We start from the raw sequence: 57,671 nt of genomic DNA, 5'->3' as shown, positions 1-57,671 counted from the left end.
AGGGTGCCGGCGCAGCCACGCCAGCAGCGGATCAATGGTCTTGAAGACGAGCGGGTTGAGGGTGATGGACAGCAGGGCCCCCGACAACACCAGGCTCTGCCCCTCCTTCGGCAGCAGCCCGAGCGTGACGCCCAGCCCCACCAGGATGAATGAGAACTCCCCAATCTGCGCCAGGCTCGCGGACACCGTGAGGGCGGTGTTCACCGGGTAGCGGAACGCCAACACGATGAAGAAGGCGGCCAGCGACTTGCCCAGGACGATGATGCCCAGCACGGCGAGGACCTCGAGCGGCTGCTTCACCAGCACCATCGGGTCGAAGAGCATTCCCACCGACACGAAGAACAGCACTGAGAACGCGTCCTGGAGCGGCAGCGAATCCTCCGCCACCCGGTGGCTGAGCTCCGACTCACTGACCACCACGCCCGCGAAGAAGGCGCCCAGCGCGAAGGAGACGCCGAAGAGCGCGGCGGCCCCGAACGCAATCCCCAGCGACACCGCCAGCACCGACAACGTGAACAGCTCGCGGGAGCCCGTCTTGGCCACCTGGGTCAGCAGCCAGGGTACCAGCCGCGTGCCGGCGACCACCATCAGCGCCACGAAGAGGCACACCTTCCCCAGCGTGAGGGCCAGGGTCCAGATGAGGCTGCCTCCAGCGGCCGCCGTCGCGGCCGTCTGCGTGTCGGCGGAGCCAAGGACGTTGCCCAGCGCGGGGAGGAGGACCAGGGCGAGCACCATCGCCAGGTCCTCCACAATCAGCCAGCCCACCGCGATGCGGCCATTCACCGAATCGAGGATGCCCCGCTCCTCCAGGGCGCGCAGCAGCACCACGGTGCTGGCGGTGGACAGCGCGAGGCCGAACACCAGGCCCGCGCCCAGGCTCCAACCCCACCAGTGCGAGACCACGGTCCCCATCACGGTGGCCGCCGCGATCTGCACGACGGCGCCCGGCACCGCGATGTTGCGCACGGCGAGCAGGTCCTTGATGGAGAAGTGAATCCCCACGCCGAACATCAGCAGGATGACGCCAATCTCCGCCAGCTGACCGGCAAGGCCCCCATCCGCGACGAAGCCCGGCGTGAACGGCCCCACGGCCACGCCCGCCAGGAGATAGCCCACCAAAGGTGGCAGCTTCAGCCAACGTGCGACGAACCCACCGACGAAGGCCAGTCCGAGTCCAACTGCGATGGTGGCGATGAGCGTGGTATCGTGAGGCACGGCGGAATCTCCCTGGGCGCTACGCGGAAGGGGGTATGAAAAGCGGCGCGGCGAGGACTCCAGCCCTAGGGCGGAACCCTCGAACACCTTTCGATCATGGATGGTCTTGAGCGGACGCTCGTGCTGATGCAGTGAGATTCCGCCGGGCGGGAATCTACTACGGCGCGGGCTTGTTCCCAACCCTGATCCGCACGCGATGAGTGATGTGCCCGCCAGGTATCACTTCGAGTAGGCAACGCGCCATGTCACCCCCTGGGCGGTGCGTGGGCGCGTCCCCAGCTTGAGGAAGGAGCACATCCCCGCGGAGGTCCCCCATGCGTGCTCCCCTGTCCTGTGCCTTGATGTTGGCCCTGGCGCTCGCCGGAACGTCCGCCGCTGCCGCGGAGCACTCGGCCCCGACCCTGGATTCCCTGGCAGACGGCGCGTTGCTGCTCGACGGGCTGGGGACGCACGAACGCCAGGTCACCACGGCCTCCCCCAGGCCCAGGCCTTCTTCAACCAGGGCCTGCGGCTGGCGTATGGCTTCAACCACGACGAGGCCGCACGCTCGTTCGCCCGAGCCGCGCAGTTGGACCCCACCTGCGCCATGTGTTTCTGGGGCGTCGCGCTGGTGCTGGGCCCCAACTACAACATGCCCATGCTGGCGGAGAGTGCGCCCGCCGCCTGGGACGCCCTCCAGCGCGCTCGGCAGCTCGCCCCCGTTCGACGCCGGTGGAGCAGGCCCTCATCACCGCGCTCGTCCAGCGCTACCCCGGCCCGGAGGCCCTGCCACCGGAGAAGATGGCTCCCTTCAACGAGGCCTATGCCAGCGCCATGGCGGACGTAGCCGCGCGCTACCCGGAGGACCTGGACGTGCAGACGCTCCATGCCGAGGCCCTCATGGACCGGAATCCCTGGAAGCTGTGGTCGCTGGACGGGGCGCCGGCTCCGGGCACGGAGCAGATTGTCGCCACGCTGGAGTCCGTGCTCACCCGGGACCCCCACCACCTGGGCGCGAACCACTATTACATCCACGCGGTGGAGGCCTCGCCGAACCCGGAGAAGGCGGAGCCTTCCGCGGACCGGCTGGGCGCGCTGGCACCGAAGGCGGGGCACATCGTCCACATGCCGGCCCACATCTACCAGCGCGTGGGCCGCTACGCGGATGCCTCGGAAAGCAATCGGAAGGCGGCGGCGGCGGACCTGGCCTACCAGAAGCAGGCGAAGCCGCGCGGCCACGTCTACCCCATGTACACGTCCCACAACTTCGGCTTCCTGGCGTACTCCGCGTCGATGGAGGGGCGGAAGCAGGAGACGTTGGAGGCGGCCCGGGCCTCGGCGAAACACTTCCCGCCGGAGCTGCTCACGATGATGCCGGGCATGGACTTCTTCGTGGCCCAGCCGCTGTTCGCCATGGTGCGCTTCGGGGACTGGGAGGGCCTCCTCGCCGAGCCCCGCCCGAACCCGAAGTACCCTGTCCAGACGGGCCTCTGGCTCCACGCGCACGGCATGGCGCTGGCGGCCACGGGGCAGCTGCCACAAGCCCGCGCGGAGCTGGCCGAGCTGCGACAACTGGCCCGCACCGTGCCTCCAACCATGGCCGCGAACCTCAACACCGCGAAGGACGTTCTGGGCGTCGCGGTGCGCGTGTTGGAGGCCCGCGTGGCCCAGGCCGAGGGCCGGCCCCAGGCCCTGACGCTGTGGCGGGAAGCCGTCGACGCCGCGGACCGGCTCTCCTATGCCGAGCCCGCGGACTGGTTCTACCCGGTGCGCCACTACCAGGGCGCCGCGCTGCTGGAGGCCGGGCGCAGCCAGGAAGCGGAGGCCGTCTACCGCGAGGACCTGCGGCGCAACCCGAAGAATGGCTGGGGCCTGTTCGGCTTGACGCAGTCGCTCGAAGCGCAGGGACGCCATGAGGAGGCGGCTCGCACCCGCGCCGCGTTCGAGAAGGCCTGGGCGCGCGCGGACTTTCCGCTCACGACGACCGCGCCCTGATGGCAAGGGACACCCCTGACACCCCACCGCACCCGGACCGAGGCCCGGGTTGCGCGAGGCTCCGCATGGGGATAGGGAAGCAGGCCTCGTATGTCTGCGACCGCGGAGCTGCTCGATGCCGTCCGGGAGGAAGCGCGCCCGGACACTGGTCTGCCGGCACGACGCTCGCTCGCGCGGGCGCCGTTTCGGTGCAGTCCGTGGATGAGGAAGAGGCCGTGCTGCGGGTGCGCGTGCCCAGCCGGCCCGCCCCCGTGAAGACAGTGCTCTACCTGGATGAAGCCATCTGGGAGTGCGACTGCCGCGGCCGGGTGGACCCCTGCGAGCACGTGGTCGCGGCGGCGCTGATTCTCCACCAGCATGCCACGGCGCGGCGTGCCCCCGCGCAGCGTCCAGCCGCCCCCGCCGCGCGCCCAGGTGCGAACACCGTCACCAGGCCCAGCGCACCCGCGGCAGGCGCGCCGAAGCCGGAGCGCATGGTGTACCGATTCAAGCGCGTGGACGGCGGGCTCCAGTTGGAGCGGCTGGTGGTGCGTCCGGACAACACCGCGCGACTGCTGGCGCGCAGCCTGGCCTCGCTGCTCACCAATCCCGTGGAGGCCGCTCGCATCCAGACGCAGCCGTGCGACCTGCTCGCGGACAAGCTGCTGCTGAAGCCCACCCGGGGCGCGCTGCCCCCGAGCGGCTCAACGCGCTGCTGCGCGTCCTGGAGCCCGCGCGCACCGTGCTCTTCGACGGCGCCTTGGTGTCGGTGACGAGCGAGCCCTCATGCCCCGCGTCACCGTGGAGGACCGCGGTGAGAACACGGTGCTCAAGGTGGAGAAGGACCCGCGCGTCACCGAGGTGGTGAGTCCCGGCCTCGCGCTGTGCAGCGGGACGCTCTGCCCCCTGGGGGAACAGGGCCTCACGGGGCCCTGGCTGGAGAAGCTGCCGCAGGAGCGCGCCTTCGCGCCCCACCAGATGGGAGACCTGACGGGAAAGGTGCTGCCGGACCTCGCGCGGCGCATGCCGGTGGATGTGCGAAGTCAACGGCTGCCGCCCATCGACCGCACGCTGAAGCCTCGCATCTCCCTGGAGCTGAACCAGCTCGACACCGGCCTCTCCGTGCTGCCGACGCTGGTGTATGGCTCGCCGCCGACCGTGCGCATCGACAGCGGACGCATGGTGTACCTGAAGGGCGCCGCGCCCGTGCGCGACGAGGCCGCCGAGCAGATGCTCATCCACCAGCTCCGCGACGAGCTGAACATGGCCCCCGGGCGGCGCGTCACGGTGCAGGGGAAGGAAGCCGTCCAGCTCGCCGACAAGCTGCGGCGCTGGCGCGGGGGCCTCACGGGGGATGGCGCGGCGGTGGTGACGAACCCGAACGTGCAACTGCGCCCGGTGCTCAAGGTGGACACGGGCGCCGTCACCGAGGGCGTGCCACACGTGGGCTTCTCCTTCGACTTCCAGGTGGAGGGCGAGGACCGGGAGTCGCCCCGCTCCGTGGATGCGGCGGCGGTCATGCGGGCCTGGGAAGAAGGGCTCGGGCTGGTGCCGTTGGAAGGTGGCGGCTGGGCGCCCCTGCCCGCGGAGTGGCTGAAGTCCCATGGCCAGCGCGTGGCGGACCTGCTGTCCGCGCGAGGCCGGGATGGCCGGCTCGCCAACCACGCCATTCCGCAGCTCACCGGCCTGTGTGAAGCGCTGGAGCACCCCTCCCCGCCGGGCCTGGAGCGGCTGGCGCCCCTGGTGAAGGGCTTCGAGAAGCTTCCCGAGCCGCAGCTACCGGAAGACCTCACGGCGACGCTGCGCGCGTATCAGCTCCAGGGCGTGAGCTGGCTCACCTTCCTCCGGCAGGCGGGGCTGGGCGGCGTGCTCGCGGACGACATGGGCCTGGGCAAGACGCTGCAGACCATCTGCACGCTGGGCCCGGGCACCCTGGTGGTGGCGCCCACGAGCGTGCTGCCCAACTGGGAGGCGGAGGTGAAGCGCTTCCGCCCCTCGCTGAAGGTCTCCGTGTACCACGGCCCTGGACGCGCGCTGGATGAGTCGGCCGACGTGACGCTGACGACGTATGCCTTGATGCGCCTGGACGCGGAGGTCCTGGGCGCGAAGCAGTGGAGCACCGTCGTGCTGGACGAGGCACAGGCCATCAAGAATCCAGACAGCCAGGTGGCGCGAGCCGCGTATGGATTGCAGGCGGACTTCAAGCTGGCGCTGAGTGGCACGCCCATCGAGAACCGGCTGGAGGAGCTCTGGAGCCTGATGCACTTCACCAACCAGGGCCTGCTCGGCGGACGGAAGGACTTCGAGGAGCGCTGGGCGCGGCCGGTCGCGGACAACCACAAGGGCGCGGCGGAGCGGCTGCGGGCGCGCATCCGGCCCTTCATCCTGCGCAGGCTCAAGCGGGACGTGGCGCCGGAGCTGCCGCCCCGGACGGACGCCGTGCGCCACGTGACGCTCACGGAGCGCGAGCGCGCCGTCTACGACGCCGTCTACGCGGCGACGCGTGAGGAAGTGGTGTCGCAGCTCGAGGCGGGCGGCAGCGTGTTGAAGGCCTTGGAGGCCCTGCTGCGGCTGCGGCAGGCGGCGTGCCACCCTGCCCTCGTGCCGGGCCAGCAGGCGAAGACCTCGTCCAAGGTGCAGGCCCTGGTGGAGGCACTGGGCACGGCGGTGGAGGACGGGCACAAGGCGCTCGTCTTCTCCCAGTGGACGTCGATGCTGGACCTCATCGAGCCCGCGCTCCAGGAAGCGGGTATCGGCTTCATCCGGCTGGATGGCAGCACGGCCAACCGAGGCGCGGTGGCGGCGTCCTTCCAGGACCCGAAGGGCCCACCGGTGATGTTGATTTCCCTCAAGGCGGGCGCGACGGGGCTCAACCTCACGGCGGCGGACCACGTCTTCCTCGTGGACCCGTGGTGGAACCCGTCCGTGGAAGCACAGGCCGCGGACCGCGCGCACCGCATCGGTCAGCAGCGGCCCGTCATGGTGTACCGGCTGGTGTCCCAGGGGACGGTCGAGGAGAAGATTCTCACGCTCCAGGCGAAGAAGCGGGAGCTGTTCGAGGCGGCGCTCGGCGGCGGCTCCGGAGCCACCGCGCTGACACGTGCGGACCTGATGCAACTCCTCGAGTAGCCGCAGCAACTCCCCGGATGCCGGCATCCACCGGGGGGCGCGACCTTCTCCAACCGTGTCGGCAAGCCCGACACCGTCGTCGCCCCCTCTTGTTCAACCGCCCGCGGGACGCATCGTGAAGGACACGGCCTCCGTGCCGAGCATGTACTCGTCACCGTCCGAGACCTGCTGCCGAGTGATTCGCTCGTTGTTGAACCAGGTTCCGTTCGAGGAGTTGAGGTCCTCGATGAAGACCTCGTCCCCCACCCGCGTCACGACAGCGTGCTCGCGCGAGACACGCTCCGACTTCACGACGAGGCTGCAACGAGGACCCCGGCCAATCGTGAAGCGCTCCGTGGAGACGGCCACCGGCGCGCCTTGCGCCCACTGGACGAAGACCTCCAGCGGCGCGGGCGCCTTCACGATGTTGGTCGTCTCCGCCGACTGGTCCTCCAGAATCGTCGCGGCTTCGTCAGGTGGCCGGATCTTCGGCACAGGACGCGCCACCAGTGGACGTGCCGCAATCGGCGTCGCGACGGGTGCCTCCGCCTTGGGAGCCTTCGCGGGCTCATCCTCAATGCCCAGTGCCGCAAGCTCCGCGGCAATGTCGTCACTGGACACATCCCCCTTCACGCCGCTGCCCGCCGGTACCTCGGCCTCATCGTCCGACGCAGCTTCTTCGGGCTCCGAGTCGTCTGAGTCTTCGGCGGACTCCGCGTCCGAGTCGTCCTCCGAATCCTCCTCCTCGGCATCCTCCTCGGACGCATCGTCTCCCGAGTCCTCATCCGACGAATCGTCGGAATCCTCATCGTCGGCGTCGTCTGACTCCTCGTCATCGGAGTCGTCGGAATCCTCATCGTCGGCGTCGTCTGATTGCGCGGCCAGCCCCTCCGACGGCTGTACGGAGGCCTCGACCTCCGCGAGAATCTCCTGCATTCGCGCGAGCACCAGCTCAGTGGAATTCACCTGCGCCACGGACAATGGCACCGAGGTGACGCCAGGAGGCTCCGTCGCGGGCTCCTCCGTCGCGTCGTCCGCCGAGAAGGCGCCCACGGCCGGGGCAGCCAGAGCCGCCGTATCCGCCACCCCGGCCGCGGCAGGCACCGACTCCTGCGCGGCGGCCCCAGGATTGACGGGCGGCACAGCCGCTGCCACCGGTTCGGGGGCAGGAGGCGCGACCACGCTCGACGCCGCCACGGGTGCAGCGGCCTGGACCACGGGCTCCGCAGCCGTCACGACCCCACCGGCCGCCTGCGCCTCCCCGTCCAGCGACACCACGGTGGGGGACACGTAGCCATTCTGGCGCGCGAGCTGGAACAGGGCCTGCGCCACCAGCGCGTCCCGGTCCACGCCCATGTCGCGGCTCATCAATTCCAGCGCCCGCCACAGGGGCTCGGAGACTTCAATCGTCTGACGAATCCGCTTCATGACTACCCCCTCAGATTGGCCTGCCACGGAGACACGTGGTTCGCGTCGGTCAGCCAGAAGAACATCGCCTGCGTCTCCGCGTACTGCTCTTCGGCAATCCCCGCCAGATTGGGATGCAGCTCCTGGAGGGCAACCCCTTCGAAATCGAACGTTGGCAGGTCCGGGTCGATGCGACCACGGGCCCGCCGGTTGCGGCACTGCCACAGCCGCTGCGTGGCCTGTCCTGCCGCCTGACCGAAGTCGGCCGGAGGCGTCAGCGCATCCGGCATCCGAATCGAATCCTCCCCGCACGCCCACAAGAGCCAGGTCAGCGCGCTCCAGTCTCCACGGGCCGCGCGGGACAAGGCCGGAATCCCCATCCCCTTCGTGGACAGCGTCTCGTCGACATCCACCGAGTCACCATCCGCGTCCTCGACCTCCGTCTGCTCCAGTTCGACGGGCCCGTCCGGCAGCAGGGACGACACATCGGGCGGCAGCCAGGGCACGTTCGTGCCGGGCTTGAAGCGGGAGAGAATCTCCGCGCGCAGCAACTGGAGTCGAGTGGCGTACTTGCGGACCACGGCCTGCACCGCGTCCAGCTCCTTCGTGGGCCCGTCGGGGACCTCATCGAAGGTGCAGTGCGCGGGCTCACGTCCCGGCCAGAACTCGAAGCGCGGAAACAGCACCCGCCCGTATGCCGAGAGGAACTGCCACGAATCCGGCTCCGACGGCGCCAGCGCCTCCGCGTCCTTCTGCATCTGCTCGCCCAGCCCCAGGTTCGCCAGGATGAGGCTCCGGGTGAACAGGTACGCCGAGCGCTCCGGCGCGAGCAGCATCGCGGCCAGGATGAAGTCCAACGCCGCCCGGGGCCGGTCCTGCTGGTCGTGGAGGACCGCGAAGCCCCGAAGCAACATCGCGGCCTCCGCGCCACGCATCATCGCATCCGCCAACGCCGCCCGCTCATCCCCCGCGCTGTTCATCACGCCTTCGGCATTCTCGCGAGCGCTCGCCTCCGTTCGAGGCAGGGTGAGCGACTCCAGCCATGCCTTCAGCGGGCCCGCATCCAGCGACACGGCGCTCGCCCGCGCCATGGCCAGCAGCGCCTCCCGGTATCGCCGGTCCGCCCGAGCCTGCTCGGCGAACGCACGCCATTCAGCGGCGCTCCTCGGCAGGTTCGAGAACACCTCCGAGGCATCCAACGTCTCGTGGTCCTGGACAACGCCCAGGTCCCGGGTGACGACGGCGTTGCCCTCCGCATCCAGCAGCTTCCACGTGCCGCACGCGAAGTCGTCCTCCATCTCCCCTTCGTCGAACCGCACCCGAGGGTCCGCGTACTCGTCCACGGCGCGGGAGTGATAGCGGCCATGCCGGCTGCCTTCGTGGAATTCGCTCTCCCAGAGGAGCTGTCCCTCCCGGTCCCAGAATCGGCACAGCCCGTGCCGCTCGGCCTTCGCGTTGAGCGACACGGACGCCCACTGGTCCTGGTCCTCGCGGTACTCAGCCTTCTCGGGGAGGTTCGCGGGCCGCGTGGGGTACGGCTCTCCGGTGGAGGGCACCACGCGTTCGCCGGCGCCGTTGTAGTGCAGCACCTGCGTCACGCGACCGTTCGCGTAGACCATCACCGTGCGGCGGACCTTCTCGCTGACGCCGTTCTCATGCATCCGCTCGGTGGTGAATTGGTCGGACGCGTACCAGGTGCGCGGGCCGTGCAGGTGGCCCTGCTCGAACGCGCCATCCTGGGACACCTCCCCGCTCTCATGGAAGCGCTTGAAGGGGCCGTGGGGCTTGCCGTGGACGAAGATGCACTCGTTGCAGAGAGTTCCATCGGCGCGCCAGTACTTCCAGGGGCCGTGCTTCTCACCCTCCTCGTCGGTGTCGCCGAAGCACCACTCCTCGTCGCCAGCGTCCCATTCCGCGTGGGGCGGAATGCCAGGCGGCGGCGTCCCCTCCTCCGTCAGCTTGCGGTTCGCCGCCCGCTGCTGCTCGACGGCCAGGTCCACGGAGTCCAGCTTGCTCAGCCAGGCCGCGAACGCCGAGGCCGACATCGCGCCCGAGGCGCGCCGGACCTCGACGCCATCCTTGAAGGCCACCAGCGTGGGAATGGAGCGAATCTCCATCCGGCCGGAGACCTCTTCCTGCGCCTCCGTATCGAGCTTGCCGAAGGTGATGTTCGGAAACTCCTTCGCGGCGGCCTCGAAGGTCGGCGCGAAGCCGCGGCAGGGACCACACCACTCCGCCCAGAAGTCCACCACACACACCCCGGCCTCCTGGGTGATGCGCTCGAAGTTCTCCTGGGTCAACTCAACGGTCTGTCCTGCCACGGCGACTCCCTCGCGAGATGCGTGGGACGATAGAAATGAGCGAGGGCCCTCACGTCAACGGCGCAGTTCACGAACGGCGCACGCGACGCTCGAACACCGCCAAGCTCGGGAATCCACACGCGAATCCCGTCTCAGAAAGCGAAAAAGCCCAAACCTTGAGAAGAACGTGCCCACGACATACGGCGTGAGCCGCTCGGAGCGCGGGACACCACCAGTAGAATCGGTGAATGAAAGCCGCCGACGACGAGCCCTACGCCCTCTTCCGGCGTCGCCCAGGGTCTCACGACGGAAGTCGTCGGGAAGCTGCTGCGCCCCTGGCTCGAGGGGTCCGTCCTACCTGGGAGAGGTCACCACGACCCCGGGTGAAACAGCCCCGCGAAACTCCTGAAACAATTACAATACCGGTAGGTCGCTGAGCGAAGGGCCTTCCGCGAATTCAACGGCGGCTGCATCCGTCATCGGGCGGATCGCCGCCAACGTTCTTCATCAGGCTCGGGTATACACGTTGCGTCATGAGTCGCTCATCCTTGGTCGGAACAGTGCTGGGGCAGAAGTATCGACTGCGCCAGCGGATTGGCGTGGGGGGGATGGGCACCGTCTACGAGGCGGAGCAACTGGACGTAGGGCAAACCGTGGCCGTCAAGGTGCTCCGGCAGCACCTCCTCGGTGAGCCGGCCGTGCACGCACGCTTCCGCCGCGAGGCCCAGGCCACCGCCGGCGTGAAGCACCCGAACATCGTCGAGGTGATGGACTTTCACGACGCACCAGATGAACCGCCGTTCCTGGTGATGGAGTTGCTGAAGGGCCAGACGCTGAAGTCGCTGCTGAAGAAGGAAGGCCCCCTGCCCGTGGGACGCGCGGCGGCCATTGCCCACCAGTTGGCGACCGCGCTGGTGGCGGCGCATCACGCTGGCGTCGTCCACCGCGACATCAAGCCCGACAACATCTTCCTGGTCGACTCGGGGACCGAAGCCCTCCACGTGAAGCTGCTGGACTTCGGTGTCGCGCGGCTCATGCATGAAGACGACGCCACCGCGCTGGGCACGGAGTCTGGCGCCTGGGTCGGCACGCCGTCGTACATGGCCCCCGAGCAGATCCGCTGCCGCCCTGTCGACGGACGCGCGGACATCTACTCGCTGGGCGCCTGCCTGTACCAGATGGTGACGGGACAGCGGCCCATCGACGTGGCGGACAACGTGGCCCTGCTCTCCGCCGTCATGCACCAGGTGCCCGCTCCGCTCAGCGGCGTGCGCACGGACGTGCCGGACGGTTTCTCCCAGGTGGTGGCGCGCACGCTGGAGAAGGACCCGGCCACGCGCTACGCGGATTCCCACGAGCTGGCCCAGGCGCTCGAGCCCTGGATTCACGCCGCCCCCGTGGCGGCCCCTTCGCCCCTCAGCCTGAAGTCGCAAGCGCCGCTCCCCCGGAGCCCGCGAACACTGCACCGGTGCCCTCAACGCCTGTCGCGGCGGAACACGCCGCCACGGCGCACACGCGCTCCGGCCCGGAGCCCGTCCTCGTCGCGGCGGAACACATCCCCCCGCCGCACACGCGCTCCCGCCTGCAGACCCTCCTCATGGTCGCCAGCGCGCTGGCGGTGGGCCTCGCCGCAACGGGAGGGCTCGTCTTGACAGCCTCCGGGATGATGCCCACGGAGGAGCCCGCCCGCCTCCGTGCCGTCGAACTGCCCCGCCTGACGGAGAACGGCACCGCAGCGCCCGCGCCCCTCGGGTACGCGGACGGCTGGGTCGCCGAGTCCATTGAAGGGCGCCTGCCCGCGCTCGACAGCTGCTACGCGCGGAACGGCGAGGACGCCGCATGCCGTCAGGACACCTACGCCGTGGTCTACTCCCCCGAAGGCATCGTCCTCGGAGCACGCATGCACCCGCCCCAGCTCATCCCGCTCGCCCAGTGCATCAACAAGGCGCTCCGGGGGCTCTCCCTGGGCAAGCCACGCGAAGCCATCGCCGGCGCCGCCACGGTCACGCTCAGGCGGGAGTAATCCCTCTCAAGGGAATCAGAACCACAACTCCTCGACCTCTCCCGGCGTGAAGCCCGGCTCCTGGAAGTAGACGCGCCCCTGCGAATTGAGCGCCTTGTGAAGGAACTCCGTCAGCGAGGCGGCGACGCACATGCCGGTCCGCGACTGAGCGCTTTCCACCCAGTAGAGCGGGAGCTTCCCAGGCTGCTGTTGATTGAAACGGTAGGCCAGGAAGCCGTGTTCACCCACGTCACAGAAGCGCGTCCATCCGTGCGGGTAGCCGCGGGATTGCGAATCCGCCTGATGGGTCTTGTTCCAGCGCGTCCCGTCGTGGAACTCCAGCGCCCCCGACGCCCGGATACGGTACACGGCCGCGTCCCCCTGGCCGAACAGCGACGCGCCGTCGCATGCGGCGTAGAACTGGCTGATGTCCGCCGGGATTCCACCGTCGCCCCACAGGTCACACCACTCGCTGTGACGGTCCTCCGGGAGGGGCTTGGCCATGTGGTGCTCGTCCTCGACGCGCCGGAGCATCGCATCCAGCCCCAGGTCCTCGTGGACCACCCAGCCCGGCACCGGCCGCAGCGCCAGCGTCTCCGCGGACTGGAGCGTCCCCATGAAGCCCGCCGTCAAAGCCATCCGTGCCTTCACCATCCCTGAATCGGTGGCCACCGCGAGCAGGAGCGACACCCGGGACAGCCCGGTGGGCAATCTTTCACTGGACAGGGTTTCGCCCTTCTCCGTGGCGTCGGGCTTGCCCAGCGCATGGGCCTCCAGCATCGGATTGGGAAAGTCATATTCGCCCGTCAATTGATTGCGAAGGAAGGGGAACAGCTTGCCAATCCAGCCATTGAAGGTATCGCTGCCATAGGCGTGGTGCAGTTTGTAGATGGCTTGCCAGAACTCGCGGTCCTCCCGTCCCTCGGAAGCCCGGATGAACTGGTCGCACAGCGGCAGCAGGTGCCGGGCCCAGGTTTCCATGCCGTACCGAGGAAGCTGTCCGACCTTGTCCCGCAGCTTGCGCCAGTCCTCCGGTGAGCCCTCGAGCGTGATGGTGGGAATGCCGCAGATGCACATCACCACGTAGTCGAAGTACTCCCGCATCGCATCCATCAGCACGATTTGACTGACCACGCGCTCCACCGGCCCCGTCGTGGAGAAGTCGCACACCATCAGGTCGTGCAGCGCGGGCGAGTGCCCTTGAATCATCCCGGAGAAGTCGTCCACGACGCCGGGCCAGAAATCATCCGATGCGAGGTCCGTCTGGGACGCGTCGCGTGTCACCACCAACTGCTTGCGCCCCTGGTGACGTACCAGGTCGAAGCGCAGCGCCTCCGCGTTGCGGGTGATGTGCAGGGCCAGGCCCTGGGCGATGGTGATCCAGAGGATGTCCGGAGACAGCACCAATGGGCGGTGCCCACTGAAGGCCAGATGCACCGCGGAGAGCAGTGGATGGGTCGCCTCGGGACGCACGAACCGCGCCTCGCGATGGGAGGCCCCGAGCACCTTGGCATCCAACCGCCCACGCAGGGCATCGGTGAGTCCGACCTCTTCCAAGGGCAGTACGGCGGGCTTCACGGCATTGACGGCGAACGTCACGCGATGGGGCATGCACGCATTACATCGCGCGTGCTCGGATGACGGCAAGTGCCCCATCGAGCGTGAAGGCAAACAGCGCTCCGGCTGGAAACCTCCAGCGGCGCGCGGAGATTGGCACCCGCCCCACAACGGGGCACGGCAACGACAGACCGATGCGCTACTGTCTCGCAGCCGTGGCATCTGCGACACCGCGTCCATCAACTGAGGGGTTCATGCTCCGTTCAAGAAGGTTGTCCCACTCCATCCTGCTGCTACTTCCGCTGCTGCTGGCCCTGTCCCAGACGGCCTGCGGTGGCGACACGCCCGAGCCCCGCCAGGATGCAGGCATCCAGACGCCCGACGCAGGCAGGGACGACGCGGGGACGGGCGAAGCGGGCACCGATGACGCGGGTACGGACGACGCGGGCACGGAGCCGGGCGATGCGGGCACCGATGACGCAGGTACGGACGACGCGGGCACGGAGCCGGGCGACGCGGGCACCGATGACGCAGGTACGAACGACGCGGGCACGGAGCCGGGCGACGCGGGCACCGATGACGCAGGGACGGACGACGCAGGCACGGAGCCGGGCGACGCGGGCACCGATGACGCAGGGACGGACGACGCAGGCACGGAGCCGGGCGACGCGGGCACCGATGACGCAGGGACGGACGACGCGGGCACGGAGCCGGGCGACGCGGGCACCGATGACGCGGGTACTGGCGACGCGGGCACGGAGCCACCGGAGTGCCCGTTCGGGCCGCCGGATGGCGGTGTCTCGAACCCGGGCGACCCGACCGTCGTCCAGGACCCGACCGCGGACATCCTGGACCGGCTGCGGGCCATTCCCGGCCTCACCGTCGCGGAGAACCCCAACGGCGTCACGGTCCCCGCGGGTCACCGCTTCTTTGTCATGGAGTACGACCAGCCCGCCGACCACGCACGCCCCGAGTGCCAGCGCTTCAAGCAGCGATTGGTCCTGCTGCACCGTTCGGTCACGGCGCCCATGGTCTTCTACACCAGCGGCTACTACGTGTCCCTGACCGCGGGCCGCCGCGAGCTGACGACGTTGCTGGCCGCGAATCAGCTCTCCATCGAGCACCGCTTCTTCCTGCCCAGCCGTCCGGAGCCCGCGGACTGGAGCCAGCTCACCATCAAGCAATCGGCGGACGACTTCCACCGGGTCGCTCAGGCAATCAAGCAAATCTATTCCGCGTCCTGGGTGTCCACGGGCGTCAGCAAGGGCGGAGAGACCATGGTGTTCTACCGCCGGTTCCACCCGGAGGACGTGGACGCGACGGTGGCCTATGTGGCGCCGCTCGTGCGCGGCGAAGATGAGCGGTTCCCCGCGTTCCAAGCCACCGTGGGAGGCCCGGAGCTGGAGTGGTGCCGCGATCAAATCCACACATTCCAGCGCGCCGTGCTGAACCGCCGCCAGGAGATGGTGGCGCTGCTGCGCGCCCATGCCGTGAACCAGGGCCTCACCTACAACCAGCTTGGCTTCGAGCGGGCCCTTGAGCACGCCGTCATCGAGACGTACTTCGCCTTCTGGCAGTACTCCCTTCCCCAGTACTGCGACGCGTTCCCGGATGACACGGCGTCGCCTGAGTACATGCTGGACATCATTGACTGGGCGGTGGGCCTTGAAGCGTTCTCCGACAACAGCAGCTCCGGCATTGCCGCGTACTCCCCCTACTACTACCAGGCGGGTCTGGAGCTGGGCTGGCCCAAGCCCTACGAGGCACACCTGGGCAGCCTCATCCAGCACCCCGGAACGAACATCGCGCCGGTGTACTCGACGCCCGGCGTGCCGGTCGTGTTCCGGCCCCAGGCCATGCAGGACATCGAGGACTGGCTCGTGACGCATGGCGAGCGGGTGATGTTCATCTATGGCGACCTGGACCCGTGGACGGCGGCGGCGTTCCCGCTCGGAAACGCTCAGGACGCCTTCGTGTTCACCGTTCCGGGCGGCAACCACGGAAGCACCATCAACCAGCTCCCCACTACCCTTCGGGTCCAGGCCCAGGACATCGTGCGGCGCTGGGCAGGCGTCCCGTCACTGAAGCACGCCCCGGTGCCGCTCCCGGAGGCCGACACCGTCGAGTTCGGTCCGCACCTGCCGCCCCGGCGGCTGCAACCGCCTCCGGCCCCGTAGCCCGCGACGAACGCCGCTCACCGGAGAAGCCGTTCCGGTGAGCGGCTGAATCCATCCAAGCCACCCACGGCCGCGGCCCCGTACCGAGCCGTATCGTGGGCACGCTTCGACGGAGCGCCGTCCAGCTTCACGGCCCGGCCCGTCACGCGCGGAGCCCTCGTGCCCTGAGCGTGGCACCGGCCCGGCGCTGACGTGTCATCCCACCCACTGACGTGTCAGCGCCGCGCGATACACGGCAGCTCGCTCGCCAAACATCGAAAATCACATACGTTTGAGCAGCAACAACCGTGGCACGTGTCGTGCTCAAGCCACGGAGCGATGCTGCTCCACAAGCACCTCACCCCCGAGCTGAAGTCCCGGCTCGAACGGCTCACGACACGCAACGGCTGGACGCTCCGGAAGGCCATCCAGAGTGGCCTGGACCACGGAGACTCCCAGATGGGTGTCTACGCGGGTGACAGCGAGTCCTACGCGCTCTTCTCCCCGCTGCTGCATCCCATCATCCGGGACCATTCGGGCCATGACCTGAGCGGACACACGAGTGACTTCTCACTCGACGGGCTGCCCCAGGACGACCTGGACCCCACGGGCGAGTTCATCCTCTCCACGCGGGTCCGCGTCGGACGGAACCTGGCCCGGTATGCCTTTCCTCCGGCCATTGGCGCCAGGGACAGGGCCGCGCTGGAAGCCGAGGTCGTCCAGGTCCTCTCCGGCCTGAGGGGCCACCTCGCGGGCGAATACCATCCCCTGGCCAGCCTCTCCGAGGCGGAGCGGCGGGAGCTGGTGCAACACCACGTCCTGTTCCAGCAGTCGGACCGCTTCCTGGACAGCGCGGGCGTCAACCGCGACTGGCCTCGCAACCGCGGCATCTTCCACTCCGCGGACATGCGCTTCATCGTCTGGGTCGGGGAGGAAGACGCCCTGCGCATCATCAGCATGCAGCCCGGCTCGGGGCTGGCGCAGACCTACCTGCGGCTTCAGACGGCGCTCGAGCAGCTCGACGGGCAGCTCGACTTCGCCCAGGACTCACGGCTGGGCTTCCTCACGGCATGCCCCACCAACCTGGGCACCGCCATGCGAGCCTCCGTCCTCATCCGCCTGCCCCACCTGTCACGGCGGCCGGACTTCCGCGCGCGGTGTGCCCGCCTGGGGCTCGCGGTGCGGGGCCTGCACGGCGAACACTCCGAAGCCCGGGACGGCATCCATGACGTCTCCAATGCCACCCGTCTGGGCGTCACCGAGCGAGACATCTACGAACAGCTTCGGACGGGCATCCACGCGCTCATGGAGATGGAATCCGCGGCACGAAAGCGTGGCCCCCCGAAGGCGGCGCCCGGGAACTGAAAGCCCCCGGAGCGCCTCGCATCGCGCTCAGGACTTGGGAATCCAGCCATCCACGAGCGCCTGGTTCTTCTTCACCCACTCCCGGGTGGCCTTCTCCGGCGCGTCCTCGGCCTCGGCGATGGCGCCCATCAGGCTGCCGAGCTGCTGGTCATCCAGCTTGAAGTTGCGCAGCAGCGTCGCGACGTCGGGCAGGTCCTTCTCCAGGCCCACGCGGGTGAGCGTGTGGATGGACTCCTTGGCGCCATAGACACCCTTCGGGTCATCCAGGAACTTCAGGTCCCAGCGCGCGAACTTCCAGTGCGGCTTCCAACCGGTGACCACCACGGGGCGCTTCTTGCCGATGGCGTCCTTGAGCTCCGCGGTCATCGCCGGGCCGCTGGAGGGCACCAGCTTCAGGTCCAGCTTGTACTCCGCGATGGCCTTCTCCGTCGTCGTCATGATGCCCGCGCCAGAGTCGATGCCCACGATGGACTGGTTCAGGTCCTTCGCCTTGCCGTTGAGCTGCTCGATGCTGGTGATGTCCAGGTCCGCCGGGACGACCAGGCCAATCCGGGCGTCCTCGTAGTTGGTGCCCAGGTCCACCACCTTGCCCTGGAAGCGCTCCATGTAGCTCTGGTGGGTGACGGGCAGCCAGCCATCCAGGAATGCATCCGCGTCGCCGTTGGCGAGCGAGGCGAACACCGGGGCGACGTCCGCCATGGTGGTCTTCACCTCGTAGCCCATGCGGTCCTCCAGGATGGCCTGGACCAGATGCGTCATGGCCACGCCTTCGGCCCAGTTCACGTACACCAGCCGGACCACGGGCTTCTTCGCGGGGGCGGGCGCCTCGGTGTCACCCGCGGCGGGCGCCTTGTTCTCCTGCTTGCATCCGGGGGCGACGAGCAGCCCCGCCACGGCCGTGAGCAGCAGGGGCAGACGATTGAGAGAGGACATGTTCACGGGACGGGTCTCCTTCATGATGAGCGCGCCCGGGGCTTGCCCAGCGCGTGAGTCAGGCGGTCCAACACGATGGCCAGGATGACCACCGCGATGCCGCTCTCGAAGCCCAGCCCGATGCGGAGCTGGGTGATGCCCTTCAGGACCTGCTCGCCCAGTCCCCCCGCGCCAATCATGGCGGAGATGACCACCATGGACAGCGACAGCATGATGGTCTGGTTCACTCCAGCCAGCAGCGTGGGGACGGCGATGGGGAGCTGGACGTTGAGCAGCGTCTGACGCGGCGTCGCGCCGAACGCGATGGCGGCCTCCACGACTTCGGTGGGCACCTGCCGGATGCCCAGGTTGGTGAGGCGCACCGCGGGCGGCATGGCGAAGATGACGGTGGCCACCACGCCGGGCACCTTCCCCAGCCGGAAGAAGAGCACCGCGGGGATGAGGTAGACGAAGGCGGGCATCGTCTGCATCAGGTCCAGGGCGGGCCGCAGCACCCGCTCCACGACGCGGCTGTACGCGGCCCAGATGCCCAGGGGGATGCCCAGCACCAGCGCCACCATCGCCGAGCTGAGGACCAGCGCCAGCGTCTCCATGGTGGCCTTCCAGAGGCCCATGTCCTGGATGAGCAGCATGCCCAGCGCCGTGAAGACGGCCGTGCCCAGGCCGGACAGGCGCCAGGCGAGCACCATCAACACCGCGATGATGGCGTAGCTGGGCGGCAGGAGCAGCGCGCTCTCCAGGCCGTTGATGCAGGCCGTGAGCACCGAACGGATGGCGTCGAACACCGGCGCGCCACGCGTGCCCAGCCAGTCAATCAGCTCCTCGAAGCCTTCGCCGATTCTCAGTGTGCTCATGTCAGTGCTGCTCCCCCGCGATGCTGGCCAGCAGCGTGGCGCGGCTCACGATGCCCAGGAACGACTGGTCCTCGGCGACGACGGCGATGGGAATCTGAGTCGTGGCCGCCACCGCCACCAGCTTCGCCAGCGGCGTGTCCGGTGACGTGGTGGGCAAGTCGGTGACGAGCGCCCCCTCCAGGCTGTGCTTGTTCTCCGCCATGAGCCGCAGCGTGTCCTCGATGCGCACCAGGCCCACCAGCTTGCGGGCCTGGTTGGTCACGAAGAGCGTGGAGGTGCCCGACTCGCGCATGCGCTTGACGGCCAGGGCGGGCCCGTCCTTCGGGTGCACCACCGACTCCGGCCGCCGCATGATGGTCCGCGCGGTGAGGACCTTGGTGCGGTCCACGTGCTCCACGAAGGCGCGCACGTAGTCGTCCGCGGGGCTCCTGAGGATTTCCTCCGGCGTGCCGAGCTGCGCGATGCGTCCGTCCTTCATGATGACGATGCGCCCACCCAGCTTCAGCGCCTCATCCAGGTCATGGGTGATGAACACGATGGTCTTGTTCATCCGGGACTGGAGCTCCAGCAGCTCGTCCTGCATCTGCCGGCGGATGAGCGGATCCAACGCGCTGAAGGCCTCGTCCATGAGCAGGATTTCCGCGTCGGTGGCAATGGCCCGCGCCAGCCCCACGCGCTGCTGCATGCCGCCGCTGAGCTCGCGAGGCAGCTTCTCCTCGTAGCCCTTCAGGCCCACCAGCTCGAGCGCCTGCATCGCCTTGGGCCGCGACTCCCGCCGCTCCAGGCCCTGCATCTCCAGCCCGTACTCCACGTTCCGGATGACGCTGCGGTGGGGCAGCAGGCCGAAGTTCTGGAACACCATGGCCATCTTCCGGCGCCGGACGTCCAGCAGGCCCGCCCTGTCCGCCCGGGTGACGTCCACGCCGTCCACGTGCACGCTGCCGGCGGAGGGCTCGATGAGGCGGTTGAGGCAGCGGAGCACCGTGGACTTGCCGCTGCCGGACAGGCCCATGATGACGAAGATTTCGCCGGCCTTCACATCGAACGAAGCCTCCTGGATGGCGACGGTGCACCCCGTCTCCTCCAGGATCTGCTGCTTGCTCTGCCCCTTCTCCAGCAGGGCAATGGCCCGCTCCGGGTTGCCGCCGTAGATCTTCCGCAAGCCACGGACTTCAATCTTCTCCATGGGGCCTCTCAGAAGTAGTAGCCGACGTTGATGTTGAAGCGCGTCTCCCACGAGGCATTCGGATCGCCCTCCGCGAGCGCGTGGCCATAAGCAGGCCCCAGCCAGGGCTGGTTCTTCCCGCTGGCCACGTCCACGTAGGTGTAGACGGGCCCCGCGGTGACGAGCATGCCGAGCACGTTCTGCATCGACGTCTCGAACGCGGCGTTGTCTTTGTCGAAGAGGCTGAAGTCGTCGTAGAAGGTCAGCTTCGTGATGGGGCCCCACGACACGGGCACGTCGTACGAAAGGCCCGCCGCGTAGACGGTGCCCCGGGTGGCCATCTTGTAGGGCGCGTCATAGGCCCCCATCGTCACGATGGAGTCGTCGTGCCCCTCGGGGTTCTTCAAGTCATAGCCGAAGCTGAGCACCTCCATGCGCAGGTTGAACGGGCCGTAGTAGCCGTCCAGGTGCACCGCGCCAGCCCAGTTCAGGCCATTGCGCCTGGTGACGCTGTTGTAGATCTGCCCGGTCTGCGCGGAGACGCCCACTTCCGTGCGGCCCAGGTCCCCGTGCTGGAAGGTGTACGCCGCGCGTGCATTGAGCTTGTTGCTCTCGTGGTTCGCGCTCTCCACGCCCAGGTATGCCTCGCCCGGGTTGGAGCTGCTCACCTGCACCACGTCATACGAGTAGCGCGCGCTGTCCGTGCTCCGTCCGGTGAAGCTGCCCTCGTCGTTCTTGTAGAAGGCGACCTGCAGGTCCCATGGCCCCTGCGTGTGGACCAGCTTCAGACCCAGGTCGTAGTCGTCCTCCATACCCATGTAGTAGGGCAGGGAGAAGAACCAGTTATGTGAGGCATAGGGCAGCACGCCGAAGGGCACGCGGTGCACGCCGAACTGGAGCTGGGTCGCCTTCGTGAACTCATAGCCCACCCAGCCGTGGTGGAGCATGGAGTACCCCGAATAGAGGCGGTACTCGGCGGACAGCAACACCTTGGAAAGTCTGGCGTCGACGTTGAGCCGGAATGTATCGAACGCCACGTCGCCACCGCGGTTGCGGTTGTCTTCTTCTCCAGGCCACGTCTTGAAGAAGGCATTGAGGCGCAGCGCACCGCCGACCTTGAGCATGTCCGGGTCTTCCACCACCTCCTCCTCGGCGCGTGCTTCAGGCGCGAACAGGCAGGTCAATCCAGACAGGAAAAGCGCATGCGAGAAACGGGCAAGACGGGTGGACAACCGCAACTCCTGGCAATGGACGACAGGCGCGAGCGGACCAGAACAGGCCACACTCGTCCTGAGCGCCAGACGTGGCACAAGGGGCGGCCCTCTCCCGTTCCACACTCAGCGAGGACGCTGGCGCGCGAGACAGTCCACCCAGGGAACAGTGCAGTCAGTCGTTAACAGGTCAGGCGGAGCACGTCCATACTTTTGAGCTCAAACAATGTGGGTACTGGGCGCTGCCCGCTTGCTCGCGGGGCATGAGCGGCGCGCCCGCCAACCCACACGGGCGGCACAAGAGGCCCGTGTCACCGTCACGGGATAGGTCCGAGACGCCCTGCGGATGAGGCGCGTTGCGGGGCGACCGGCGCGCCCAGCCCGCGCTCGGGGACGGCACGCGATACTGCGGCTCGGACCGCGAGGGCGGCTTCGGCGGCTGGGCACGGGCGTCCTCAGCGGTGACACCGGACAATCGGAAGCACGGCGAAACACGCGCTGTGTCCATGACGTGTGTCCAGACCTGCCATCATGGCAGAGACAGGGGGTCGTAGAATTCACCACCCGACCGGAACGACTCCCTGCCCAGGGACTCCGCTGTCTATCGCATCATTCCGTGACGATTCAGCGGCCGGTGCGTCAAGTCCAGACGCCCCTCCCCTGTTGCCGGCGATGCCTCTCAAGCCCACCGGCGACGCCTGCAATCAGGGTCAGTGGAGGGTGAACACGCCCCGCACGTCATCCCAGACCAGCCCATGGCGCCGCAGAATCCGCGTCAGGTTCGGCTCCACGGGTGGCGGGTGCGCGAAGGCGTCGAAGCCCAGCAGGAGGAACATCCGGTCGGAAGCCGCTGCCGCCAGCCACGCTCCATCGGAAGAGAAGGCCACAGCGGAGACGAACCCCTGCAGCCCGGGCACCTCCCCCATGAGCGCCCCGTCGGGAAGCCGCCAGACCTTCACCTCTCCGCCCATTCCGCCGGACGCCACGAACGCTCCCTGAGGCGCCACCGCGAGGGACAAGACGCCTACCGTGCGCGAATCCATCGACGTCAGAACGCGGCCGTCATCTGGGCTCCAGAGCCGGATGGGCTGACGCATTCCCGCTGTCAGCAACTCCCCGGACGCCAGGAACGCGACGGCGCGGACCCGGTCGCCCGCCTCCAGGACGCGAATCACCGCGCCTCGCGCCACGTCCCAGAGCCGCACCGTGTGGTCCGCTGCGCCCGAAGCCAGCCTTTGCCCCGTGGCATCGAATGCCAATGCCCACGCCTTCCCGGTGTGCCCTGTCAGCCGGGCCACCTGGGTCGCGGAGGGAACAGCCCACAGCACGACGTCCTGCGCCACCCCCGCAGCGAGCAATGTGCCGTCTGGGCTGAAGGCCAACGCCCGGATGGATTCGCGCGCGGCCGGAATCACCATCAGCTGATTTCCAGACCGGACGTCTCGCACACGCACCTCCCCCTTCAACGTTCCCACCGCGAGCAACCGCCGGTCCGCGCTCACGGCCACGGCCCCCACGGCGTCCGGTGCCTCCAGGCGGGAGCGGAGTTCGCCTCCGGACGAGACCGACCAGCTCCGCAGACCGTCCTCCCCACCCGACACGAAGGCGTCTGGCCCCACGGAGGTCAGCACCTCAGGCCAGGCGGGAAGCTCGCGCAGCAGGACGTCCGGAGGCACCTCCGGCCGAGACCAGACCTTGAGGACACCGTCCATGCCACCGGACGCGAACGTGCGTCCGTCCGGGGACAGGGCCACGGCCATCACGAAGGTCCGGTGCGCATCCAACCGCTCCAGGACCTCGCCACCGCCGCGCACGTCCACGCGCTGCACGCGGCCCTCCCACCCCGCCTGCACGAGCTGATGGAAACCCGCATCGATGGCCACGGCCGAAAGCGCCCCCGTGTTGCGCTGCACGTCGAGCAGGGCCCCGGTCCGGGCATTCCAGAAACGGACGGCACGGTCCGCGGACGCGGTCATCACCCGCTCGCCATCCGCGGAGAACGCACAGGACTCCACCTTGTCCTCGTGTCCCGTCAGCCGGTGCAGTTCGCGACGCGCCGTCAGGTCCCACACCCGCGCGGTCCGGTCCATGCTCGACGACACGAGCCGTCCTCCGTCGGGGGAGAAGGCCACCGCGATGACGATGTCCTCATGCGTGAACCGGAGCACCTCCGCGCCGTCGCGGATGCGCCAGACACGAATCGTCCGGTCCAGTCCACCACTCGCCAGCCACTCACCATCCGGAGAGAAGGCCAGGCCCCGCACGACATCCGTGTGCCCGGACAGCAAGACCACCCTGCGCCCGTGCTTCCAGTCCCAGAGCCAGAGCGCGCCGGGCCTGCCCGCGGCGGCCAGCCACCGGCCATCGGGAGAGAACGCGACGGCATGGAGTTCGGCTTCGTGGCCCTTCAGCTCCGCCACCTGCGCTCCGGCCTCCACGTCCCAGACGCGCACGACCGCGTCATACCCTCCCGAAGCCAGCAGCCTGCCGTCCGGTGAGAAGGCCAGCGCCAGCACCGAACCCTCGAACTGCTTCGCCCACTCGAGCGACGAGGCGCGCTTCTCCGCCCACACCTGTCCCCAGCGCGCCGTGGGTGAGTCTTCCATGTGTCTCGCGGACGCGAAGTAGCCCGCCGCCAGGGCCCATTGCTTCGTCTCGATGGCCGCGTCACCGCGGGCCCGGAAGAGTTCGGACCGGGCGTCTCGCCCCCCAAGGACGTCCGACGAGGAGCGCTGCCCCGCGCAGGACACCGTGAGCAGGACCAGGATCCACCACCACGAACGCAGGCACATTCCGGATTCATCACCCAGGGCACGGCCCCGGCACAATCCCCTTCGCCCAACACATGAGCCCGTGGTGGGACTGACACTGAGCATTACTGCTTTCGCGCGTGTCAGGGGATGGACCGTACGCCTCCCCCGGATCGACGATGACCTTTCCGGTGACGAACTGGGCACCGAGGAAGCGAACCTCGCGGCGCCAACGCTGCATTGACACGATTCATCCCGAGCCGCCGCGCTGGACATAGCCATCACCAGACAACCATCCGGGAGCGGGGGCCCCAGACCCCGAGCTCAATCCCTGTGGCGACGAAGGAAGACGAAGCTCCTGGTCTGCCCCCCCTCTCCCCTATCGGGCCTGCCAAGCGCCACGTCCTCGTCCCTCCACCATCGCGTGCCTGGGCACCCCCTCCCGCCCACCTGCCGTGAACGCGCCTTCGCGCTCGCCGACCGTCCCTAGCTTGGCTGTAGGGGGCCTTTCCCATCACGGCCCCACGAAGGAGAAAGCCATGCCCCTGGACCCTCGAAGTGAGCCTGCGCGAACTGGCGAAGGACGACCGCCCGGGCTGCCCCCAGGCCGGGTCGAGCAGCTACGGGCCCGCTTGCGCGGCCGGCTCGTGCGGCCTGGGGACGCGGACTACGAGGAACACTGCCGCGTCTACAACGCCATGATTCACAAGCGGCCGGCGTTGATTGCCCGGTGCGCCGACGTGGCGGACGTCCTCGCGGCGGTGGAGTTCGCACGCGAGCAGGGCCTCATGCTCGCGGTCCGTGGGGGTGGGCACAACGGCGCCGGCCTGGGCACCTGCGACGGGGGCTCGTCGTCGACCTGTCGCTCATGCGCGGCGTCCGGGTCGCCCCCGAATCAGGCACCGTACGTGTCGCGGGCGGAAGCGTCTGGGGCGAAGTGGACCATGCCACGCACGCGTTCGGGCTCGCCGTTCCCTCAGGAATCATCTCCACCACAGGCGTGGGGGGCCTCACCCTGGGCGGTGGCCTGGGCCACCTCTCGCGTCGCTACGGCCTCACCATCGACAGCCTGCTCGCCGTGGACATGGTGCTGGCGGACGGGCGCTTCGTCACGGCGAATGCCCAGCAGCACCCGGACCTGTTCTGGGCCGTGCGAGGCGGCGGCGGCAACTTCGGCGTCGTCACGTCCTTCCTCTTCCAGGCCCACCCGGTGGACACCATCCTGGGAGGGCCGACGCTCTGGCCCCTGGAACGCGCCGAGGAGGTGATGCGGTGGTACCGCGAGTTCATCCCCACCGCGCCCGAGACACTCACCGGCTTCTTCGCCTTCCTGGTCGTCCCCCCCGCGGCGCCCTTCCCGCCCCACCTGCACTTGCAGAAGATGTGCGCGGTGGTGTGGTGCTACACCGGAGACCCGGCTCAAGCCGGCGCGCTCTTCGCGCCCGTGCGCGCCATGGCCCCCGCGCTCGACGGCGTGCAGACCATGCCCTACCCCGCGCTGCAGAGCATGTTCGATGCGCTCTATCCGCCGGGCCTCCAATGGTACTGGCGCGCGGACTTCGTGCGAGAGCTGGGGGACGAAGCCATCTCCCGACACGTGGCGTTCGCTCACCGCCTGCCCACGATGCACTCCACCATGCACCTCTATCCCATCGACGGAGCCGCGCACCGGGCGGCACCAGGCGACACCGCCTTCAGCTTCCGGGACGCGCGGTGGGCGGAGGTCATCGTCGGAGTGGACCCCTCTCCTGAGAAGGCCGGAGACATCACCACCTGGACGAAGGACTATTGGAATGCCCTGCATCCCTATTCAGCGGGCGGCGCCTACGTGAACTTCCTCATGGACGAGGGCCAGGAACGCGTCCAGGCAACGTACCAGAACAACTACGCAAGGCTGGTGGAGGTGAAGGACCGCTACGACCCGAACAATCTTTTCCGCGTGAATCAGAACATCCGCCCCAGCACCGGCACGCCGCTTCGCCATTAAGCCACCATTCGCACGCGCCATTGCTCGCCCGGAGCAGCCTCGGTTGGTACCTTCCGTGCCCGCAGTTCGCTCCACCACCAACGGCGAGGAGACAGAAGCATGGCGACGGGCTTCGAGGCTTACAGGATGGAGGACCCCACGCTCCTGGCGAATGTGCGCGAGGCCCTGCTGCAATCCTACTTCGCGGACTTCGATGCGGGCTTCCTGAAGTCGCCGGCCGGCCAGTCGGACATCGCGGACCATGTGGATGGCCGCTACAACCGGTGCGTCGACCACGTACTGCCCTGGCTGGCGCGATACACGGAGCTGGGCAAGGCGAACGTCGTCGAGCTGGGCTGTGGCACGGGCTCCAGCACGGCGGCCTTTGCCCAGGTTGCCAGCCACGTCACGGGATATGACATCCACGCGCCCTCCGTGCGCGCTGCCCAAAGCCGCATGAAGGCCCTGGGATTGCGCAACGCCGACACGCGCGTCGTGGAGCCCGCGAAGTTGCTGGAACAGCTGAGGCAGGAGAACCCCGAGGGCGCCGACATCTTCGTGCTGTACGCGGTGCTCGAACATCAGACGCCCGCCGAGCGACTGGAGACGCTCCGCACCGGCTGGGACCTGCTGCGTCCCGGAGGACTGCTCGTCGTCGTGGATACACCCAACCGGCTCGTGTACTTCGACGCCCACACGTCCCTGATGCCGTTCTTCCACTTCCTGCCGCCTGAACTCGGGTGGCCGTATGCCTCACGTTCCCCCCGCGAGAACTTCCGAGATTCGATGGCCCAGGCGTCCGCTGAAGATGCCCCCATGCTGCTGACCCGATGGGGCATCGGCGTCAGCCACCATGAGCTCGAGCTGGCGCTGGGCGACATCGACCCCTTGTTGGTGGGGACGGGCTTCGAGCCGGAGGTGCTCGACATGTTCCCCGTCACACTCGACGAAGAGGTGCTGCGTCTATACGTGGAGAAGAGCGGCGCTCGCGTACCCAAGGCCCTCACCCGGAACACGCTGAACTTCGTTCTTCGCAAGGGTGACAACGCCGACCTCATCGCTCGCCGGCCTTCGCCGCCTCCGGTTCGACACCTCGTCAACGAGACGTCGAACCCGGTCCAGGCGCAGCGCCTCCACGAACTGGAACAGCGCATCCGGGAGCTGGAAGCGCACATCGCCACCCCACCCCTGCGACACCAGCTCGCCGATCAGCTCAACGGCGCCCTCAAACAGACGGCCCTTCACCGTCAGGCCCGGAAGCTCGTCGAATGGTCGGTGGGCCGCGTCAAGCGCGGCTCGCGCTGAGTCTTCGCCGCCCCAGGACTCCCAGCCGGGTGGCGCCGTGATACACGCGCCGCGCCGTCCGGTATCCCCACCGGAACTTTGTCCAGCGGACGAAGTCCGTGAAACGTAAAAACCGAGAAATCCAGAACCCAAGTCTCACCGCCTGTCGATGAAACACATACGGACAGAGTCCGAGCGACCGGGCGGGGTGAAGCAGACCCATTTTACAGGGCCGTCTCCCGCACCCGAGGATGGACGCATCCATGCGTCACATCCGCATTCCGAATCACGCGCCGGCGACTCACGCAGTCCCCGGTGTTTCACCTGTCTCACCTGCCGGCGCATGCATGTCTTCACGACGCACGTCGTGGTGCTGGGTGCTGCCGTTCCTCCTGATACTTTCCACCTCCGCGTGGGCGGACACAGGACAGCCCAGCATCGACTTGAATCAGGGCTGGCGATACCGCTGGGGAGACTCACCGCCAGGCCCCGCCGATGTACCAGCCTGGGCACTGGAGTCAGGGGATGAGCAGGCGTGGCAGCCCGTGGCGGCCCTTCGCGAGCCGCCGAGCCGGGGAGCGCACACCTTCCTCTGGCTGAGCATCCCCGTTCCCCAGGGGCAGTGGCTGGAGCCCGCGCTCTACCTGGGCACGGTGGCCAATGCCTTCGAGGTCTACGCCAACGGCCACCGCATCCATGCGAGCGGGCGGCTGAATCCCTCGGGCAAGGAGGAGACGGACAACCTCGCATGGCGGCTCGTCCCCCTGCCCCCCGCGGTGGAGGGCACGCGCCTGCTGCTGCGAATCCAGAGCAGCGGTCCCATCATCGGCGTGGGAGGCGCGGCTCGGGTGGGGGCACACCATCAGCTGCTCGCGACGGTGACGCGCACAGGGCTGGCACCCTTCGTCATGGGCATGTTGCTGCTCACCATCGCCAGTGCCGCCGCCTTGGGTGCCCTGGTACGGCGTCAGACGCAGATGCTGCTGCCGCTCATCATCTTCACGAGCGGCTCGGCGGCCCTGCTTCTGGGCACGAGCGGCCTGATTCCCGCGCTCTGGGGCGGCTATCTGTTGGGGAGCCAGCTCACGCTGGTGGGCTCGCACTGCATCCTGCCCGCGCTCGCCTGGTTCATCTCCGACAGCATCCTGGAGAACCGGATGCGCTGGTTCCACTGGAGTGCCTGGGCCGCGTGCGTGCCGGCCTCCGTTCAGGTCATCATCGTGATGGCCGACCTGGGCATGGCGCAGCGGAACCTTGGCCTCTTCGTCCTCTACTCGGTGCCTTGTCTGCTCGGGTGCGTCATCGTCGCGGGTATCGCGGCGTGGCGGGGCAACCCTGACGCGCGAATCTTCTCCATGGGCCTGGGCGTGTTCTTCGGTGTCGTCATCCACACCACGCTGCCGGTGTTCGGGCTGGCGGAGGCCACGGACTCGCTCATGCACTGGGGCTTCCTGGCGCTCGCGCTCTCATTGGTGGGCATCGTCGTGCGCCGCTCGGTGCTGGTGGTGCGCGCGCTCGCCTCGCACACGCACCAACTCGAGGAGCGTCGTCATGAAGTGAAGCGGCTCGCCCAGGACATGGGGAGCGGCGCTGGCGAGCTGGCCGCGGTGGCGCAACAACTGCGCACGTCCAGTGAGGTGCAGACGGCGGGGGTCAGCCGGCAGGCCGCGGCGCTCCGCGAGGCGGAGCAGACGGTCCAGGAAATCCGGCAGGGCTCCCTGGTGACGGCGGACAAGGCGCGGCGGCTCGCGGGCTCCATCGAAACCGCCGAGGAGGCGGGGCGCGATGGCGGCGCGGCCATCACTCGCACGCTGACCAACCTGGAAGCCATCCGCCAGGAGGTCTCCGAGATGTCGAGCCGCATCCTCGCGCTGGACGCACGCACCCGCGAAATCTCCAGCATCGTGGACACCGTGAAGGGGCTTGCGGACCAGTCCAACATGCTGGCCATCAACGCCGCCATCGAGGCCGCGCGCAGCGGGGAGCACGGCCGGGGCTTTGGCGTCGTGTCGCGAGAGGTCCGCAGCCTCGCAGACCAGTCCATCCTGGCGACCCATCGCATCCGCGAGGTGCTCGACGGTGTGAGTCTGAGCATGCGTGAGGCCGCGAAGATGAGTGAACAGGGAGAGCAACGCGTGAAGGCGAGCCTGGACGCGGTGCGCGTCTCCGGCACCCAGCTCCAGCGGCTCACGGGCATCATCGACGACACCGGCACCAGTGTGCGGCAGATTTCCGCGGCGGTGGCGCAGCAGGACGCGGGCACCTCCCAGATTGCCCAGGCCATTCAAGACCTGTCGGCCCAGATGCGGCATACGCTGCGCACCGTCGAGGAGACGCAGAAGGTGTCGGGTTCAGTGCAAGCGCTGGCGGAGAACATGGCGGGCACGGCCCGCATCGCGCTCCAGGCGGGAACGCTCGATGACTGAGCCGCGTCCCGTGACGCCCGCGCAATGACGGATGGGAGCGCATCGGTTGCAGGCCCGCGCAAAGGGTGCTCAGAAGCCAGCATGGCGCAGAACATCTACGACGACCCCGGCTTCTTCGAAGGCTACAGCCAGTTGCGGCGCTCGATGGAGGGGCTCGCGGGTGCACCGGAATGGCCCGCGCTGCGGGCGATGCTGCCCGAGCTGCGGGGCCTCCGGGTGATGGACCTCGGCTGCGGCTACGGCTGGTTCTGCCGGTGGGCCCAGGAACAAGGGGCACTGCAGGTTCACGGGCTCGACGTCTCGGCGCGGATGCTGGAACGGGCCCGGCAGCTGACGTCCACCCGCGACATCGTCTACACCCAGGCAGACCTGGAGACGGTGGAACTTCCTCAAGCCCGCTTCGACCTCGTCTACAGCTCCCTGGCCTTTCACTACATCGAAGACCTGCCGTGCCTGCTCGCGAAGGTGCACGCCACCCTGGTTCCGGGTGGCGCGCTGGTCTTCTCCACCGAGCATCCCATCTACATGGCCCCCACCCACCCGGGCTGGCGGGTGGATGAACAAGGCCAGAAGACATGGCCCCTCAATGGCTACCAGGCCGAGGGGCCCCGCACCACGGACTGGCTCGCCAAGGGCGTCATCAAGTACCACCGCACGCTGGGCACCTTGCTGAACGCCCTGATTCACACCGGGTTCAGTCTGCGCCAGGTCAACGAATGGGGTCCGACCGAGGCGCAGCTCTCCGCCCAGCCGGAACTGGCCGAGGAGCGGGAGCGCCCCATGATGTTGCTCGTGTCCGCGCGGCGTTAGACAAACGCGGCGGCGCAGCGGGAAGGCCCGGCGCCCGAGCCCCTGCCTGGCCCTCCCCGCGCATGAAGCGGCGCATCCCGGATGCTCCGGCTCCGGATTGCCGGGCATTGAAGCGTCCTTTGCACGGACGCGTGGAACCCTCCCAGTCAATGGCAGCCCTCCCGCCGTGTCCGCACCCTGGGCCTCGCGTCAAAGGGGAGGCAGCTCATGAAGGGTTGGCGGCTGGGTTGTGCAGCACTCGCGGCGTGGTGGTTGGTTGGGTGCATGGGAGGACCCGACGAGCAGGCAGACAGCTTCGCGGAGCAGGCGGAGTCTGAGTCTGTCGAACAGGAAAGCGTCGAAGCACAGTGGAAGCACGCGGAGAAGAAAGTCTATTCAGAGAACTTCGGGAAAGGTGCGGGCCCCGAGTGGAGCCACCGCACCGTGTCCCGGACGCCGAAGGGGGAGCGAAAGTTCCTGGGGCCCTTCAGCGAACAGGAAGTCACGCTCAACCTGTCCGGCCTGCCGGACCATGACGAGGTCGAGGTCCAGTTGGAGCTGTTCGTCCTCAAGTCGTGGGACGGTAACGACACGACGAAGGGGCCAGGCCGCTGGGTCGCGAGCGTGGACGACGGTCCCGTCCTGCTGGATGCCAGCTTCTCCAATCTCCAAGGCAGCCAACCGAGCCTCACGGGCGCATCGATGAAGGGCACGCTCGGGTACCGGGACGAGTCCGGCGATGGCAGCAAGGGGTACACCATCTACCCCCTGTCCTTCACCTTCAGGCACACCGGAGACCGGCTGACACTCCGCTTCGCCGACCCGCCTCGAGGGGAGGCCAACGAACAGTGGGGCCTGGATTCAGTGAAGGTGAAGGTCCGGAAGAAGAAGGGAGGCGACCTGCTGGTCAGCAACAACGTGAACAGCAGCGTGCTGCGCTACGACGGGAAGACGGGCGACTTCGTGGGCGTCTTCATCCCGCCTGGCGCCGGCGGGCTCAACAACCCGCAGGAGCTCGTCTACGGCCCTGACGGCAACCTCTACATCGCCAGCTTCGCCAGCAGGGAGGTGCTGCGCTTCAATGGGAAGACGGGCGCCTTCATCGACATCTTCGTTCCCGTGGGCAGTGGCGGGCTGGGCTTCCCCGGCGGCCTCATCTTCGGTCCTGATGGCAACCTGTATGTCGCCGACAGCTTTGGCGGCACCAACAGCGTGCTGCGCTACGACGGGACGACCGGCGCCTTCATCGACGTGTTCGCTTCGGGCGGCGGACTGCTCGTTCCCCAGAAGATGGCGTTCGACAAGAAGGGGAACCTGTTCGTCGTCAGCATCATCGGCAACAACGTGGTGCGCTACGACGAGAATGGCGCGCCCTTCCCCGCGGCCGGACAGCCCGGTGCCATCTTCATCCCGGACATCGACGCGGTGACGATTGCCATTGGCAAGGACCACAAGCTCTACGTTGGCACCACGGCCGGAGATGACGTCCTGCGCTTCAACGCCAAGACGGGCGCCTTCATCGACGTCTTCGTCGAGTCGGGGAGCGGTGGCCTGACTGACTTCGTGGACATGGAGTTCGGTCCCGACGGCAACCTGTACATCCCGGACTTCCTCCCGGCCACGGTGTTGCGCTTCAGCGGGAAGACAGGGAACTTCATTGACGTCTTCGTTCCCGCTGGAACGGGCGCCAACGCGGCCACCCTGACGTTCATGCCCTCGAAGCGAAACAAGCCGCACGGGCACGACGCGAACTGAGCGCCTCCGGCCCATGAAGCCCTAAGCAAGGCCTCGCCTCCGCTCCCGGATGAGCGCCACCAGCGCTCGAAGGCTGGCGGAGGCGAGCCGCCCCTTCAGACGAGGAGCTCCGACGCAGACGGGTGCGCCAGCGCCTCATGATTCCGAGGGGCCGTCTCGAAACGCCGTGGCATTCCGGACCGCCCCCTCCCGGGGCCGACGTCCCTCCCGCTCCGGGGCCCCGCTCCGAGGCGAACCTGGGTGAGCGCCGCTCGTGCCGGACACTTGCACGACGCCGCCGCGTCGGCGACGGCGCCGCCGCGGCGGAGGGCTTCCAGCGGCGCCTCCCAGTTCGCGCAGCACCCGAGCCCGGATCCCCCCTCCAGGCGGAGGTCCTGCATGAGCGCCTGCACCTGCCGGCCCCCGTGCGGGTGGCGAAGGGCCTCGCACAGCCGCTCGACGATGTCGATGCGCAGAACCACGCTCCCGAGCACCTCGTACCCATAGGCACGTGCGTCCCGGCGGTCCAACTCGGAGAGCTGAAGCACGGGCTCTTGTGGCACCCCGGTGGGACATGTCCGCTGGAGGAACAGCGACGTCAGCATGCAGCGCCGCTCCAGCGCATGCGGGCTGAGGGCCTCGGCGACGTAGACGAAGCGGTGTCCCTCGCAGACGCCTTGCTCCGTCAAGCGCGCGCGAGCCTCCTCATCCAACAGCCGCCACTGCTCATGCGCCTCGCCCTGCGTAATCACGCCCAGTCCTTCGGACAGGCGATACGCGAGCCCACGCGCCGCCGCGTTGCGCCCCGCTCCTGAGAAGGACTCGGCGGGAAAGCCGCCCATGGCCTCGGTGACGAGGTCCCGCGCCAGCGCGAGCAGGCGCCGCTCCAGCCGCTGCCGCGCGCCGCCCGTCCAGACCTCCGGCTCCGCCAGTGCCAGCAAAGGAGAGCGGCGGTCCGTCCCGCGAACGAGGCGTGCCAGGGGCTCGCCTTCAAAGGAGATGGTGCCAGTCGCATCCACCTGGAAGGCGTCATGGCTCGCGTCCACCACTCGCTGGACGAACTGCTCCTCCGTCATCGCGAAGCCCTCGGCGCCCGGCATCTCCTCCAGCATCTGCCCCAGCTTGGCGAAGGGACTGGCCGAACCGGACGGAGGACGCGCGGTGGCCTTCACAAAGCGGCGCGTGCTGCGCCTCGCGGCGCGCTGCACGAAGCGCTCGACGAGCCGTTCATGGAGCGCGTCCCCCAGCGCATCCTCGATGCCGCGCGTCCGCTCCTGCCAGTGCTCCGCCTCGTGCAGCCACCCCGGCCGATGACTGATGTACGTCCAGATGCGGATGGCCGCCAGCCGGTCCATCAGCGTGTGGATGTCTCCGGACACGTCGTCGAGCGGAGCCACCTGCTTGTTCAGCCAGCCGGCGTCCAGCTTCCCGTCCCCCGCGGTGAGTTGCAGGAACGTCTCACGTAACAACGCGACATGCTGGCCGAAGAGCCCCTTGCGGAAGTCGGGTATCTGGCAGACCTGCCACAGCAGCTCCACCATGGCCGGCCCGGTGGCCAGGTCTTGGATGGTTGGAACACGCGAGAGGTCCTTGAGCGCATCGAAGTCATCCGCGCGCTCCACCCGGATGAAGGCACTGTGGCCCGGCGCGCGCGCCAGTGAATCCAGCAGGGCCTCTGGACTCGAGAAGTCGAGCGCGGCATTGCGCCAGATGAGGCTCCGGACCGCCGGGAAGCGGTGCGTCTCGATGGCGGAGACCACCCGCGGCGGCAGCTCCGGCAACGTGTTCAGCGTGCCGAAACTCCCGTCGTTCAAGTGGCGGCCGGCGCGGCCAGCGATCTGCGCCAGCTCGTCCGGGTAGAGCTCGCGCTGGTCGGCGCCGTCGAACTTGGACAGCGCGGCGAAGGCCACGTGGTTGAGGTCCAGGTTCAGCCCCATGCCAATGGCATCCGTGGCCACCAGGTACTGCACCTCTCCGGATTGGTACATCGCCACCTGGGCGTTTCGCGTCCGGGGAGACAGCGCGCCCAGCACCACGGCCACGCCGCCCCGGAGGCGCCGCAGCGACTCGGCCAACTCGTAGACGCGGTCCGCGGAGAACGCGACCACCGCCGACCGCGGCGGGAGGCTCTTCAGGGAGCGATGCCCGGCATAACGAAGCTGTGACAGACGCGTGGCTCGCTTCACCGAGGCATGGGGGATGAGCGTCTGGACCATGGGACGCATCGTGTCCGCGCCCAGGAACCAGGTCTCCTTGCGTCCCCGCGCATGCAGCAGTCGATCCGTGAAGACGTGCCCGCGTTCACGGTGAGCAGCAAGCTGGATTTCATCCACCGCGAGGAAGTCGACGGACTTGTCGGTCGGCATCGCCTCGACGGTGCAAATCCAGTAGTCGGGGCGCGGGGGCACGCGCTTCTCCTCCCCCGTCATCAGCGCCACGCGGCCCTCCCCCACCCGAGCGGTCACCCGGTCATAGACTTCGCGGGCGAGCAGACGGAGCGGCAACCCCATGATGCCCGAACCGTGCTCGAGCATGCGCTCGATGGCCCGGTGGGTCTTCCCCGTGTTCGTAGGCCCCAGCTCCGCCACGACGACGGACGACCGGCTGGATGGGCTGGAGTTCATCCGCGGATTCTAACCTCGGACGGGCCCCTCCGCCCGGGTCCAGCGGCGGCGACCGCGAAGCCCACGCCAGCGTCCTGGCGCGGCGTGTAGTGGCTCAGTGGATGCGCAGGGCCAGCTTGCCCAGATGGTGCTTGCTCGCGGCTTCGAGCGCGCGGCCCGCGTCGTCTAGCCGGTACACCTGGAAGACCTCGACATGGAAGGGCCCTGCTTCAATGAGCCGGTTGAGGCGCGCGAGGACCTCAGCATTCGACTCGCCATTATAGGCCGTGAGCTTCACACCCTCGGGAGCCCGTGGTTCCGGCTCGACGCCATTCGGGTAGGCGATGTGGCCTCCCTTCTTCACGGCCTGTAGCGCCGGGGCCCTGCCTTCGCCGCCCGCGAGCACCAGCGCCGCGTCGAGTCCGTCCGGCGCGAATTCCCGAATCGCCTTCGCCACGTCATCACCACCCCGTCCGTCCACCGCCTTCTCCGCCCCCAGGCGCTTCACCAACTCCACGCCGTCCGAGCCCGAAGCCACCGCCAGGACCCGCGCTCCCAGTCGCCTGGCGAGTTGCACCGCCAGATGGCCCACACCGCCGCTCGCGCCGTACACCAGCAGCGTCATGCCCTGACGAACGTTCAGCGCGTCCTGCACGCCTTGGAGCGCCGTGATTCCATCCGCGGCCAGGACGCCCGCCTGTTCTGCGCTCAAGCCCTTCGGAACGAGCGCCGTGTTATCGGCCTTCACCACCGCGTACTCGGCGAAGAACCCGCCCTTGTCATTGAGGAAGCCGGAGCCGTACACCCGGTCGCCCACCTTGCGGGACGTGACGCCCTCGCCCACCGCCACGATGGTGCCGGCCCCGTCCGTTCCCAGCACATAGGGGAAGGATGACTTTCCAGGCTTGAGCAGCTCCATTTCCCCCTCGCGCTCCGCCGCGTCCCAGCTGCCGACGCCCGCTGTCTCCACCTGGATGAGCACCTCTCCCGCGCCCACGGCCGGAACGGCCACCGTCTTCACGCCAAGCACCTCCGGCCCACCGAAGCGGTCGATGGCTGCGGCCTTCATCTGCGACGGAATGGATGTCTTCATGGAGAGTCCTCGTGGGCGGGGAGCTCATGCCCCGACAGGGTTCTTCCGGAGCGTGGGCACGCCTCCCTCCGAATGCAGGGGACACCCACGGCGCCGCGAGCCAGGGGCCCCCCGCATGCCCGCCACCGTGGCGACCCTTCCGCTTCGCAAGGCCACGTCGCAGGCCAGCAAGCAACCGTGCGAGCGCGAAAAGCACGACCAGCCCCCTTCGTAACCGTGCACCGGTTGGTGCCTGCGTGAAGGGACCGCCGGGCAGCGGACGGCGGCCGGGACGGCGCTCGGCGGTGGTGGCCTCGGCCTGACGAACCGCCACTCGTGGCGGCGCTCGCCCCCAAGGCCGCGCGCATCACGGGGTTGGAAGCGCAGGTGGCCGTTCGACGTGACGCCTCGAGGGCACGTCCCGTGGCGGATGCGATGTCCACCACGGGACAACTGTTTCACTTGAAGATGACCGGCGGGCGAGTCTCTTCGACGCGCTACTCGACGAACGACTTCGTGCTGTAGAGCGAAGCATCCACCTTGCGCAGGACAGGCAGGTTCGTGCCCGGCTCGCGCTCGGCCTGACGGTCGATGTACGTCTGGAGGACGTCGGCATCGAGCACGCCGATGTCGGAGCGGCGCTCGGCCGGCACGTTGGCCAGCGTCACGTAGCCATCCCCCCCCGTGGCATTGAAGCTCAGCACGAACAGGCGATAGGTGGCGGTCGGCTGGAGCGCGTTCCACTGGCCCGTCGTCTGGTCCAACACCTCCAGGTTGCTGGCGCGCTGGCCGCGAGCCTGGGCGGCGTTGACGTCGAAGCGCAGGCCGCCGGTGTACGGATAGGGCCCCGTGGTGCCGCCCTCCCGGAACGTGGCGTGCAGCCCGTCCTCAATCATCGACTTCACCTCGGTGCCAGTGACGTCCAGCCGGAACAGCATGTTGCCAAAGGGCAGCACCTCGATGACGTCCGCCGCCGTCACCGGCCCCTGTAGCGGCCGACGCACGCCGCCCGCGCTCTGCAACGTGATGTCCGCGCCGCCGTAATCCGCGTTCGCCACCTCCAGGTAGGCCTGGGCCACCAGCTGCTGGATGTCGCCACCCCGGCTGTGGACCTCGCCCAGAGCGTTGCAGCTCACGCTGGAGCGGCCCGGCTCTGTGTTTCCCGGCACGCGGCGATTGCAAAGCTCGTCGTCCGCCGTGGCCACCACGGTCCGGCTGTACTCATCAACCCGGCCCTGGAACGGCGCCAGCACCTGCGCGGCGGCGGCATCCGGCTGCGTCACCCGCAGGAAGCCGCTGACGGCCACGCTGGCCAGCATCGCGGCGTTGTCGGATTCGGAGACGGGTGTCCCGTCCATGGAGAACTGATTGCCGATGAGGACGTGGGGCGTGCCGCCACAGGAGGTGACCACGCCCTCGGCGTCGAAGCGGAGGGTCATCTCTCCGACGACCTGCGAATACTGCCAGGCCTGCCCCAGGCACACGGTTTCGCCGTCGCGGTTGCGCAGCGACTCCGCGTAGGGCCCCGCGGGCGTTCCGACGTTGAAGGTCTCCATGGCGGCAGGCCCCAGCAGTGTGTGGGAGTCACCGCCGATGACCGCGTCCACGCCACTCAACTGCGGGATGATGGTCCGGTCGAGCTGGTACCCGATGTGGCTCATCAAGATGATCTTGTTGATGCCCTGGGCCCGCAGCGCATCGATGGCGCGCTGGGCGGCGGGCACCTCGGCCTCGAACGTGGTGTCCGCGTCCGGGCTGGAGGACTCCTTCGTCTTGCCCGCAATCGTCAGGCCGACGATGCCAATCTTCTGGCCACCCCGTTCGACGACGGTGAAGGGCTCCACGTAGCCGGCAGCCCTGGAGGTGTGCAGGGCGGAGCCCGCGCCGAACTGGACGTTGGCGCTGATGACGGGCGTCTGGCACTGGCCGGCATGCAGGCGGTCGATGAAGCGCTTCAGCTCGGTGTCGCCCTTGTCGAACTCGTGGTTGCCCAGGGTGAAGGCGTCGAAGCACACCGTGTTCATCATCGCGGCGTCGGCCTCGCCAATCTGGCCCGCGCGGTTGAAGTACAGCGTGCCGGTGAGGGCGTCACCCGCGTGGAGCTTGAGCACGTTCTCCTTTCCGGCCGCCAGCTCCTTCATCGCGGACGTGACACGCGCGAACCCCGAGGATTCAACCTCCGCGGCCACGGTGTCACCCGCGGCGTTCGTCACGTTCAGCTCCAGGCTGGAACCCGCCAGGTGCGAGTGGTGGTCGTTGATGTGGAGGATGGTCAGGTCCAGCGGCGCGGGCTGCTCGCCTGGGTCGACGGCATCGTCATCACCACACGCGGACAGCACGCTGGCCGCCATCCACGTCATCGTCAACCAGCGCGCCCGACTCGACGAACGCGCCCCCCTGCGCACTTCCTTCTCCGTCTTCAATCGCATGAACCGCTCCCAGGTGCCTTGCGGAAGGCGGCATGGTGTCGGGCGTGAATGACAGCCCGGTTACGCCTTCCTACCCGGCCGGTGACACTTTCATGGCGATTGTCCGCGGCCCAGGACCTGGCGCCTTCACCCCGCCAGCATTTCGCGGGCGACCATGTGCATCCCGAGGAGCATCAAGCTGACCAGGAAACACGCCCGGAACAGCACGGGTGAGAGCTTCTGGCGCAGCCACTGCCCCACCTGCATCCCGATGAGCGCCGGCAGCAACATCAGGAGGGACTGGCCCAGTTGCGTCCCCGCGCCAGCGGCGTTGACGTAGAGCCCCGCCGCCAGGGCCAGCGTGGATACCGTGAACGAGATACCCATGGCCTGAATCAGCTCCTCTCGCTCGAAGCCCAACGCTTGCAGATACGGCACCGCGGGGATGACGAAGACCCCCGTCGCCGCCGTCACGAAGCCGGTGAGCGCGCCCACCCAGGGCCCCAGGCGCGACTCTGCCACCGGGCCCACCGTGAGTCGGGCCCCGCTGAGTCCCCAGGCCGCATAGGCCACCAACGCCACGCCCAGGGACACCGTGGCCCACGCGCCCATGGGCGCGCCCAGCACCCACGCTCCGACGAGCGTGCCGGCGCAGACGCCCACCTGCATCGGCGCCAGTCGCCGCAACAGGGGGCCCAAGGTCGACCAGGGACGGAGTTGCCAGACATTGGTGACCAGGGAGGGCACGATGAGCAGGACCGCCGCTCGGGCGGGAGGCATCACCAGGGCCAGCAGCGCCATGGCGATGGTGGGCAGGCCCAGCCCCACCACGCCTTTGACCAGACCCGCGAGCACGAAGACGGCAACAGTCACCAGAAGGCTGTCGGACGATGGCATGAGGGAAGCTCCGGGCGGGTGAGGGACACGCGATGCATTGATTCTGGGTGCCGCCCTCCGGCCTGAAAATTCGGAACTGCCCGCTGCCGCCTCAGGCCCACCCTGAGGCAGCGTCCCGCCGCGAAGGTTCGGCGCGCTATCGTCGCCCCACATGCCAAAGACGACATCCTCCAAAGGTCCTCGCGGGGACATCGACGCCCGCGTGAAAGAAGCCCTGGCCGAGCTCGAACGCCTCGCCACCCCCGCCAGGCGGGACAGTCTCGCCCGGTACGCGATTCCCTCTGACCATGCCCTCGGCGTGTCGATGCGGGACGTCCAGAGGCTGGCCAGGTGCCTTGGCCGGGACCACGCGCTCGCCAAGGCCTTGTGGAAGACGGGGGTCTACGAGGCACGCATGCTCTGTGCCTATATCGGCGAGGCGGACCGCGTCACACTGGCGGAGATGGACCGGTGGTGCCGCGACTTCGACAACTGGGCCGTCTGCGACACGTTGTGCTTCGCCCTCTGGGACCATACTCCGCATGCATGGGCCATGGCGGACAAGTGGTCCAGCCACCGCGATGAGTTCGTCAAGCGCGCGGCCTTCGCGCTGCTCGCCGCGCTCGCGGTCCACGACAAGTCCGGCGAAGACGCGCCACACCTCGGTGGGCTGGTCCTCATCGAGCGCGAAGCCACCGACGCCCGCAACTTCGTCAAGAAGGGCGTGAACTGGGCCCTGCGCGCCGTTGGTAGCAGACGCGGTCCCGCGGCGCGCACGGCGGCGCGCGCGCTGGCGACCCGGCTTTCAACCAGCGAAGACGCCACCGCGCGCTGGATTGGCAAGGATGCGCTGCGCGCGTTCGCCAAGCTGGATGCGAAGCCGCCCAAGCCCGCCGCCAAGGCGCCCCGTCGGAAGGCCGCGACGCGGCCCCGCAGCGCTAGCGCGGCGCCCCACCAGGGAAGCAGCCCAGGTCCGGAGGAATATCGAGATATGTACGTTCGTACATATCGCCAGCGGCACCTCGGGGCCTCATGCCTCATGCCCGCCTTCCCCCGGAGACCCACGTGGCCCCCGTAGACATGACCCCGAGCGAAGGGACCGCATCATCGACGCCGCGCTCGCGGTCATCGCCGAAGGGGCGTGGCGGGCACGTCGCACCGCCGGGTCGCCGAGCGCGCGGGCGTGCCCCTGGGCTCGATGACCTACCACTTCACCAGCATGGACGAGCTGCTGCACGAAGCGTTCAGCCGCTTCGCCCAGCGCATCAGCGAACGGTTCGCCGAGCGGCTCGCCGCGGCCACCGACCTCGACTCGCTGGTCTCCGCCATCGTCCACATCGTGCACGACGACCTCGCGGCGGGGCAGGACGAGCTCGTGCTCACGCTCGAGCTCTACACGCTCGCCGCGCGCCAACGCGCCTTCCGGCAAATCACCCACGACTGGATGCGCCGCAGCCGCGCCGTGCTGGAGCGGTTCGTCGACGCCAGGATGGCGCACCAACTCGACGCCTTGATTGAGGGGCTGTTCATCCACGTCAGCCTCGACCCCGCCCCACGCAGCCGCGACCTGACTCGGGACGCCGTGCGCCGCCTTCTCTCGCTCGCCCCCTGACCTGCCATGCCATCCACCACCTCTCGACTGGCTCCCCGCGAGTACCGGGCGGCCCGCGCGGCCGTCGCGGCGCTGTTCCTCACCAACGGCGCCATCCTCGCCAACCTCCTGCCGCGCTATCCGCAGATCAAAGCCGACCTGGGCCTCAGCAACGCTCAATACGGGCTGGCGGTCGCCGCGTTCCCCAGTGGCGCGATGGTGGCGGGGCTCGCCGCCGGAGCGCTCATCCGCCGCTTCCGCTCCTCGCGGGTCGCCGTCGCCGGCACGCTGCTGACGAGCCTGGGCGTGCTGGTCGCGGGCCTCGCGTCATCATGGTGGGTGCTCGCCGTTTCGCTCTTCTTCGCGGGCGGCATGGACGCCATCACCGACGTGGCGCAGAACTCCCACGGGCTGCGGGTGCAGCGGCTCTACGGCCGGTCCATCCTCAACTCCTTTCACGCGGTGTGGAGCATCGGCGCGGTGGTCGGCGGGCTCATGGGCGGGCTCGCCGCGGGACTGAACGTGCACCGGGGCCTGCATCTGGGATTCTCCGCCCTGCTCTTCGCCGGGGTGTCCCTGATGGCGCTGCGCTACACGATTCCCGGCCCCGAGCCCGTCGTCACCGTCGAGCCAGAGGCCGCCGCGGCGCACCAGGGCAGCGCTCCCGCGCGGCGTCAGCGGACGGGGCGCGGACGCATCTGGCTGATATTTGCCGCGCTGGTCTTGATTGCCGTCGGCGGCATCCTCGTCGAGGACGCGGGCATGACGTGGGCAGCCGTCTACCTTTCCGGAACACTCGGCGCCACGGCCGCCGTCGCTTCGTTCGGGTTCGTCGCCCTCGTGGGCGCGCAGTTCGTGGGCCGGCTGCTGGGCGATGGAATGGTGGACCGGTTCGGCCAGCGCGCGGTCGCTCGGGCGGGCGGCGCCACCACGGCGCTGGGAATGAGCGCTGCGTTGTTGTTTCCCTCCATCCCCGCAACCATTGCGGGCTTCGCGCTCGCGGGATTCGGCGTCGCCACGCTGGTTCCCGCCACCATGCACGCCGCTGATGAACTGCCCGGCCTGAGCGCGGGAACGGGGCTCACCATCGTCAGTTGGCTGATGCGCCTGGGGTTCCTCGCGTCGCCCCCGCTCGTCGGGCTCGTCGCCGATAACGTGGGATTGCGCGTGGGTTTGCTCGGAGTACCGCTCGCGGGGACCCTCGTCGTGCTGCTCTCCGGAGTCCTGGCCACCGTCCGCGCCCCCGCCACCGCGCCGGGTGGCCAAGGCCCCTCCCTCCCGCAGCCCCATTGATGTGAGAGGCCAGCCTCGCATCCTGGCCCGTTTTCCAGCGGGCGCCGTCTCGTCGAGGGCGGCGGATGGCTCCGCCCCGCTTCATGGTCGCATCCAGAGTGGGAAGACTCAGGGCCCATGCAGCGGGGCTCCCGCTGACGGTGCTCCCGCTCAGGCAGGACGTTCGATGCGTCCATCCCCGTGCCGGGCGAAGCGCCCTTCCTCTGGCGGATGGACCGGGCCATTGGCCGGCCAGGGCCAGCCCCCGAAGCCCGTGCGCTGGTAGTCCGCGAAGGCCTCCTGAATCTCCTGCCGTGAGTTCATCACGAACGGGCCGTACTGCACGACGGGCTCTCCAATCGGACGGCCCTGCAACATCAACAACTCCGCCTCGTCCGCGCCGTTCTCCAGCTCCACCGCGACGTCCGCCCGCAGCTCGATGCTGTGTGACGGCGGAATGGCACGCCCCGCCACGCGCAGGCTGGAGCCGAGGAAGAAGTAGAGCATCCGGTTGCTGCCACGGGCCGCCGCCGGCAGCGTCCACCGCGCGCCCGGGGCCAGCTTGAGCGTCCAGATGGCCACGTCCGCTTCTGCCTGCGCGGCCCACGACTTGGGCGGCGGCGGTGGCGCCTTCACGTCTCCCAGGCTTCCGGCCACCACCGTGACTTCCGTGGCGCGCCCTTCCGCGTCCCGGGCGACGTGCCGAGGGATGGCGTGGTTCCACATCATGGAGAAGTGCGGCTCCACGAGCTTGTTCGCCCGCGGCAGGTTGAGCCAGATTTGAAACAGCTCCACCGGGTTGGGTTGGTCGCGCTGGAGCAGCGGGAACATCTCCGAATGATTGATGCCCGCGCCCGCGGTGAGCCACTGCACATCCCCACCGCCGAAGCGCGCCGCCGCCCCCAGGGAATCCGCGTGGTCGAGCAGCCCGCGACGCACCACCGTGACTGTCTCGAACCCCCGGTGCGGGTGCTGGGGAAAACCGGGCACCACGGTGCCGTGATACATGTTCCAGCCGTCCCGCCCATCGAAGTCCTGGCCCAGGTTGCGGCCCGCCAGCGAGGCGGACGGACCGAGGCGCTCGTTCCCCATGGGGTACTTGTCGTCGTGGTGGACGCAAAAAAGAAACGGATCCGGGGTCCGCCACGGCATCCCGAGCGGCTCCACACGAAGGACGGCTTCTGGCTGCTGACTCATCTCCTACGCCTCATCCCTTCCAGAGCCCCATGAAAATTCCCTGAGCCGGGGCTCCCTCCGGTGAGCGTAACAACGGGCCCTCCGCGCCGCTTGCCCCGTAGGGCCTCCGCCCGGATGCCGGGCCGCCCGCGGCCCCCACAGCGGGCGCGGCGAGTGGGGCACGTCACCTGCCCCACCGTCCCACGAACCTCAGGCCCACAGCTCCTGAGCGAGCGTGTCCACCATCGCCACGGCGACCTCGGGCGGGGGCAGCCCGACCTCGGACACGAGCACGGGATTCACTGGCACGCAGGCTTCCTCACGCAGGGCCGCCGCGGCCCGCTGCTTCGCCAGCCGGAGCACCTCGCGCTCCTCCTCCGACAGCCGCGCCTGCGCCCAGGCATCAATCTTCCACGAGAGCTCCGCGTGCCGCGTCTCGTCCTCCGCGATGCGGGCCATGGAGGTGCGCACCTCGGCGTCCTGGGCATGGAGCGACTGGTGCCGCGCCACCAACGCGCCGAACGTCTCCCGCACACAGCCCTCCACCGCGTTGTCCAGGGCCACCGCGAACAGGGAACGGGGCGCCGCCGCGTCCACCCGGGGCGCCTGGGGCGTCGCGCCGTGTCGTCCCGCCAGGCGGGCGCTGACCTCCGTGTGCATGACCTCCTCCAGGGCACTCATCAGCGCCGCGTCCTGCAACGCGAGGTCCGCGCCATGCGCGGCCAGTTCCTCCCGCAGCAGCAGGAAGGCCTGGATGGACGCGGCCTCCAGGTGGGCAATGGCGGCGAAGTGCTGTCCCAGCACATCGTCACACGCCACCGCGCCTTGTGAGCGCAGTCCTTCGGGCCTGCGCCCCACGGAACAGTTGTCCGTGCCCCGCGCCAACACCTTGCGCTCCTCCTCCACCACCTCGCCCGTTGACGACACGCGCAGGGCATACTGCGTCAACTCCGTCCCCTTGCCACACGCCATGCCCTTGGTGCCGACAACGCCGAACGCACCGTCGCCCAACTCCTTCACCGCCCCATACTTGAGCCCGCCACAGCGCACTTCGTAGCCCGCGGCAAAGGCAGTCAGCGCGGCCTCCTGCGCCGTATCAATCGGCCCCAGGAACGACTTCAGGGCCTCCAGCGAGGAGATGGCAGACACCACGTCGCCCCGGGTCGTCGCGAGGAAATAGTCGGTGCAGATGAAGCCGCAGGCGTCGCGGAACCCACGGGCAGGCGCCAACGCCTCGAGCTCTGACAGGCATGTCTGGGGCTGGGTCGCCGTCGCGCAAGGTGTTCCCGCGGAGGAGGCAGGGCTCGTTGGCGCGGGCTCGCCCGCCGCATGGAAGCTCCGCAGTTGCACGAAGTCCGGCGCGGCCACAGGTGACAAGCCTGTCATGGCCAGCTCGCCATTGTCGCAAGCCGGTGGCGAATAACCCGTCAGGTCCACCTCACCATCACATCCGGCCAGCGTCAGGGGAGACAGAAGCGAGGCGCGAAGGGCCCGGGAGAAGAGCAGACGCAAGCGATTCGAATCCATGGGTGCAAAGCCTCCTGCGGTTGGGAGCCCGCACTTCAGCAATGAAGATGCCAACGCCCGCACGCCAGGGAGCGCCCGACCGGTGTCGCGAAATGCCGACGTTTCCTACCTGCCCTGCTCAGAAACCTGAGGGGTGGTTCCTCATCTGACGCCCTGCCTGTCATTCCGGCCCGGCTTGCCTGGGTCATCCCGTCCCGGGCGGGCCGCGTCTTGTCAAGCCATCGACAGCCCCTTGCATGACAACCGACAGGCGAGGGAGCCTCCTGTCAAGCTCGGGGCCTACCACTGGGGGGTGAGGGACAGCCTTTCAGTCGGAGCCTATTGAATGGCCTGACACAGAAACGGACCCGCAGGGTTGCCTGACCAGGCAGGAAGGAAGCTCGCGTCGATGAACCTCTCCTCCCATGAATTCTTGCTCCGGGACAAAGTCATCGCGGCACTCAACAGCACCTTGTCCCTCCCCCAAGCGCTCGAATCCGCCCGGGAGCCCCTGCTGGAGCTGACACCCGCCGACTACGTGGGCCTGTGCCTCATCAACCTGGGCCCCATCGTCGAGTTCCAATGGCTGGTCCCCGGCTACCGGCTGGCCCTCCTGGATGAGTATTCCAAGTGGGTCGATTCCGACTTCGTGCGGGCCCCCATCTTCGCCCAGCCGAATGTGGTCCTCCGGGACTCGGAGATGATTACCCGCAAGGAATTGGAGCGCAGCGCGCTCTACCAGCGCAGCAAGGAGTTGGACTTGAGCCTGGAGCACGTCATGGCGGTGCTCCTGCCCGTCCATCCTCAACTCCTGGGAGCCTTCACGCTCTACCGGGACCGCCGGCTGGCTTTCTCGGAGAGGGACGCCGCCTTCCTGACGAGCCTCACGCCCCACCTGCTGAACGCGGTGCGCAACTGCCGCGACATGCAGACGGCCTCGACGGGCTCCCGGCTCCTGGAGGAGCTCTACAGCCGGCCGGACGCCGCCTACGTCGTGGTGGCGCCGCCCTCGCACGAGGTGCTGCGCTCACGCCGGGCCGCCACGCTGCTGGAGCGGTGGTTCAAGCCCTCGGACCTTCATTCCTCGGGGATTCCGCTCGTCCTCATGGAGCGGCTGGAAGCCCTGACGCGGATGACGCCAGACGCGCAGCTCCAAAACAATCTCTGGGTCTCCCTCCACGGGGAGTCGTACCGCGTGGTGCGGTTCGTCGAGCTTCCCGAAACCGAAGGCCCGCGACAGTGGGCCCTGATTCTGAACGAGATTCCCTTGTCGATTCCGCTCCCCGAAACCATGCGCATGCAGCTCACGGCCCGGCAGGTCGACATCGCCCGGGGCATGCTCCACAACTGGTCCAACGAGCAGATTGCCAGCGAGCTGGGCCTCTCCGAGGACACCGTGAAGACGCACGTGCGCGACATCTTCCGCCGCCTGAAGGTCGACAGCCGGACGGACTTCCTCTACCAGGCGGCGCACCTCAACAAGCCCGTCTGAGGCGGCGCTTCAGAAGCGCGGCAGTTCCAGCAGGTTGTCCGTGAGGATGCCATTGGCCTTCGTCCGCAGGTACGGAGGCCGGGCGTCGATGACCTCGACCTTCACGTCTCGGGGCCACGTCTGCACCCGGGCATCGCCCCCCGCCTTGAGCCATTGGACCAGCTCCAAGCGGCTGCCCTCACCCACCTCGTTGCCCTCCTTCCAGCGAAGGCGGGCAATGTGCTCGTGAAGCGCGCCTCCCTCGAGACGGATCTGGGTGATGTAGCGCATGAAGACGCCTCCCACTTCGCGGACGACGATTCGCAGGGGAGGATCGCCTTCAGGCGCGGGACTGTCTCTACCACCGGGGAGGTATGCGGCCCTCAGCGCTCGCGGAAGATGCCCGGGTAGATGCACCGCGTGGCGCGGGCGGAGAAAATCACCGCCGCCTGGTCCTCGGGGTCCGTCAGCGTCCGCAACACCGCTTCCATCTCCGCCACATGGTCCCCGTCCAGCGCGCCGTGGCTGCGCAGGAAGGTGACGGACTTGCGGATGTTCGGAATCGCGTCGGCCGCAATCAGACGGTCCACGACACCCGTCGCTCGCGTCTGGGACAGGTACTCCAGCACGTACGCGGTCCCCAGCACCGCTGTCGGCACGCCGGACCGGGAGGTGAAGAAGTTCCAGCCGGTGTAGGCATCCACCGCGGGAGTCCGCGCCGCGGTCTCCACGCGCACCTCCGGGCACCCCAGGTTCTTCAGGTCCGACAGCAGCCACTTCTCGTGACCGCGTTCCTCTCCGGCCTTCTGCACCAGCAGCTCCGCCAGGTGTGGGTGCCGGCCCTGGCGCGCGAGCCGGTGGCCTGCCTCCGCCAGCATCGGCGTGCTCCAGCGCGCATAGTGGTAGGTCTGAATCAGGTAGTGGATATAGCCCTCGGTGTCGATGGTGCCGTCGAAGAGGCGACGGGCGTCGGGCTGCGCGTCCAGCGCGGCCACCAGCCCGCGGGCCTCCTGCGCCAGCACCGCTACCCAGTCCACCTGCGTCGGGTTCTGCACTTGCGTGTTCACGGACGTCTCCTGTCTCCGGGCCGTTTCCGGTCCCCGGCTGCTGCGCGTTGAAGGTGAAGGGAAGGAAGGAGCGCCAGCGGCCTAGGCGGCGCGGCGAAGGGGGTGCTGCGCCAGCGCGTTGAAGCGCGCCAGGGTGCTGGCGGGAATCTCATCCAGCGCGGCGATGAGCGGCAGGGTGAAGCGGCGGAAGCTGGCGTCGTAGAGGGCTCGGAGATGAAGCGCGCCCCCATCTTCCGGGCGAAGAGCGTGGGCGCCCTCGGCACGCGCAGGCCGTCCAGCAGGCCCTGCTCCGCGCGCAGCCGCTCCATGGGCGTGTAGTAGGGATTGCTGGGGATGGCGGGTGCATCCACCGGCTCCGGCACGTCCACGCGCCAGCGCTGGCTCATCCAGCCCCGGTAGGCGGCCACCTGACAGGACAGCATCGCGTCCTCGCGCGAATCCGTGTCCAGGTTCGCGGACGCAATCCAGTGCGTCACGCCGCGCCGCCGGCTCTCCTCGTAGATGCCCGCGTGCAGCCGGGTGACGGCCTCGGAGTGGCGCCAGCCGTCGAGCACGCAGAAGCGCGACGTCTCCGCGAGGACCATGCCCGGGCGGACCACGTCGGACAGGTCCAGCTTCTGCTCCAGCTCCAGCCCCAGCCGTCCGCCGATGGCCTCCGCCACCTCCGGGTTGGGCAGCAGCAGCCGCAACGTGGCCACCGGGGCCGCGTCCGCATAGACGACCAGGTGCACGGTGGTGTCCAGCGTGTCGAAACAGCTCACCTCGCGACGCGACGGCGGCATCCACCCCGTCATCAACCCCAGCTCTCCGCCGAAGACGGCCCAGCGGACGCGGACCGCGTCGTCGAGCTCGCGCTGGGTGGTGGCAACACGACAATGCATGGACGTCATGGGTTTCTCCGGGAAGCGAAGCGGGTCCGGCGTCGCGCCGTCCTCGCCCTTTCATTCGCCGCCCAAGCCCCGAGTGCGCGCGGGCCCTGCTCTTTTTGCTCCCCGCGAATCCAGGGCCCGCGGGGTACGACGGGGAGCGTGTCCCAGGACACCGTCTGGGGTGGACACCGCGAAGAAGCGCTGCGCCAACCTGGAGAATCTGGCGTAAGAAGCCGCGCATGGCGCGGACCCTCGATGGAACCGAAATCAGCCGGGTGATGCGGGCGGAGATGGCCCAGGACGTCGCGGCGCTCCAGGCCGCCGGCGTGACACCCGGGCTCTCCGTGGTGCTGGTGGGCAACAATCCAGCGAGCCAGGCGTACGTCGCGAGCAAGACGCGGGCGTGCGAGGCCCTGGGGATGCGCGGCCAGACGCTGACGCTTCCCGAGGACGTGTCGAAGGAGGCGCTGTTCGCCGTCATCGACCGGCTGAACGCCGACGCGTCCGTGCACGGCATCCTGGTGCAACTGCCGCTGCCTGCCCACCTGCCCTACAAGGCCGTCCTGGAGCACATTCACCCGGCGAAGGACGTGGATGGCTTTCACCCGGTGAACGCCGGGCTCGCCTTCGTCGGAGACCCCCGGGCCTTCGTGCCCTGCACCCCCGCCGGCATCATGGAGATGCTCCGGCGCGAGGACATCCCCACCCGGGGCAAGCACGTGGTCATCGTGGGCCGCAGCCTCATCGTCAGCAAGCCGCTGGCGTCGCTGCTGATGGCGCCGGGCCCCGACGCCACCGTCACCATCACCCACCGCCACACGCCGGACCTCGCGTCATTCACGCGGCAGGCGGACATCCTCATCGTCGCGGTGGGCAAGCAGAACCTCATCACCGCGGACATGGTGAAGCCGGGCGTCGTCGTCATCGACGTAGGGCAGAACCGCGTGTCCGACGCGAGCTCGCCACGCGGCTACCGCATGGTGGGGGACGTGGACTTCGATGCCATCCAGCCCATTGCCAGCGCCATCACCCCGGTGCCCGGCGGCGTGGGGCCGATGACCATCACCATGCTGCTGGCGAACACGCTCCAGGCCGCGCGGCAGACCCAGGTCCGGTGAGCCCGCCAGCGGCCCGGGGCTGGACGTACACCGCAGACGTAGCGCGCCGCGTGGCACCGTGCCGGCACGGTGCTCGATGCCCGCGCTGACGTCCCCTGGACGCCCGGGTGCCCTGCGTCCCCAGCGCATGCGTGTCCGTCTTGCGATATCCACTGAGCCCATGAGGAACGCCCTTCATGCGGTGCGTGGCATCGGCGCGGCCCTGGCGCGGGGACTGTTGGTCGCCTGGTTGGGAGTCGGACTGCTGGTGAGTGGGTGCAAGTCAGCCTCGCACACCCCGCCGCTCGCGCCTGACGCGGGTGCACTGGCGTGGGTGCGCGTTCCCGCCTCCGATGCACGCGTGCAGTACCTCGGCCGGACGTACCGTTCGGACACCGGCGTCGTCTTCTCCCACCCCGGAGTGACGATCCGAGCCCGCTTCTGGGGAGACGCCGTTCGGATGGAGCTCCACGACGCGGGCCAGGGTGGCGAGGTGGGGACCACCTACTTCGATGTCGTGATTGACGGGGCGCCCGCGCGACAGCTCGCGGTGAGCCGCCATCAGTCCAGCTACCTGCTCGCCACCGGCCTGGAAGTGGGGCTGCACACGCTGGAACTCATCAAGCGCACCGAGTCCCTGGTCGGCCACAGCGAACTCGTGGCGCTGGAGGTCCATGGCGAGCTCCGGGAGCCGCCCGCCCGCTCGGGACTCCGGATGGAGTTCGTTGGGGACTCCGTCACCTGTGGCTACGGCAGCGACGTCGCCCTCATCCCGGACTCGCCCTCCTGGACCGCGCCCACCTTCACGTCGAAGAACCAGAATCCCCGGCGCACCTATGCCTGGCTCACGGCGGGGTACCTGGGCGCGGAGGCGGTGCTCATCTGCTATTCGGGCCACGGGGTGTACCGCAACCTGGACATGTCCACGTCCGGCCTGGTGCCCGCGCTCTACGAGCTCGCGGTCCCCGGCCACGGCGTCGCCTGGGACTTCTCTGGCCCGTCGCCCGATGTGATTGTCGTCAACGCGGGGACCAACGACACGTTCGCCGGCAGCGGCACCGACGCCTACCTTCCGGACGAAGCGGCCTTCAAATCCGCCTACCGCGCGTTCCTCACGCGGCTGCGGACGCTCCACCCGCGCGCCCATCTCGTCTGCACGTTGGGGAGCATGTCGGACGGCCACAAGCAGCTCGAGCAGAACGGCACGACGACTTCGGTCCATGTCGGTGACTGGCTCACCGAGCTTGTAGCAGAGCGACAGCAACAGGGAGACGCCCGCGTCTACCGGCACGTGATGGCCGTGCAGAATCCCAACGTGGACGGCGTTGGCGAGGACTGGCACCCGTCGGCGGCCACACACCAGAAGATGGCGGAGGCGCTGACCGGGTTCATCCGGGACGTCGTGCGGCCCTGAGCGGCTTCGTGCGCCGTGAGCCGCCACGCATGTGCGTCTCATAGCGCCGCCATACGCAGGAACAGGCACCTTGGCGCATGACGCGAAGAGGTGCCTCCGGCAACGTCGCTCGTTTATCATCGGGCCATGCCCACCCATGAGACGAAGGCCACCGCCATCAGCGGGAAGGAAACGACTGTTCCGTTGCTTCCCTGCGTCTCGGCTGACGAAACATTGGCGTTCTACCAGGCGCTCGGCTTCACCGTGACGTACCAGATGACCAAGCCGTACCTGTACCTGGCGTTGCGCTGGAGTGACATCGAGCTGCACTTCGGCAAGGGCGCCAAGAGCCTGGACCCGAGCGAAGAGAACTCGGGTGGCTGCCTGGTCATGGTGGATTCGGTGGAGCCCTACCACCGGGCCTTCACGGACGCGCTGCGCGCGAAGTACGGCAAGGTGCTGGCCACGGGCAGGCCTCGCATCACCCGGTTCCGGCCCGGCCAGAGCCGCTTCTCACTGATTGACCCCGCCGGCAACAACATCATCTTCATCCAGCGCGATGAGCCGGAGGACCTGGAGTACGGCGGCTCCGAGAAGCTCACGGGACTGGCGAAGGCCATCGACAACGCGCGCATCCTGCGTGAGTTCAAGAATGACGACAAAGCCGCTGCGCGGGCGCTCGACATCGGACTCGCCAGGTATGAGGCGGAGGCGCCCGTGGTGGACCGGGTTCGTGCCCTGGCCGCCCGGATGGAGCTGGCGATTGCCCTGGGGGATGCCACGACGGGACGTGCCTTGAAGCAGCAACTGCAGGCCTTGCCCCTTCCCGAGGAGGCACGGAGCCAGTTGTCCGACGAGCTGAAGGCCGCGGAGCGCCTGGAGGACTGGCTCGCCCGAACCAGGCCCGACCCGGCGCCGTCCCAACGCACGGGCTCCCCGCGGCGACGGCGCTAGCGTTGGAAGCCGCGCACAAGTCCCTCTCGCGTTTCCTCACTCAGCGTCGATGCCAGCGTCGGGATTCCCCGAGCCGCCCCGGCCTTCCTTGAACCCCTGGGTCGCCTCCCGGGCCGCGCCATGGGCTTCCTTCGCAGCCTTCCGGGCGCCTTCCTGAACCTCCTTCGTCGCCTCCCCCACTTCACGGCCCACCTGCCGCGAGTTCTCCCGCGCGGACTGCTCATTGCACCCGGTGAACGCCGCGAGCGACGCCCCCAGGCCCACCAGCGTGAGCCACTTCCAACCCTTGCCTTGCATTGCACGCCTCCTTGGCTCTTGGTGCGTTCGCACCTTCCGCAGGCGAAGGTAGTCACGCCCCCGCGGTGCGGCTGCCCGGGGGGCGAGCGCTCCCCTGGTGCGCCCAGGCAATGGCATCCACGCCAGCATGTGCGGGAGAGAACTGTCGGCGCGTCTTCTGGCTGGAAGCAGACAATCGACGGTGCCTAGGCTCCGTGCATGGACCTCATCGTCGAGAACGGCCTCGTATTCGATGGTCTGGGCAATCCCCCGCGCAAGCTCCATGTGGGTATCCGGGGAAACACTGTCACCACGCTTTCGGAAGCACCGATTCCGCGCGCCCCGCATACGCGCGTCATCGACGCCACCGGCCATTGGGTGACACCGGGATTCATCGACTGCCACACGCACTACGACGCGGAGGTGGAGCTGGCGCCCTCGCTGTCGGAGTCCGTGCGACACGGCGTCACCACGGTGTTGATGGGGAGCTGCTCGCTCAGCCTCGCGCTGGGCACGCCCGAGGACCTGGCGGACATGTTCTGCCGCGTGGAGGCCATTCCCTACGACACCGTCCGGTCGCTGCTGGAGGAGCGCAAGACGTGGAACACGCTCGGCGACTACCTGGCGCACCTGGAGCAATTGCCGCTGGGCCCCCATGTCGCGTCCTTCCTGGGACACTCCGCGCTGCGAGCCCACACCATGGGCCTGCACCGCAGCCTGGAGCCCGGCCTGCGCCCACGGGAGGACGAGCTGCGCGCCATGGAGTCCCTGGTGCGCGAGGGGCTCGAGCTCGGCTACGTGGGCCTGTCCATCATGACGCTCAAGTGGGACAAGATGGGCGGCTCGCGCGACATCCGCAGCCGCCCCCTGCCGTCCACCTACGCCCGCTGGAGCGAATACCGCCGCCTGACGCGGCTGCTCCGCGAACGAGGCCGTGTCTTCCAGGGCGTGCCCAACATCAGCACCAAGGTGAACGTGGTGCTGTTCTTCCTGGAGAGCATCGGGTTGTTCCGCCCGAGCCTCAAGACGACCGTCATCTCGATGATGGACACGCGCGCCAACCGGGGCATCCACCGCCTCATCGGCGTGCTGTCCCAGGTGGCCAACCGGCTGCTGGGGGCGGACTTCCGGTGGCAGGCCCTGCCCGAAATCTTCGACCTCTGGGCGGACGGCATCGACCTGGTCGTCTTCGAGGAGTTCGGCGCGGGCGCCGCCGCCCTCCACCTCCAGGACGCCGCCTCACGCGCGGGGCTGCTGCGAACGCCGGAGTACCGCAGCCGCTTCCGCCGCGAGTGGACGAACCGCTTCCTGCCGCGGGCCTTCCACCGGGACTTCAACGAGTCGCGCATCCTCCAGTGCCCCGACGCCAGCGTGGTGGGCAAGTCCTTCACCCAGGTGGCGAAGGAGCAGGGGCGTGACGCGGTGGACGTCTTCCTGGACCTCATCTCCACCCACGGAGACGCCCTGCGCTGGTACACGGTGATGGCCAACGACCGGCGCGAGGAGCTGGAGCGCATCTGCCGGCATCCGGACATCCTCATGGGCTTCTCGGACGCCGGGGCGCACCTGCGCAACATGGCGCACTACAACTTCCCCCTGCGGCTGCTGCGGCTGGTGCGCGAGGCGGAGAAGCGCGGCGAGCCCTTCATGAGCGTGGAGCGCGCCGTCCACCGGCTGACCGGGGAGCTGGCCGGGTGGTTCGGCCTGGATGCGGGCGTGCTCGCGGAGGGCCGCCGCGCGGACCTGGTGGTCATCCAGCCCGAAGGCCTGGACGCGAAGCTCGACCAGGTGGCCGAGGCGCCCATGGAGAACTTCGGGGGCTTCGTCCGCCTGGTCAACCGCAACGACGCCGCGGTGAAGGCGGTGCTCATCTCCGGGCGCGAAGCGGTGAATGAAGCCGGCGTGTCTCCGGCCCTGGGCCGCGAGCGCGGCTTCGGCGGCGTGCTGCGTGCCCGGGCTTGAGGCTCGGAGCACGCCGGACCTGGAATCAAGGCGTGGTGGCCCGCTGCTGCGCCAGCATCCAATCCCTCCCAAGCTGCCGATGCCCCTGGTGAGTTCGGCGCGCTTCGCGACATACCCTCATCTTCCGTCGCCTCTGGCGATGAAACATCGGCGAACCGGGCCCCAGGGCCACGGAACTTCACGGTGAAAAGTCCAGCGTCGCCCGGACCGCATCGTGGTCCGAGCCTCCCGCGCGCAGCACCTTCGCACCGGTCAGGCGAAGTTCGCGGCCAAGGACATGGTCGATTTCGACGACGCTCGGGAGGACGGAGGCAGAACCAGGCCATGTGGCACCACAGGCGGCATTCGGTCCGTCACAAGCGTGCTGGAAATCCGCGGAGGCGAAGGCCTTCATGGCCTCGCCTGAGCGGCCTTCATTCATGTCCCCCAGCACCAGGACCGGTCCTCGCCATCGCGCATAACGCCGCACCAGCGCCTCCGCCTGACGATGCCGAAGCACCGCGTTCTTCTCCATGGAAGTGAGCAGGTCATCGGCCCGCTCATGCCTGGCACCTGGCGCCATCAGGTGCACACAGGCCACCTTCACCAGGTGCTCACCGAGCCGGACGTCCGCCTCCAGCGCGGGCATCCGGTGTGGCGTCTGTGGGAAGTGCTCCGTTCGCAGCAGCCGATACCGGCTGGCGATACCCACACCCCAGGTTCCCTTTCGCGGCACCAACCGCACGTGGGGGTACTGCTTCCCCAGTCGTTTCCGAAAGGCCCTGACGAATCTCGGCGTCAGCTCGCGCAGGCACAGGATATCGGGCGCCTCCTTCTCGATGACATCGAGCGACTTCTGCACGTCCTCCTCGGGAGCGGAGTAGAGGACGTTGTAGGTCATCACCGTGACTGGCTTGGGCGGTGAAGGCGCGGCACTTTCCTGGAGGGAAAGGACCCACGTGAGCACGAGGCTGGAGAGACACATCTCCACAATCCACAGCAAGTCCCGTGCCCGTGGCAGGGAAGCCGCACCGGCCCGTCATGGTCAGCCTCCTGCATGATGAGTGACGGGAGTCACCAGGGGAGTGGCCAGGCACGGTGCCGCCTCGACTTCCGCCGTGCTTTGCTCGAGCGAGCAGCGCAGAAACCCGATTCACGACAGGAGCCCATCGAACCATGTTCAAGAGAGCGGCAGTCCTGATGTTGAACTGTGGCGTATTGCTGTCCGGCTGCGGGCCCGACTCGCAGACCGGGAACGCTGAACTCCTCTCCAACCTGACCGAGGCAGGGTTTCGCCCCGACGACATCACCGTCGTCGATGACGCCGTCTACGTCGGGGGCGACGCGCATGTGCCGCTCGCGGCCTCCCGGGAGATGCTCCAGCATGGAGAGGGAAGCAAGGAGCACTACAGGACGACCAACATCGTAGGCTCCAGCGTGACGAGGATTTGCGTCAATCCCACGGTGGAGTTCCAGAGCCATGTCCGGCTCAACCAAGGCCTCGACATGGCCCTCGCCAACTACAATGCCTTGGGACTCAGGATTGCCTTTGTTCGAGGTTCGGCCACCGGCTGTACCGCGAACATCACCGCGAGAACCATGGCGGGTGGCGGTCACGCCGCGGGCTATCCCTCAGGCGGACTCCCTTATGGGACGATTTCGATTGGCACCAGCCTGAACAGCTACGGCGTGGACGTGAGTGAACATGTCATCACCCATGCGCTGGGCCACACCATCGGCCTCCGCCACACGGATCTATTCAACCCGAGCATCAGTTGTGGCAGCGGGGGTGGCGTGACGGAGCCGACGGGCACGGGCGCCTTGCACATCCCCGGAACGCCCACGGGGGCAACGCCAGGCGGGTCCATCATGAACACCTGCTACCCGCCTGACACCGACGGTGAGTTCACCCCCTCCGACATCGTCGCGTTGAACTACATGTACTGAGATGCAGCGGGTCGATGCGCCTGCACATGAGGCGCATCATCCGCCGCCGCGGCGGCATGTCCGCCGAGGAGTTCCATCGGGACGCGGAAGCCGTCACAGCGGACCAGGAATGACTGAAGGGCCAAGGCACGCGCTGAACGCACCGAGGCCCTACGGTGACTCCAGCCGGAAGCACCCGTCCGTCAACCCACGGCGAACGGCGCCCACGGTCTCCGCGGCGTCCTGACTGCTGGTGTCGAGCACATTCCCCTCGGGGAGGGCCACCTCGCGGAAGCCGCGCCAGATGTTGCGCACCACGTCTGCGTCGGTGAGTGCGTCCGCGTGGACACGCCTCGTGGCACGCGCCACCGTCTCCGCTTCGCCCGGAAGCAGGACGATGAGGCGCAAGTCGAGCCGATGCGTCCGGGCGGCGGCAAGCCAGGGCTCGAAGAACCAAGGGCCAATGACGCCATCGACCATGACCTCATACCCGCCCACGGCATAACTCGCCGCGCTCGCCGCCAGGGCCGTCATCACCGTGGCGTTCTGAGCGTGGGACGCTGGCAGCCAGGGCGCCAGCGCACCCTTGCGGATGTAGGAATAGAAGTCGTCGGCATGCAGGTGGACCGCACGCGCCAGGGGAGACTGCTCCGCGAGTCCACGTGCCACGGTGGACTTGCCAGCACCTGACGGGCCCGACACGAGGACGATTCGGTTCGCCTTCATGGACCTCAGCGTAGCGGCTCGAACTCACCGACGAAACCGCTCGCGGCTTTCACAAAAGGGAGGCGCTGCTCTCCATGTGCACCGAATGCACGCGCTGGAGAAAGCCCCGCATGTGGGACGCGATTTCGTCCAGGTGCGTCTCCAGCGCCCAGTGTCCCGCGTCCAGGACGTGCAGCTCGGCGTCCGGAACGTCTCGAAGGTACGCGCGTCCGGCGCCCTCCGGCATGTAGCCATCGTGGGGCCCCCACAGAATCAAGGTCGGGGGTTGATGCTCGCGCAGATACGCCTGATAGCGGGACATCCACGCCAGCGTCGTGCGCTGGTCCTCCAGCAGGTGGACCAGATTCTCCTTCCGGCCGAAGCGCTCCACCAGGGACCAGGACAACGTCCACAGGTCCGGGCTGACGCGGTCGACGAGGCACTCGGGAATCTCGCCGATGAACTCGTCCCGGAAGCCGTCCTCACTCACCGCGGCCATCAACTTCGCTCGGCGCTCTGGCGTCGGATTCGCCCAGGACTCCTTCAGCATCCGGTACTTCGGCCCGAACTGGTCCACGTAGATGTCGCCGTTCTGGATGACGAGCGCCGCGACTCGCTCGGGCGCGCGCAGTGCCAGCCGGAAGCCAAACTGCGAGCCGTAGTCATGCAGGTACAGCGCGTAGCGCCTGAGCCCCAGCGTCTCCACGAACCGCTCCAGGAAGCGTGCGTACCCGTCAAACGTGTAGCTGAAGCGGCTCGGGTCCGGCGTCGTGCTGTACCCGAAGCCCGGCGCGTCCGGCGCGATGAGCCGCCATGCGTCCGCGAGCGCTGGCAGCAGGTTGCGGAACTGGAATGACGAGCACGGATAGCCGTGCGGCAAAAGCACCACCGGAGCATCCTCGGGCCCGGCCTCGCGGTAGAAAATCTCGAGGCCCTCCACTTCCACCGTCCTGTGATGGACCGCCGGCATGCATGAACCTCCCTGACCAGCGCCTGCCTTTCGGCGAAAACCTAGTCACCCAGGAGTCACCCCGTGGCTGGATGCCAGCTGCCGTCGCCTGGTTGCTCGCGGGCCAACCGGGATAGGGTCCGCCCCACGGCCCGGCCGTGGCCGCCCCCTCATTCCGCCTCGCGATTTCGACGGCGCCTTCGTGAGGACTCGCGACGAGCGGAGCCTCCTCACCTTCATGGCCTACCTCAATGAATGTCCGGGCGGAGGCGCGACGAACTTCCTGGCGCTTGGGCACTCCGTGACGCCGCGCACGGGCAGCGCGCTGCTCTTCAATCACCGCT

At 68.5% G+C, this 57,671-nt stretch carries 41 protein-coding genes and 3 pseudogenes (2 of these 44 cut by a window edge); 22 read left to right on the top strand and 22 right to left on the bottom strand.

Annotated features, from left to right (window positions below):
• Positions 1–1,215, bottom strand: partial view of a YbaL family putative K(+) efflux transporter gene (gene ybaL / locus QEG98_RS11760; RefSeq protein WP_316566795.1) — the 5' portion only. It extends 537 nt beyond the left edge of the window; the window shows 1,215 of its 1,752 coding nt (coding positions 1–1,215); the start codon lies at positions 1,213–1,215; the stop codon falls past the left edge of the window.
• Positions 1,216–1,926: 711 nt separating this feature from the next.
• Between ybaL and QEG98_RS11755 the strand changes: the two genes are divergently transcribed.
• Entirely contained in the window at positions 1,927–3,189 is a 1,263-nt protein-coding gene (locus tag QEG98_RS11755) for a hypothetical protein (protein ID WP_316566794.1), read from the top strand.
• Positions 3,190–3,279: 90 nt separating this feature from the next.
• A pseudogene (locus QEG98_RS11750) lies at positions 3,280–6,297 on the top strand (DEAD/DEAH box helicase).
• 93 nt (positions 6,298–6,390) lie between these two features.
• On the opposite strand, the gene QEG98_RS11745 reads toward QEG98_RS11750, so the two are convergent.
• Together QEG98_RS11745 and trxA are read right to left on the bottom strand one after the other, a co-directional pair.
• Positions 6,391–7,704: an FHA domain-containing protein gene (locus tag QEG98_RS11745; protein ID WP_316566793.1), complete on the bottom strand. Its 1,314-nt coding sequence runs from the start codon at positions 7,702–7,704 to the stop codon at positions 6,391–6,393.
• Positions 7,705–7,706: 2 nt separating this feature from the next.
• Positions 7,707–10,004 carry a thioredoxin gene (gene trxA / locus QEG98_RS11740; protein ID WP_316566792.1) on the bottom strand — a complete coding sequence of 766 codons (2,298 nt, stop codon included), beginning with the start codon at positions 10,002–10,004 and terminating at the stop codon, positions 7,707–7,709.
• A gap of 512 nt (positions 10,005–10,516) precedes the next feature.
• On the opposite strand from trxA, the gene QEG98_RS11735 reads away from it, so the two are divergent.
• Together QEG98_RS11735 and QEG98_RS11730 are read left to right on the top strand one after the other, a co-directional pair.
• The gene (locus QEG98_RS11735) at positions 10,517–11,635 is read left to right on the top strand and encodes a serine/threonine-protein kinase (RefSeq protein WP_316566791.1); all 1,119 of its coding nucleotides are present in this window, start codon (positions 10,517–10,519) and stop codon (positions 11,633–11,635) included.
• A complete protein-coding gene (locus tag QEG98_RS11730; RefSeq protein WP_316566790.1) occupies positions 11,632–12,006 on the top strand; it encodes a hypothetical protein in 375 nt (124 codons plus the stop codon). Before QEG98_RS11735 ends, QEG98_RS11730 begins: the two co-directional genes overlap by 4 nt.
• Before the next feature lie 15 nt (positions 12,007–12,021).
• On the opposite strand, the gene QEG98_RS11725 is transcribed toward QEG98_RS11730, so the two are convergent.
• Complete coding sequence (locus QEG98_RS11725) at positions 12,022–13,596, bottom strand: DUF4419 domain-containing protein (protein ID WP_316566789.1); 1,575 nt, start codon at positions 13,594–13,596, stop codon at positions 12,022–12,024.
• 200 nt (positions 13,597–13,796) lie between these two features.
• On the opposite strand from QEG98_RS11725, the gene QEG98_RS11720 reads away from it, so the two are divergent.
• Positions 13,797–15,719 carry a S28 family serine protease gene (locus tag QEG98_RS11720; RefSeq protein ID WP_316566788.1) on the top strand — a complete coding sequence of 641 codons (1,923 nt, stop codon included), beginning with the start codon at positions 13,797–13,799 and terminating at the stop codon, positions 15,717–15,719.
• Between the two features lie 318 nt (positions 15,720–16,037).
• Positions 16,038–17,063 carry a phosphagen kinase gene (locus QEG98_RS11715; RefSeq protein WP_090489802.1) on the top strand — a complete coding sequence of 342 codons (1,026 nt, stop codon included), beginning with the start codon at positions 16,038–16,040 and terminating at the stop codon, positions 17,061–17,063.
• Positions 17,064–17,090: 27 nt separating this feature from the next.
• Here the strand turns inward: QEG98_RS11715 and QEG98_RS11710 are convergent, their stop codons facing one another.
• From QEG98_RS11710 to QEG98_RS11690, 5 genes are all read right to left on the bottom strand, one after another.
• On the bottom strand, positions 17,091–17,996 hold the full coding sequence (locus QEG98_RS11710) for a glycine betaine ABC transporter substrate-binding protein (RefSeq protein WP_316567871.1): 906 nt from the start codon (positions 17,994–17,996) through the stop codon (positions 17,091–17,093).
• Between the two features lie 20 nt (positions 17,997–18,016).
• Positions 18,017–18,850: an ABC transporter permease gene (locus tag QEG98_RS11705; RefSeq protein WP_090489806.1), complete on the bottom strand. Its 834-nt coding sequence runs from the start codon at positions 18,848–18,850 to the stop codon at positions 18,017–18,019.
• Position 18,851: 1 nt separating this feature from the next.
• Positions 18,852–20,036 (bottom strand): glycine betaine/L-proline ABC transporter ATP-binding protein, encoded by a 1,185-nt coding sequence (locus QEG98_RS11700; RefSeq protein WP_090489807.1) that lies wholly within the window; start codon positions 20,034–20,036, stop codon positions 18,852–18,854.
• An 8-nt stretch (positions 20,037–20,044) separates the two neighbouring features.
• The gene (locus QEG98_RS11695) at positions 20,045–21,139 is read right to left on the bottom strand and encodes a hypothetical protein (protein ID WP_316567870.1); all 1,095 of its coding nucleotides are present in this window, start codon (positions 21,137–21,139) and stop codon (positions 20,045–20,047) included.
• Between the two features lie 797 nt (positions 21,140–21,936).
• Positions 21,937–24,018, bottom strand: a complete 2,082-nt coding sequence (locus QEG98_RS11690) for a WD40 repeat domain-containing protein (protein WP_316566787.1) — start codon at positions 24,016–24,018, stop codon at positions 21,937–21,939.
• 826 nt (positions 24,019–24,844) lie between these two features.
• Here QEG98_RS11690 and QEG98_RS11680 point away from each other — a divergent pair.
• The 5 genes from QEG98_RS11680 to QEG98_RS11660 all read left to right on the top strand — a co-directional run bounded on the left by QEG98_RS11680 (position 24,845) and on the right by QEG98_RS11660 (position 32,196).
• Positions 24,845–25,963: an FAD-binding oxidoreductase gene (locus QEG98_RS11680; RefSeq protein ID WP_316566786.1), complete on the top strand. Its 1,119-nt coding sequence runs from the start codon at positions 24,845–24,847 to the stop codon at positions 25,961–25,963.
• A gap of 99 nt (positions 25,964–26,062) precedes the next feature.
• Positions 26,063–27,247, top strand: a complete 1,185-nt coding sequence (locus tag QEG98_RS11675) for a class I SAM-dependent methyltransferase (protein WP_316566785.1) — start codon at positions 26,063–26,065, stop codon at positions 27,245–27,247.
• A gap of 230 nt (positions 27,248–27,477) precedes the next feature.
• Positions 27,478–29,652: a methyl-accepting chemotaxis protein gene (locus QEG98_RS11670; RefSeq protein WP_316566784.1), complete on the top strand. Its 2,175-nt coding sequence runs from the start codon at positions 27,478–27,480 to the stop codon at positions 29,650–29,652.
• A gap of 81 nt (positions 29,653–29,733) precedes the next feature.
• The gene (locus QEG98_RS11665; RefSeq protein WP_316566783.1) at positions 29,734–30,462 is read left to right on the top strand and encodes a class I SAM-dependent methyltransferase; all 729 of its coding nucleotides are present in this window, start codon (positions 29,734–29,736) and stop codon (positions 30,460–30,462) included.
• A 264-nt stretch (positions 30,463–30,726) separates the two neighbouring features.
• Positions 30,727–32,196: an NHL repeat-containing protein gene (locus QEG98_RS11660; RefSeq protein ID WP_316566782.1), complete on the top strand. Its 1,470-nt coding sequence runs from the start codon at positions 30,727–30,729 to the stop codon at positions 32,194–32,196.
• A 135-nt stretch (positions 32,197–32,331) separates the two neighbouring features.
• Here QEG98_RS11660 and QEG98_RS11655 read toward each other — a convergent pair.
• Positions 32,332–34,799, bottom strand: a pseudogene (locus QEG98_RS11655) (helicase-related protein).
• Positions 34,800–34,893: 94 nt separating this feature from the next.
• Positions 34,894–35,871 carry an NADP-dependent oxidoreductase gene (locus tag QEG98_RS11650; protein WP_316566781.1) on the bottom strand — a complete coding sequence of 326 codons (978 nt, stop codon included), beginning with the start codon at positions 35,869–35,871 and terminating at the stop codon, positions 34,894–34,896.
• A 315-nt stretch (positions 35,872–36,186) separates the two neighbouring features.
• On the opposite strand from QEG98_RS11650, the gene QEG98_RS11645 reads away from it, so the two are divergent.
• Entirely contained in the window at positions 36,187–36,375 is a 189-nt protein-coding gene (locus tag QEG98_RS11645; RefSeq protein WP_316566780.1) for a hypothetical protein, read from the top strand.
• Here the strand turns inward: QEG98_RS11645 and QEG98_RS11640 are convergent.
• Both QEG98_RS11640 and QEG98_RS11635 read right to left on the bottom strand, forming a co-directional pair.
• Complete coding sequence (locus QEG98_RS11640; protein ID WP_316566779.1) at positions 36,348–38,279, bottom strand: bifunctional metallophosphatase/5'-nucleotidase; 1,932 nt, start codon at positions 38,277–38,279, stop codon at positions 36,348–36,350. The two genes, QEG98_RS11645 and QEG98_RS11640, sit on opposite strands and share 28 nt — an antisense overlap.
• A gap of 126 nt (positions 38,280–38,405) precedes the next feature.
• Positions 38,406–39,155 (bottom strand): sulfite exporter TauE/SafE family protein, encoded by a 750-nt coding sequence (locus tag QEG98_RS11635; RefSeq protein ID WP_316566778.1) that lies wholly within the window; start codon positions 39,153–39,155, stop codon positions 38,406–38,408.
• A 202-nt stretch (positions 39,156–39,357) separates the two neighbouring features.
• On the opposite strand from QEG98_RS11635, the gene QEG98_RS11630 reads away from it, so the two are divergent.
• The 3 genes from QEG98_RS11630 to QEG98_RS11620 all read left to right on the top strand — a co-directional run bounded on the left by QEG98_RS11630 (position 39,358) and on the right by QEG98_RS11620 (position 42,018).
• Positions 39,358–40,212 (top strand): DNA alkylation repair protein, encoded by an 855-nt coding sequence (locus tag QEG98_RS11630; RefSeq protein WP_316566777.1) that lies wholly within the window; start codon positions 39,358–39,360, stop codon positions 40,210–40,212.
• A gap of 63 nt (positions 40,213–40,275) precedes the next feature.
• Complete coding sequence (locus QEG98_RS11625; RefSeq protein ID WP_316566776.1) at positions 40,276–40,746, top strand: TetR/AcrR family transcriptional regulator; 471 nt, start codon at positions 40,276–40,278, stop codon at positions 40,744–40,746.
• Positions 40,747–40,752: 6 nt separating this feature from the next.
• On the top strand, positions 40,753–42,018 hold the full coding sequence (locus QEG98_RS11620) for an MFS transporter (RefSeq protein WP_316566775.1): 1,266 nt from the start codon (positions 40,753–40,755) through the stop codon (positions 42,016–42,018).
• A 150-nt stretch (positions 42,019–42,168) separates the two neighbouring features.
• Here the strand turns inward: QEG98_RS11620 and QEG98_RS11615 are convergent, their stop codons facing one another.
• Positions 42,169–43,194, bottom strand: a complete 1,026-nt coding sequence (locus QEG98_RS11615; protein ID WP_090489833.1) for a pirin family protein — start codon at positions 43,192–43,194, stop codon at positions 42,169–42,171.
• Between the two features lie 189 nt (positions 43,195–43,383).
• The gene (locus QEG98_RS11610; RefSeq protein ID WP_316566774.1) at positions 43,384–44,763 is read right to left on the bottom strand and encodes a ferritin-like domain-containing protein; all 1,380 of its coding nucleotides are present in this window, start codon (positions 44,761–44,763) and stop codon (positions 43,384–43,386) included.
• A 292-nt stretch (positions 44,764–45,055) separates the two neighbouring features.
• Between QEG98_RS11610 and QEG98_RS11605 the strand changes: the two genes are divergently transcribed.
• Complete coding sequence (locus QEG98_RS11605; protein WP_316566773.1) at positions 45,056–46,171, top strand: LuxR C-terminal-related transcriptional regulator; 1,116 nt, start codon at positions 45,056–45,058, stop codon at positions 46,169–46,171.
• Positions 46,172–46,180: 9 nt separating this feature from the next.
• Here QEG98_RS11605 and QEG98_RS11600 read toward each other — a convergent pair whose 3' ends face one another.
• The 3 genes and pseudogenes from QEG98_RS11600 to QEG98_RS11590 form a co-directional block, all read right to left on the bottom strand.
• Entirely contained in the window at positions 46,181–46,441 is a 261-nt protein-coding gene (locus QEG98_RS11600) for a DUF3892 domain-containing protein (RefSeq protein WP_026113945.1), read from the bottom strand.
• A 92-nt stretch (positions 46,442–46,533) separates the two neighbouring features.
• On the bottom strand, positions 46,534–47,217 hold the full coding sequence (locus QEG98_RS11595) for an iron-containing redox enzyme family protein (RefSeq protein WP_316566772.1): 684 nt from the start codon (positions 47,215–47,217) through the stop codon (positions 46,534–46,536).
• 81 nt (positions 47,218–47,298) lie between these two features.
• A pseudogene (locus QEG98_RS11590) lies at positions 47,299–48,107 on the bottom strand (GNAT family N-acyltransferase).
• Between the two features lie 218 nt (positions 48,108–48,325).
• Here QEG98_RS11590 and QEG98_RS11585 point away from each other — a divergent pair.
• The 3 genes from QEG98_RS11585 (at position 48,326) to QEG98_RS11575 (ending at position 51,530) form a co-directional block, all read left to right on the top strand.
• Positions 48,326–49,204 (top strand): bifunctional 5,10-methylenetetrahydrofolate dehydrogenase/5,10-methenyltetrahydrofolate cyclohydrolase, encoded by an 879-nt coding sequence (locus QEG98_RS11585; protein WP_316566771.1) that lies wholly within the window; start codon positions 48,326–48,328, stop codon positions 49,202–49,204.
• A 160-nt stretch (positions 49,205–49,364) separates the two neighbouring features.
• Positions 49,365–50,597 (top strand): GDSL-type esterase/lipase family protein, encoded by a 1,233-nt coding sequence (locus tag QEG98_RS11580; RefSeq protein WP_316566770.1) that lies wholly within the window; start codon positions 49,365–49,367, stop codon positions 50,595–50,597.
• A gap of 126 nt (positions 50,598–50,723) precedes the next feature.
• The gene (locus QEG98_RS11575; RefSeq protein ID WP_090489845.1) at positions 50,724–51,530 is read left to right on the top strand and encodes a glyoxalase; all 807 of its coding nucleotides are present in this window, start codon (positions 50,724–50,726) and stop codon (positions 51,528–51,530) included.
• Between the two features lie 36 nt (positions 51,531–51,566).
• Here QEG98_RS11575 and QEG98_RS11570 read toward each other — a convergent pair whose 3' ends face one another.
• A complete protein-coding gene (locus tag QEG98_RS11570; protein WP_316566769.1) occupies positions 51,567–51,827 on the bottom strand; it encodes a hypothetical protein in 261 nt (86 codons plus the stop codon).
• Positions 51,828–52,025: 198 nt separating this feature from the next.
• Here QEG98_RS11570 and QEG98_RS11565 point away from each other — a divergent pair, with 198 nt between their 5' ends.
• Positions 52,026–53,768 carry an N-acyl-D-amino-acid deacylase family protein gene (locus tag QEG98_RS11565; protein WP_316566768.1) on the top strand — a complete coding sequence of 581 codons (1,743 nt, stop codon included), beginning with the start codon at positions 52,026–52,028 and terminating at the stop codon, positions 53,766–53,768.
• A gap of 178 nt (positions 53,769–53,946) precedes the next feature.
• Here QEG98_RS11565 and QEG98_RS11560 read toward each other — a convergent pair whose 3' ends face one another.
• Entirely contained in the window at positions 53,947–54,714 is a 768-nt protein-coding gene (locus QEG98_RS11560; RefSeq protein ID WP_316566767.1) for an endonuclease/exonuclease/phosphatase family protein, read from the bottom strand.
• 209 nt (positions 54,715–54,923) lie between these two features.
• Between QEG98_RS11560 and QEG98_RS11555 the strand changes: the two genes are divergently transcribed.
• Complete coding sequence (locus QEG98_RS11555) at positions 54,924–55,694, top strand: M57 family metalloprotease (protein ID WP_316566766.1); 771 nt, start codon at positions 54,924–54,926, stop codon at positions 55,692–55,694.
• Positions 55,695–55,844: 150 nt separating this feature from the next.
• Here the strand turns inward: QEG98_RS11555 and QEG98_RS11550 are convergent, their stop codons facing one another.
• The gene (locus tag QEG98_RS11550) at positions 55,845–56,399 is read right to left on the bottom strand and encodes an AAA family ATPase (RefSeq protein WP_316566765.1); all 555 of its coding nucleotides are present in this window, start codon (positions 56,397–56,399) and stop codon (positions 55,845–55,847) included.
• A gap of 49 nt (positions 56,400–56,448) precedes the next feature.
• A complete protein-coding gene (locus tag QEG98_RS11545) occupies positions 56,449–57,348 on the bottom strand; it encodes an alpha/beta hydrolase (protein ID WP_316566764.1) in 900 nt (299 codons plus the stop codon).
• A 181-nt stretch (positions 57,349–57,529) separates the two neighbouring features.
• On the opposite strand from QEG98_RS11545, the gene QEG98_RS11540 reads away from it, so the two are divergent.
• Positions 57,530–57,671, top strand: the 5' portion of a protein-coding gene (locus QEG98_RS11540) for a 2OG-Fe(II) oxygenase (RefSeq protein ID WP_316566763.1). The gene runs 83 nt beyond the window's last position; the window shows 142 of its 225 coding nt (coding positions 1–142); its start codon is at positions 57,530–57,532; the stop codon falls past the right edge of the window.

It is taken from the genome of Myxococcus sp. MxC21-1, assembly GCF_032612255.1.
Taxonomy (GTDB): domain Bacteria; phylum Myxococcota; class Myxococcia; order Myxococcales; family Myxococcaceae; genus Myxococcus; species Myxococcus virescens.
This window is presented reverse-complemented; position numbering and strand designations above follow the sequence as displayed.

Excerpts from the sequence above, each read along its gene's own strand:
- QEG98_RS11635 (WP_316566778.1), bottom strand. The coding sequence starts at position 39,155 with ATGCCATCGTCCGACAGCCTTCTGGTGACTGTTGCCGTCTTCGTGCTC.
- QEG98_RS11675 (WP_316566785.1), top strand. The coding sequence starts at position 26,063 with ATGGCGACGGGCTTCGAGGCTTACAGGATGGAGGACCCCACGCTCCTG.
- QEG98_RS11665 (WP_316566783.1), top strand. The coding sequence starts at position 29,734 with ATGGCGCAGAACATCTACGACGACCCCGGCTTCTTCGAAGGCTACAGC.
- QEG98_RS11600 (WP_026113945.1), bottom strand. The coding sequence starts at position 46,441 with ATGCGCTACATCACCCAGATCCGTCTCGAGGGAGGCGCGCTTCACGAG.
- QEG98_RS11640 (WP_316566779.1), bottom strand. The coding sequence starts at position 38,279 with ATGCGATTGAAGACGGAGAAGGAAGTGCGCAGGGGGGCGCGTTCGTCG.
- QEG98_RS11680 (WP_316566786.1), top strand. The coding sequence starts at position 24,845 with ATGCGCGGCGTCCGGGTCGCCCCCGAATCAGGCACCGTACGTGTCGCG.
- QEG98_RS11735 (WP_316566791.1), top strand. The coding sequence starts at position 10,517 with ATGAGTCGCTCATCCTTGGTCGGAACAGTGCTGGGGCAGAAGTATCGA.
- QEG98_RS11555 (WP_316566766.1), top strand. The coding sequence starts at position 54,924 with ATGTTCAAGAGAGCGGCAGTCCTGATGTTGAACTGTGGCGTATTGCTG.
- QEG98_RS11660 (WP_316566782.1), top strand. The coding sequence starts at position 30,727 with ATGGGAGGACCCGACGAGCAGGCAGACAGCTTCGCGGAGCAGGCGGAG.
- QEG98_RS11585 (WP_316566771.1), top strand. The coding sequence starts at position 48,326 with ATGGCGCGGACCCTCGATGGAACCGAAATCAGCCGGGTGATGCGGGCG.
- QEG98_RS11725 (WP_316566789.1), bottom strand. The coding sequence starts at position 13,596 with ATGCCCCATCGCGTGACGTTCGCCGTCAATGCCGTGAAGCCCGCCGTA.
- QEG98_RS11670 (WP_316566784.1), top strand. The coding sequence starts at position 27,478 with ATGGACGCATCCATGCGTCACATCCGCATTCCGAATCACGCGCCGGCG.
- QEG98_RS11710 (WP_316567871.1), bottom strand. The coding sequence starts at position 17,996 with ATGTCCTCTCTCAATCGTCTGCCCCTGCTGCTCACGGCCGTGGCGGGG.
- QEG98_RS11580 (WP_316566770.1), top strand. The coding sequence starts at position 49,365 with ATGAGGAACGCCCTTCATGCGGTGCGTGGCATCGGCGCGGCCCTGGCG.
- QEG98_RS11720 (WP_316566788.1), top strand. The coding sequence starts at position 13,797 with ATGCTCCGTTCAAGAAGGTTGTCCCACTCCATCCTGCTGCTACTTCCG.
- QEG98_RS11695 (WP_316567870.1), bottom strand. The coding sequence starts at position 21,139 with ATGCTCAAGGTCGGCGGTGCGCTGCGCCTCAATGCCTTCTTCAAGACG.
- QEG98_RS11615 (WP_090489833.1), bottom strand. The coding sequence starts at position 43,194 with ATGAGTCAGCAGCCAGAAGCCGTCCTTCGTGTGGAGCCGCTCGGGATG.
- QEG98_RS11705 (WP_090489806.1), bottom strand. The coding sequence starts at position 18,850 with ATGAGCACACTGAGAATCGGCGAAGGCTTCGAGGAGCTGATTGACTGG.
- QEG98_RS11565 (WP_316566768.1), top strand. The coding sequence starts at position 52,026 with ATGGACCTCATCGTCGAGAACGGCCTCGTATTCGATGGTCTGGGCAAT.
- QEG98_RS11715 (WP_090489802.1), top strand. The coding sequence starts at position 16,038 with ATGCTGCTCCACAAGCACCTCACCCCCGAGCTGAAGTCCCGGCTCGAA.
- QEG98_RS11570 (WP_316566769.1), bottom strand. The coding sequence starts at position 51,827 with ATGCAAGGCAAGGGTTGGAAGTGGCTCACGCTGGTGGGCCTGGGGGCG.
- QEG98_RS11690 (WP_316566787.1), bottom strand. The coding sequence starts at position 24,018 with ATGTGCCTGCGTTCGTGGTGGTGGATCCTGGTCCTGCTCACGGTGTCC.
- QEG98_RS11545 (WP_316566764.1), bottom strand. The coding sequence starts at position 57,348 with ATGCCGGCGGTCCATCACAGGACGGTGGAAGTGGAGGGCCTCGAGATT.
- QEG98_RS11700 (WP_090489807.1), bottom strand. The coding sequence starts at position 20,036 with ATGGAGAAGATTGAAGTCCGTGGCTTGCGGAAGATCTACGGCGGCAAC.
- QEG98_RS11550 (WP_316566765.1), bottom strand. The coding sequence starts at position 56,399 with ATGAAGGCGAACCGAATCGTCCTCGTGTCGGGCCCGTCAGGTGCTGGC.
- QEG98_RS11650 (WP_316566781.1), bottom strand. The coding sequence starts at position 35,871 with ATGAAGACATCCATTCCGTCGCAGATGAAGGCCGCAGCCATCGACCGC.
- QEG98_RS11575 (WP_090489845.1), top strand. The coding sequence starts at position 50,724 with ATGCCCACCCATGAGACGAAGGCCACCGCCATCAGCGGGAAGGAAACG.
- QEG98_RS11745 (WP_316566793.1), bottom strand. The coding sequence starts at position 7,704 with ATGAAGCGGATTCGTCAGACGATTGAAGTCTCCGAGCCCCTGTGGCGG.
- QEG98_RS11620 (WP_316566775.1), top strand. The coding sequence starts at position 40,753 with ATGCCATCCACCACCTCTCGACTGGCTCCCCGCGAGTACCGGGCGGCC.